This is a genomic window from Paracoccus sp. S1E-3 (assembly GCF_013868135.1).
Classification (GTDB): Bacteria; Pseudomonadota; Alphaproteobacteria; order Rhodobacterales; family Rhodobacteraceae; genus Paracoccus.
The window spans coordinates 223,715-278,661 of record NZ_JACEMU010000016.1 but is presented as its reverse complement, the minus strand read 5'-3'; the positions used below and the strand labels follow the sequence as shown (position 1 = coordinate 278,661).

Sequence of the window (54,947 nt, the reverse complement as noted above, 5' to 3'; positions counted from 1 at the left end):
GATGATCCGGGCCGGATCGGCCGGATCGGGATAGCGTGTCGCGTAATCGGCAGCGGCGCGGGCGAAGATCGCGCGCCGGGTGAAATGGCGCAACCGCTCGGTCAGCGCATTGGTTTCGCCCATGGCGCGCAGGTCGGCGGCCAGATGGAACAGGTCGCGATAGGACAGCCGCAGCGGCAGATGGTCGGCGACCGGGAGCGCGAGGCCCGCCCGTGCCAGCAGGCCGCCAAGGTCGCGGATCTCGCCCATGGGCAGGAAACGCGGCGACAGGCCACCGGTGGTCTCGATCTCGGCGCGGGTCAGGGTGTCGCGCAGCTCCACCAGCGTCTCGCCGCCGAGGCAGGCGGCCATGAACAGCCCGTCCGGCTTCAGCGCGCGAGCCGATTGCACCATCTGGCCGACCGGATCTTCAGCCCAGTGCAGCGCCAGAACATGGATGACCAGATCCAGCCCCTCGGGCAGGTCCAGTCGCTCGGCCGCGGTGGTGACATGCGCATCGGGGAAGGCCGCCTGCCAGAATCCGGGCCAGGCGGTGACAATTCCGATGCGTGTAAAGGGCCTGTTAATCTCTGCCAGCCTATCCTGCACCTCATCGAGCGCGATTCGATGCAGCGGGTCCGCGGGACCAAGCATGCCGGCACGGTCGCGATGCAGCCGCAGCGCATGCGCGTCGATCAGGCGACGGGGGGCGGCTGGACTGTCGGGAGGATTGGATACGGGATTCATGGGCTTCAGTCATAAAACCCTTCCGCGGGCGATGAAAGCGGCATTGCGGATGATCTATCCGCCGCAATGTCTGGGCTGTGGCGGGGCCGTGGACCAGGACGGCGCGCTTTGCCCAAGGTGTTGGCGCGACTGCGAATTCGTCTCGGGCTGCGCCTGCCGCCGCTGTGGGGTGCCGCTGCCCGGCGACGCGGGCGAGGATATGTCCGGGGCCGATGGCTCGCTGATTTGTGACGACTGCCTGACCATGGCGCGGCCATGGCGGCATGGTCGGGCGGCGCTTGTCTATCGCGGGATCGGCCGCGATCTGGTGCTGGCGCTGAAACATGGCGACCGGCCCGACCTTGCCGGTCCATTGGGCGGGTGGCTGGCCCTGGCCGTCGCGCCGATCCTGCGCGAGGGTATGATCGTGGTGCCCATCCCGCTGCACCCACGGCGGCTGATGCAGCGCAAGTTCAACCAGGCGGCGCTGCTTTCGGCCCAGACGGCCAAGGTCCACGGGCTGCCGCACTACCCCTCACTTCTGTATCGCACGCGGCAGACCCCCGCGCAGGATCACCGCCGCCTGGAGGAGCGTTACGCCAACCTGCAGGATGCGCTGGCGGTTGCACCGCGTCACCGGGCGGAACTGCAAGGCCGTTCGGTGCTGCTGATCGATGATGTCATGGCCTCGGGGGCGACCATGTCCGCCGCGGCCCAAGCCCTGCTGGCCGCCGGCGCGGCCACCGTTTGCGTCGCCGTTCTGGCGCGGGCGGTGAAGGAATAGGCATCAGGATTGAAGCGCATGGACACCTGTTCTTGCAGGCAGTTGTCTGGAAATCTTGCCGCCCCGCACCTAAATCGCTGGCAACCGGAACCGAGGATGAACCATGGCCCAAGTCGAGATCTACACCACGCCTACCTGCCCCTATTGCCAGGCCGCCAAGACCCTGCTGACCCGCAAGGGCGTGGCCTATGCCGAGATCGATGTCAGCCGTGACCCGGCGCTGCGCGACGCGATGACCCGGCGCGCCGGCGGACGGCGGACGGTGCCGCAGATCTTCATCGACGAGCGCCATGTCGGCGGCTCGGACGATCTGCATGCGCTGGATCGCGACGGCAGGCTTGATCCGCTGTTGGCCGCCTGATCCATGTCCGGCGCGCTGATCACCGGCCTGGTGCAGTTGTCCGTCGGGGATGACCCGGCGGCGAACCTGCCGCTGACCCGCGCGCTGATCGCGGAGGCGGCCGGGCGGGGCGCGGGTCTGATCGCGACGCCCGAATGCACGAATCTGATCTCGGCCGATCGGAGCTGGCGCGACCGCGTCATCCGCCACGAGGCCGAGGATCCGACGCTGAAGGCGCTGCGGGCGCAGGCGGCGGAGCTGGGGGTCTGGCTGCTGATCGGATCGCTGGCGCTGAAAGCCGATGACCCGGCCGAGCCGCGTCTTGTCAATCGCAGCTTCCTGATTGCGCCGGACGGGGCGATCGCGGCGCGCTATGACAAGATCCACATGTTCGACGTCACCATTTCCGAAACGGAGTCCTATGCCGAATCGAAAGCCTATCGTCCGGGTGCGCGGGCGGCTTTGGCGCAGGGACCGGCGCCTATCGGGTTGAGCGTCTGCTATGACCTGCGTTTCCCGCAGCTTTACCGCGCGTTGGCGCAGGCGGGCGCGCGAATCCTGACCGTGCCTGCCGCCTTCAACGACACCACCGGCGCCGCGCATTGGCACGTTCTGCTGCGCGCCCGCGCGATCGAGACCGGCTGTTTCGTGCTGGCGCCGGCGCAATGCGGACTGCACGCGGCGGACCATGCGGCGCATCCGCGGCCCCGGCGAAGCTTCGGGCACAGTCTGGCGGTGTCGCCCTGGGGTGAAGTCCTTGGTGACGCTGGGGAAGATCTGGGCGTACTGATCGTTTCACTTGACTTGAACGCGGTAGACAAGGCACGGTCCCGTATTCCCGCCATCCATGCCGATCAGCCTTTCGAGGGCCCGTGACCGAACTGCCGCCCCCACCGGACGACCCCAACCGCGCGTCGGTCGCGGCCAGCCTCTTTGCCGAGGTGCTGGTCGTCGAACAGCTTGCGCGGGCGATGATCGGCCGCACGCTGCCGGGCGGGATGCAGATTTCGCATTTCTCGGTGCTGAATCTGCTGGCCCATATCTCGGACGAACGCACGCCTGCCCAGCTGGCCGAAGCCTTCCACGTGACTCGTGGCGCGATGAGCAATACCCTCGCCCGGCTGGAATGGGCGGGGCATGTCCATATCCGGCCCGACTGGGACGACGCGCGGCGCAAGTTCGTGTCGATCAGCCCTGCCGGCCGCGCCGCCCGCGACGCGGCGCTGGCGGCCATCCTGCCGGCGATGAGCGATGTCGTCCGCGACATCGGGGCCGAGCGCGTGCGTGCCGCATTGCCGGTGTTGCGCGCCCTGCGCGACCGGCTGGAGACGGATTGATCCGCAATGCCCGGTCGTCTCGGGCAGGTGGCCTGCGCGTGGTCACGTCATCTGGCAATAGCTTTCTATAATCGGCGCTGCGCGCGGCCGGGTGCGAAGCGCGCCAGTTTCGCTGATCTCCGGGATCAGCTGGCTGCGCCGACGCGGGCGGCCAGGCGCAGCGCATGGCTCGGGTCGCGGGCAACGGCGGGCATCACCGGATCATAGGCGGCGCGGATAAGCTGTGCCAGCGGCGCGCTGGCGGTGACCTGCTGCGCGAAGGTCAGCATGGTGCGCATGGCCAGCGTTTCGGCCAATTGGGCGGGATGCGCATCGGCAAGCGCGCCGCCCATGCGCACGAAAGACAGGCAGGCGCGGATGCTGCCGTCGGGGTCGAAGCGGAAGATCTGGTAGGTGTCGGCGTGTTGCTGCTTCAGCCGGGCGATCAGATCGGGTTGGCCCGTCAACTGGTCGAGGTCGGGGATTTCGGCCAGCTCGTCCCATTCGCGACAGAAGAACATCATCAGATTCGCGCCGATTTCGGGATCGGTCTCGGCCAGCGGATGACCGGCATGGGCATAGGCCGCCTTCAGCGCGCCGCGAAAAATGTCCAGGCTTTCATCCGCCAGACCGAAGATCACCGGCGCCACCGGACGCCCCCAGCGGGCGGCAAGATAGTTGCCGTCGCGCGTGAACAGGGCGGCGATCTGGTCGGCGTCGAGGGCGGGCTGGCTGCTCATCTCCGGGCTCCTTTGCGGCAATGGGTTATTGGAGGGCGGTTCGCCCGGCGGCGTCAAGGGCGCAGACGGCCCTCGCCAGCGGGGGTGTCGGCGACGTGATCCTGCCTGCGGCTTGTTCCCTGCCGCGTCTGGGCTATAAGAGGCAGCGAGAACAAGGCGGAACCACATGAGCCACGATACCGACAGTTTCATCGACGAAGTGACCGACGAGGTCCGGCGCGACCGGCTTTACCTGCTGATGCGGCGCTATGGCTGGATCGGGGTGCTGGTGATCGTGGTGATCGTGGGCGGCGCGGCCTGGCGCGAATATGTCAATGCCCGCGATCAGGCCGAGGCCCAGTCCTGGGGCGATGCCGTCCTGGCGGCGCAGAAATCGGACGATCCGGTGGTGGCGCTGGCGGCGTTGGAGCCGGCGGGCAATCCCGATCGCGGCGCGCTGGGTCAGCTTTTGACGGCGGGTGCGGCCCTGGATGCCAAGGACAGCGCCGCCGCAGGCGCCTATCTGGAAGGTGCCGCCGCGGCGGCGCAGGACCCGACGTTGCGCGACCTGGCCCGGCTGAAGGCCGTGCTGGCGATGGGCGAGACGATGGACCCCGCTGTCCGCGACGCCGCCCTGGCCGAGCTGTCCAAGCCCGGCGCGCCCTTCCGGCTTCTGGCGCTGGAACAGAAGGCGGTGGCGCTGATCGCTGCCGGCCGCGACCAGGATGCGCTGAACCTGATCCGCGAGATCATGGCCGAGGATGGCGTCAGCCAGACGCTCAGCGCCCGCCTGACCGAGATGATGATTACGCTGGGTGCCGAACCGGGCGCGCCGCGCGCCGCAACCCCGGCGGCTGCCAATGCCGCAGCCGCCCCCGGCGCCGAACCCGCACCTGCCCCCGCTGAATGACATGAGGCTTGCCATGACGTCGAAACTTGCCCTGACGCCCGCGCGCTTTGCCCTGCTGGCGGCGCTTGCCGTGGCGGGTTGCGCCGAACGCGAGGTGATTCTGCCGGGGCCGCGCTTCGATCCGCGCGCCGTGACCTCGCCCGATGGACCGGCAGTGGAACAGCCGCCCACCGGCGGGGGGCAACTGTCGCTGCCCGGCGCGCGCGCCAACGCGGAATGGACGCATCGTGCTGCCAATCCCGCCCATAACAGCGGTCATGTCGCCTTCGGGGCGGGCACGCAGCGCATCTTCTCGGTGCCGATCGGGCAGGCGGCGGATCGCCGCTACCGCATCAGCGCCGATCCGGTCGTCGCCGGCGGCCGGATCTTCGCGATGGACAGCCGGGCGACGGTGACGGCCGTTTCGCTGGCCGGCAGCCGCGCCTGGTCGGTCGACCTGACCCCGCCGGGCGAGCGGAATGCGGGCACCTCGGGTGGCGGGATCGCTTACGAAGCGGGCCGCGTCTTCGTCACCACCGGCTATGGCGAGCTGATCGCGCTGGATGTTCAACGCGGCGGGGTGCTGTGGCGCCAGCGCGTCGGCGCCCCCATCGGTGGCGCGCCCACCGTGAGCAACGGCGTGGTCTATGTCACCGATCGCGGCGCCAATGGCTATGCGGTGCGGGCGGCGGACGGCAAGCTTCTGTGGCAGGTCTCGGGCATCCGGCAGCCGACCGGGGTGACCGGCGTGGCGGCCCCAGCGGTCGAGGGCAATCTGGTCGTCTTTCCCTTCTCCTCCGGTCAGATCCTGGCCGCCGACACCCAGACCGGGATCGAGAACTGGTCCGGTCAGGTCGCCGGTTCGCGCGTCGGGCGCGCCGTGGCCTATATCCGCGACATGACGGGGGAACCGGTGATCGCCGGCAACCTGATCTATGCCGGCACCTCGTCCGGACGGATTGCGGCGCTCGACCGGGCGACCGGCCAGCAGGTCTGGTCGGCCCGCGAAGGCGCGGTCTCGCCGGTACTGCCGGCGGGCAACGCGATCTTTGCGGTCAACGACCAGAACCAGCTGATCCGGCTGGACGCCGCCACCGGTGGCCTGGTCTGGGCCCGCGACCTGCCGTATTTCGTCGACCAGAAGGTGAAGAAACAGGCCCGCATCTATGCCCAATACGGGCCGGTTCTGGCGGGCGGGCGGCTGTTCGTGTCGTCCTCGGACGGGATATTGCGCAGCTTCGACCCGGTTTCCGGCAATCTGGTCGGTCAGGCCGAAATCCCTGGCGGCGCGGCCAGTGCGCCGGTCGTCGCGGGCGGCACCCTTTACGTCACCGGTCGTGACGGCAACCTGCACGCGTTCAGATGAGCTTCACCCTCGCCATTGTCGGCCGGCCCAATGTCGGCAAATCGACCCTGTTCAACCGCCTTGTCGGGCGCAAGCTGGCGCTGGTGGATGACCAGCCGGGCGTCACCCGCGACCTGCGCGAAGGGCAGGGCCGGCTGGGTGATCTGCGCTTCATCGTGGTCGATTCGGCCGGGCTGGAATTGGCCGAGGATGACAGCCTGCAGGGCCGGATGCGCCGCCTGACCGAGCGCGCCGTGGACGAGGCCGATGTGGTGCTGTTCGTCATCGACGCCCGTGCGGGGTTGACGGCGGCGGACGAATATTTCGCCGATATCCTGCGCAAGCGGGCCAAGCACGTGATCCTCGCCGCCAACAAGGCCGAGGGCCGCGCGGGCGAGGCCGGCGCGATGGAGGCTTATGGCCTTGGTCTGGGCGAACCGCTGCGCATCTCGGCCGAGCATGGCGAGGGGATGGAGGATCTTTACGCCGCCCTGAAGCCGCTGGCGGCCGAACTGACGGCGCAGAACGCGGTTTACGAACCCGCAGTCGATGTCGATCTGCCTGAGGATGCCGAGTTCGAGGATTACGTTCCCGACTGGATGCCGACCGAGGCCCAGCCCCTGCAACTGGCCGTCATCGGGCGTCCCAATGCCGGGAAGTCCACCCTCATCAACAAGATCCTGGGCGAGGACCGGCTGCTGACCGGCCCCGAAGCCGGGATCACCCGCGACGCGATTTCCGTGCGGACGGAGTTCATGGGCACGCCGATGCGGATCTTCGACACCGCGGGGATGCGCAAGCGCGGCCGGGTGACGGACAAGCTGGAAAAGCTGTCGGTCGCCGACGGTCTGCGCGCCGTGCGCTTTGCCGAGGTGGTCGTGGTGCTGCTGGACGTGGCTATCCCCTTCGAGCAGCAGGACCTTCGCATCGCCGATCTGGCCGAGACCGAGGGGCGGGCGGTGGTGCTGGCTGCGAACAAGTGGGACCTTGAAGAAGACAAGGCCGAGAAGCTGAAGGAGCTGCGCGAATCCTTCGAGCGGCTTCTGCCTCAGTTGAAGGGGGCGCCGCTGGTCACCGTCTCGGCCAAGACCGGCAAGGGGCTGGACCGGCTGCACAATGCGATCATGCAGGCCTACAAGGTGTGGAACGCGCGGGTCTCGACCTCGAAGCTGAATCGCTGGCTGGAGGCGATGACCGAGGCGCATCCGCCGCCCGCGCCGGGCGGACGCCGCATTCGGCTGCGTTACATGACGCAGGTGAAGACGCGGCCGCCGGCCTTTGTCGTGAAGGCCACCCATACCGACAAGATCCCCGAAAGCTATCACCGCTATCTGATCAACGGGCTGCGGCAGGATTTCGACATGCCGGGCACGCCGATCCGCATCTTCTTCCGCGATCAGGGTAACGCAAACCCTTACCGGCACAAGGCGACCAAGATCAGCCAGTCGGGGGCGCTGTCGAAGCACAAGAACCGGCAGAAGCCGAAGGGAACCTAGGTTGTCACCCGGACCAGCAGGAAGGTCAGCGCTGCCATCGACAGGACGGCGATGACCGCGATGGGCGGGTTCGTTTCGATCATGGTGGCGGCGGTGGCCAGCAGGGCGAACATCACCGTCACTGTATAGGTCGGATTGTTCGGCAGCCGCAGCTGAATGGCGATCGCGGCGCTGCAGGACAGGATGGCCCCGGCCAGCGTGGCAAGCTCCACCGGAATGGGCATCGCGTCCAGCAGGAAGGACGCGAAGGCCGCGAAGGTCAGCACGGTCGCCCAACCGGCAAACATCCCCAGCGTCGGATCGCGCGCCAGGCGCCCGTCGGAATCGGTGCGTCGACCGGCCGCGATCAGCGCCAGCAGCATCAGCACACACAGCAGGAAGCCGACCAGCGGCGCGCCCACAGCCACCCATGGCCAGACCGTTCCGGCCGCCAGCGCCGCGATCAGCAGCAACAGATCCGCCAGTTTCAGATCGGGGCGCGCCTTGTGGGGCCACGCCTCGCGCAGGGCGAAGCCGAGCAGCACCACCCACAGGATACACAGCATGATCCACATGGCGGGATGCTGCGGACGCAGATAGATCTCTGCCAGCCCGTCGGGGTCGGCCTGGCCCGATAGCGTGGCGAACTGTTCCGGCAGCAGGGCGTCCGGTCGCGACGCGAGGGCGAATTTCATGCCGCTGGCCACGAATGCCAGTGTCAGCAGAGTCATCACAAGGGTCGCGGCGCGTTGCATGTTCTGAAACGCATCAGTCCGCCGCAGGTTGCGCAGTTGAGCCAATAGTCAAAAATTAATTTCGATGCAGCTGCCCGCGGGCCGCGCCCCCGCGGGTGCCGGTCATCCCAGCGTGCCGTCGGCCTTCAGCACCGTGCGGCCCCCCAGATAGGGGTGCAGCACCGCCGGCAGGCTGACCGAACCATCGGCCTGCTGACCGTTTTCCAGCACCGCGATCAGCGTGCGCCCCACGGCCAGACCCGAACCGTTCAGCGTGTGCACGAATTCCGGCTTGCCGCCGCCTTCGGGTTTGAAGCGCGCATTCATCCGCCGGGCCTGAAAATCGCCGCAATAGCTGACCGAGGAGATCTCGCGATAGGTGTTCTGGCCGGGCAGCCAGACCTCCAGATCATGGGTGATCCGGGCGCTGAAGCCCATATCACCGGTCGACAGCGCCATGGTGCGATAAGGCAGGCCCAGCCCTTCCAGGATCGCCTCGGCCCGAGCGGTCATGCGGGCGTGTTCGGCCAGACCGTCCTCGGGCGTGGTGATCGAGACCATCTCGACCTTCTCGAACTGGTGCTGGCGCAGCATCCCCGCCGTATCGCGCCCGGCGCTGCCCGCCTCCGAGCGGAAGCACTGCGAATGCGCGACAAGGCGGCGCGGCAGGCTGGCGGCCTCGACCACATCGCCATTCACAGTGTTGGTCAGCGTGACCTCCGAGGTCGGGATCAGCCACCAGCCTTCGCGGGTCTGATAGCTGTCCTCGCCGAATTTCGGCAGCTGGCCGGTGCCTTCCATCATCTCGGACAGGACCAGAACCGGGGCCCATGTTTCGGTCAGGCCGTGCTGATCGACATGGGTGTCGATCATGTATTGCGCCAGCGCGCGGTGGACACGGGCGACGCCGCCCTGCAGCAGCACGAAGCGCGCGCCCGAAAGCTTGGCGGCGGTGGCGAAGTCCATGCCGGGCTTGACGCCGGCGATCTCGAAATGCTCGACCGGGGTGAAGTCGAAGTTGCGCGGGCTGCCCCAGCGCCGGATCTCGACATTGTCGGCTTCGTCGGCGCCATCGGGCACCGAGTCGAGCGGCAGGTTCGGGATGGTCATCAGCAGATCGCGCAACTGCCGGTCCAGATCGGCGGCCTCGGCCTGCTGCGCGGCGACCTGCGCCTTGGTTTCGGCCACCAGCGCGCGCAGGCGTTCGAATTCGGCCTCGTCGCCCTTGGCCTTGGCGGCGCCGACCAGCTTGCTGGCGCGGTTCTGTTCGGCCTGCGCGTCCTCGGCCGATTTGATGCGCGCGCGGCGGGTTTCGTCCAGCGACAGGATCTGGTCCGCGACCGGCGCATCGCCCCGGCGGGCAAGCGCCGCATCGAAAGCGGCCGGGTTTTCGCGGATGGCGCGGATGTCGTGCATGGCGGAACCTGTCTGAAAGTTACGCCAAGCGTGTTAGCCGAAGGCGGGGCGGATTGAAATACTAGCCCGCGGGCTGCGGAGCCTTCGCCGCCATGAGCCGGTCCAGAAAACGCCAGAAGTTCTTCGGGCCGGGATAGCCCTCGATCCGGCCCATTTCCTGGCCGTCGTGGATCAGGATGAAGGTGGGGGTGACATAGGGCTGCCGATCCAGCGCCAGCCCGTCCGGGTAGGGGCCGTCAATGTCGATGCGCTGCAGGGGCGCCGCCCGGCCCTGGGCGCTGGTGGGGTAGAGGGGGGCGATCTCGGCCTCCCATTGGCGGCAGTAGATACAGCCATCCTGCCGGATCATCAGCAATCGGGTCTGCGGGTCGGCCCGGCCCGCGCCGGGCAGCAGGGTCAGAAGCAGCAGAAGGGTCGTCAGGATGCGCATGGCCGGACAATAGGCGCGCGGGCGGCTGGGGCACAGCGCTTTTCTTTCGTGGCGGTCGGGCCTATCCAGAAAGTGAAGGGCGGGAACCGAAGTAAACGCCCGTTTTCGCGCCGCGCCATCTGGGCGTAACCTGTAGGAGTGAGGGCAGATGACAAAGGAGCCGACCATGTTCGACCTGCCCGATGACGCGATCCTCTATGACGCGCTGACCGCGCGCGACCCGGCTTTTGAAGGCCGCGCCTATGTGGGCGTGACCTCGACCGGGATTTTCTGCCGCCTGACCTGCCCGGCGCGCAAGCCGCGCCCGGAAAACTGCCGCTGGTTCGCCCGGCCGGAAGATGCGCAGGCCGCAGGCTTTCGCCCCTGCAAGCGCTGCCATCCGGTGGGGGCCACCGCGGAAGGCGATGCCGCCGTCACCGCCCTGCGCGCCGCGATCGAGGCCGATCCCGGTCGCCGCTGGACCGAGAGCGATGTTGCGGAGATGGGCTTTGATCCCTCCACCATCCGTCGCGCGTTCCGCCGCCATTTCGGCGTGACCTTTCTGCAGATGGCGCGTGAGATACGCCTTCGCGAAGGCGCGCGCCGGGTGGCCACCGGCGATGCGGTGATCGAGGCACAGCTGGATGCCGGCTTCGATTCGGCCAGCGGTTTCCGTCAGGCCTTCGCCAAGCTGTTCGGTCATCCGCCGGCGGCGATGCGCGGCGCCGATGGGCTGGTCGCCGATTGGATCGACACGCCGCTGGGTGGCATGATCGCGGTGGCCGACGAATCAGCGCTGCACCTGCTGGAATTCACCGACCGAAAGGCGCTGAAGCCGCAACTGGCGCGGGTCTCGAAGGATGCCGGCGGCAAGGTCGGACTTGGCCGGTCGGCGGTGACGCGCGCCACTGCCGATCAGCTGGGCGCCTATTTCGCGGGCGAGCGGGCACGATTCGATCTGCCGCTGGCCCCGCATGGCACGCCCTTCCAGCGCCGCGTCTGGGATGCGCTGTGCCAGATCCCGGCGGGTCGCACCCGCAGCTATGCGCAGGTGGCAGACGCCATCGGTCAGCCCACCGCCACCCGTGCCGTTGCGCGCGCCAATGCCACCAACGGAATCGCCATCGTGATTCCCTGCCACCGGGTGATCGGGGCGGACGGAACGCTGACCGGCTATGCCGGCGGCCTGTGGCGCAAGGAAAAGCTGATCGCGGTCGAACGCCAATATGCAGGTGCAGCATGAGCTTTGCGTCGCTTCATCAGCCCGGCAACCCGCTGGTCCTGTTCAATATATGGGATGCAGGTTCAGCCCGCGCTGTGGCCGGCGCGGGGGCGGCGGCGCTGGCGACGGGCAGCGCCTCGGTTGCCGGAGCGCTGGGATATGAGGATGGACAGACGCTGCCCTTCGATCTGCTGCTGACGGTGGTGGCGCGGATTCGCGCGGTCTCCGATCTGCCGCTGAGCGTCGATTTCGAAGCAGGCTATGCCGACACCCCGGCGGACATGGCGGAAAACGCCGCCGGGTTGGCCGATCTGGGCGTGGTCGGGATCAATCTCGAAGACGGTCTGCCACCCGCAGGCGGCATTCGGGCCGCCCCCGAACAGGCTGGGCTGATCGCCGCGATTCGCGCGCGGACGGACTTGTTCATCAATGCCCGGACCGATCTTTTCCTGCAGAATCCAGCCGGAACGCATTCGGAACTGATCGAGGAAGCCCTTGAGCGGGCAAGCACTTATGCCGAGGCGGGGGCGGATGGTTTCTTCGTGCCGGGGCTGGTCGATCCCGACCTGATCGCGGCGGTCTGCCGGCGGTCGCCCTTGCCGGTGAACATCATGAAATCGCCCGCGGCGCCCTCGATCGGGCATCTTGCCCGGCTGGGCGTGGCGCGCGTCAGCTTTGGCCCCTTCCCATGGCGCGAGGCGATGGATGGGCTTGGCCGCGCATTTCGCGACCACATATCGCGTTCCGGCCCAACAGGGGTTGACGTTCCCCGCGCGGGCCGGTAATTACCCGCGAACCGAATTTCCGGGCGCTGACACCGACAGGTGCTGCGGCGCCCTTTCACATTGGGACCTCGCCGTCCCGCGAACGTAAAACGAGGATAAGACCATGTCGCGCGTCTGCGAACTGACCGGCAAGGGCCCGATGAGCGGGAACAACGTCAGCCATGCCAACAACAAAACCCGTCGCCGCTTCCTGCCGAACCTGAACGATGTCACGCTGACCTCGGAAAAGACCGGCCGCGCCTATTCGCTGCGCATCTCGGCGGCCGCCCTGCGCTCGGTCGATCACCGTGGCGGTCTGGACGCCTTTCTGGCCAAAGCCAAGGATGCGGAACTGTCGGCCCGCGCGCTGAAGATCAAGAAAGAGATCGCCGGCGCCGGTGATTCGGCCGCCAACCTGGCCTGATCCTTCGCGACCTGAATGCTGATCGCCCTGCCGGCATCCCCGGCGGGGCGATTTCGTTTGCGATCACGGGACCGTCATCGGGCGCGCTGCGCGATCATGTCGCTTTCGCGGCGCGCCCGCCCGCGCTAGACATCACCGCATGAGCGCCGGTTTCCGCCTGTTCCTGATCCTCATCCTGGCTCTGACCTCGCAGGGCCTCGCCTCGGCGCGCGGTCAGCCCCGTGCGGTATCCGAACTGGTGATCTGTGCCGGCGCGGCTGTCATCACGCTGCGCGTCGACGAAGACGGAAAACCGGTCAAGCGCAGCGATTTCTGTCCCGACATGGCCCCGCAATTGCTGGCGGCGGTGGGGATGGACGCGCCCCAACCCCCGGCGCGCGTGTGGGCCGCGTGGAGCGTCCCGGTCGCGCCGGTGATCGGGGGGGCGGGGCGCGATGCGCCATCGTCCCAGGCCCGCGATCCGCCGTCGGCTTTCGGCTGAGCTATCCCTTTTCCAACCCTTCCGACCATTCAGGACAGACAGATGAAAATCACCCTTCTCGCGGCGCTGACCGCCATCATCCTTCCCGCCGCCACTTTCGCGCAGGACGCCGCCATCACCGTCGCCGACGGCTATGCCCGCAGCGCCAACCCGAAATCCGGCGCCGCCTTCATGACGCTTCGCAACTCCGGCGCCGCAGACTGCACGCTGACCGCCGTGACCACCGAAGCCGCGGAGATGGCCGAGTTGCACACCACCAAAGACATGGGCGACGGCGTGATGAAGATGAGCAAGATCGAGGGCGGCATTGCTGTCCCCGCCGGCGCCGAACAGAAGCTGGAGCGCGGCGGCGACCATGTGATGCTGATGGGCCTGACGGCGCCGCTGGAAAACGGTCAGGACCTCGCGCTGACGCTGGATTTCGGCGATTGCGGCACCGTCGCGGCGGTGGTGCCGGTCGATAATGACCGCAAACCCGAGGATGCCGCGCCGATGTCACACGGCGAGCATACCATGCCCGCGCCCGCAACGAACTGAGCGCACCGGGTCCGGTGGAAAGGGGCCGCGCGGCCTCTTTCCCGCCGGCGGGGCGCCACGCATTTGTGACCGCAGGTTGCCGCGACGCGCGAACCGCGCCGGCCTGCGGGCGTTAACAACGAAATGGATGCGCCATGACCTATGCAGAATTTTCGCTGATCCGCTTCGGCACCGGCCTCTCTCCGCGCCACGCGGGCGTTGGGGATGCCGATCTGCTGATGCAGGGGCTGCGCGAGGATGCGATGGTGGCGCGCTATCCGGCGCTGTCGACGCCCGAGGCCAGCCGGCTGGCCTATGATTTCGCCATGGCCGGGCGTGCCGCGCAGCAGAAGGGCGATGACAGCCCGGAATATATCCGCACCAAGGCGGCGCTGGATGCCGGCGCCGAAGCGGCCGTGCGGGCGCGGCTGGCGCGGGCGCTGGATGACGAGACAGGATTTGCCGACCGGCTGGCGCTGTTCTGGGCCAGCCATTTCACCACCCGCGCCGACTCGGCCAATCTGCGGGTGCTGCAGGCCGCCTTCCACGAAGACGTCCTGCGCGCCCATCAGCGCGGCCGCTTTTCCGAACTGCTGCGCGCGGCCACGCTGCACCCGGCGATGCTGCTCTATCTCGACCAAAGTTCGTCGGTCGGGCCGCGGTCGCCGATGGCGATCAACCAGCGCAAGAAGCGCCGGCTGGGCCTGAACGAGAACCATGCCCGCGAACTGCTGGAACTGCACAGCATGGGCGTGGGCGCCGATTACAGCCAGACCGATGTGCGCCAACTGGCGCGACTGATGACGGGGCTTTCCGTCAACGAGAAGCGGGAATTCGTCTTTGAACTGCGCCGGGTCGAACCGGGGGCGGAAACGGTCCTCGGCACTCGCTATGGTGGTGGCCGTCCGGCAAAGCTGTCCGAGATCGAGGAATTTCTGAACGATCTGGCAGTGCGGCCGGACACGGCCTCTTTCATCTGCACCAAGCTGGCGCGGCATTTCTGCGCCGACGATCCGCCGGCGGGGCTGGTGGCCGACATGCAGGCCCGCTTTCAGCAGACCGACGGCGATCTGATGGCGGTCTATGACGTGCTGGTGCGCCACCCCGAAGCCCGTGACAGTTTCGGCCAGAAGGTCCGCCAGCCTCAGGATCTGGTGGTGGCCGGTCTGCGGGCCCTGGGCGTGGACGGCGCGCAGGTGATGGGCTGGACCACGCCCCAGTTGCACCAGCATTACGTCCAGCCGATGAAGCGGATGGGCCAGAACATCAATGGCGCCTCGCAGCCCGAAGGCTGGCCCGAACCGGCCGCCGCGTGGCTCAGCCCGCAGCTGCTGGCGGCGCGGATCTATTGGGCGATGGTGCAGCCGAAGAAGCTGATGACCCGGCTGCCCGATCCGCGCAGCTTTGCCGCGACCGCTTTGGGGCCCGAGATGGCGCCCGAGGTCGCAACCCTGGTCGCACGGGCCGAATCACAGGCGGACGGGGTCGGGCTGGTGCTCGCCTCGCCGCAGTTCAACCGGAGGTAAACGATGCAGCTCGATCGCCGCCAGTTCCTGAATATCGCCCTCGGCGCGGCCTGTTCGGCTGCGGCCCTGCCAGCCATCACCCCGATGAGCTTCGCCTCGGCCCCCGGCGACCGCCGATTGGTGACGATCGTGCTGCGCGGCGCTATGGACGGGCTGGACGTGGTGCAGCCCTACGGGGATCCGCTGCTGCGCAAGCTGCGCCCGACGCTCTCATCGGGGCCGGAGGCGGGGGCGCTGGATCTGGACGGTTTCTATGCACTGCATCCGGCGCTGGCGCCGCTGATGCCGATGTGGCAGGCGGGCGAACTGGGCTTCGCACAGGCCGTCTCGACCCCCTATCGCGACAAGCGCAGCCATTTCGACGGCCAGGACATCCTCGAAGCCGGGGTGGGCGCCGATCCGAAGGCCGCGCATCCTGCCGGGGGCTGGCTGAACCGGCTGCTGCCGCTGATTCCGGGCGCCGTGTTCGAGACCGCCTTTGCTGTCGGCACCGATGAGCTGGCGATCCTGCAGGGTGAAAACCCCTTTGCAAGCTGGGCGCCCGAGGCACGCTTCTCGTTGTCGTCGCAGGCACAGATCCTGCTGCGCGCGCTTTATGAAGGCGATGCCCCCTTCCACAATGCCGCCGAGGCCGCGATCACCATCAGCGCCGAGGCGGAGGCCGCGGGCGCTGATCCGGTCATGGCGGACGGCAAGAAACCTGGCCCGGTCGAGGCGCTGGCGAGCTTTGCCGCCGCGCGGCTGAACGGGGCGACCCGGATTGCCGCCTTTTCGCTGACCGGCTGGGATACCCATCGCGGGCAGGTCCGCGCGCTCGCGCGGCCGCTGGATGATCTGGTAATGGCGCTGAAGGTGCTGAAGCGGGATCTGGGCGCGAATTGGGAAAATACCGTGGTGCTGGCGATGACCGAATTCGGCCGCACCGCGCGTGAGAACGGCACCGGGGGCACCGATCACGGCACCGGCGGCTTGATGGTGATGGCGGGCGGCGCTGTGCGTGGCGGCCGGATTTACGGCGATTGGCCCGGTCTGGCCGAGGAGAGCCTCTATGCCGGGCGCGACCTGATGCCGCTGATGGATGTGCGCAGCTATGCCGGCGCGGCCATCGCGGGCCAGTTCGGCGTGCCCGCCCGCGCGCTGGAGGAGGTGATTTTCCCCGGCCTCCGCATCGACAAGATGCCGGGGATCCTGCTGTAATCAGGCCAGATCGCGGCGCAGCCGTTCGACGATGCGGCCCGCCGCCTTGCCATCGCCATAGGGCGAGCCGATCCGCGCCATGGCGGCATAGGCATCGGCATCGGTCAGCAGCTCGTCGGCGGCGGCGACGATCTGCTCGGTCCGGGTGCCGACCAGACGGGTGGCACCGGCATCGACCGCCTCGGGGCGCTCGGTGGTTTCGCGCAGCACCAGCACCGGCTTGCCGAGGGCGGGGGCTTCCTCCTGAACACCGCCCGAATCCGACAGGATCAGCGTGGCGCGGTTCATGGCGGCGACGAAGGCGGTATATTCCAGCGGATCGCACAGGGTCACGCGGTCGCGGGTGCCGAAGCGGTCCTGAATGACCTGACGCACATTCGGATTGTGATGGACCGGCAGCAGCAACTGGGTGTCGGGGTGCCGTTCCAGCACCTGCTCCAGCCCGTCGATGATGCGGCGCAGCGGCTCGCCGAAGTTTTCACGCCGGTGAAGCGTGGCCAGCAGCAGGCGGCGGTCGGCGGGCAGGTCGATCCCCAGCTCGGGCTGCTGGGCCGAGACGTGGTGCAGCGCGTCGATCACCGTGTTGCCGGTGACGATGATGCTGTCCTCGGCATAGTTCTCGGCCCGCAGCTTGTCGGCGGCGAATTCGGTCGGCGCGAAATGCCAGCGCGTCAGTTGCGAGGTGACGACGCGGTTCATTTCCTCGGGGAAGGGATTGCGGATATTTCCGGTGCGCAGCCCCGCCTCGATATGGCCGACGGGAATGTCCATGTAGAAGGCCGCCAGCGCCGAGGCCAGCACGCTGGTGGTGTCGCCCTGCACCAGCAGCGCATCGGCCTTCAGGCCGCCGAGCGCGTCTTCCAGCCTCAGCAGCAGCCGACCGGTCAGGCCGGTCAGCGTCTGGTTCGGGTGCATGATGTCCAGATCGATATCGGGGGTGATCCCGAAGACCTGCAGCACCTGATCCAGCATCTGGCGGTGCTGGGCGGTCGCCAGCACGACGCATTCCATGTCGGGCGCCTCCTGAATGGCGCGGATCACCGGCGCCATCTTGATCGCCTCGGGGCGGGTGCCGACAACGCAGACGATTTTCCTGGTCATGCCGGGGCACCCCTTTCGATCAGCCAGTTGCCATAGTCATACAGCTCCAGATCCTGCGCATTGGCGGCCAGCAGCCGCTGGCGTTCGGCCGGAGACAGCGTTTTCAGCAGATCCTCGACGCGATCGGCGACCGGGCGGTCGATGTCCTGCGTGGTGTTGTGCCGGGTCTGCTGGGGGATCTTCAGTTCCAGCCCGAAGCGCGGCGCGATCTCGGCGAAGCGGCGGATATCGGCCTCGAAATGCTCGGTCCGGCCCAGCATTTCGACATTGGCGAGGTTCCGCCGCGCGGTGGACAGGTCATAGATCATCATCTGCGGCGCGCGCTTCATCGCCGGGGTGCGGCCATACACGCCGCCCAGATGCCGGGATTGACCGTTCGAGATCTGCGGCAATTCCTGTGGGATCTCGAAACATTTGGCGATCCAGCCGGCGAAGTCGTGCTGCTGCGCCAGCGCCGAGGTGGTGGTGCCGTCATCGGCCTGCCGCTTGAAGCGATAGATCGAGCCGATGCGCAGGATCGGATGGCGCAGGAACAGCGCCGCAATCACCCGGTAATCGACGGCGGTTGGCTGTGGCATCAGCGTCTGATGCGAGGAGAACGCCACCGCCTGTGTCCGCCGCCGGATGATTCGGTCGACCTGATCCTGATCGATGGTGAAGAACGGGTAGGGGCCGTCGAAACGCTCGTGCAGCGCGCCGAAGCTCTCGTCCAGCACCCGCTCGAACGACGTGCCGGAGTTCTTGTAGATGTGATAATGCAGAATGACAGTTTTCATGGCTTGTCCGGCAAGGTGGAATCCGGGCGGCTGTCGCGATAGCGATGCGGCACCCAGGGACCCCAGCGGTCTTCATAGGTCGCCTTGTTCTTCTCGAACAGTGCCTGTTTTTCGGCCGAGGGGATGGCGTTGAACGTGGCCGAAAGGTGGTGGTGCACGAAAGCGTCCTCGGCCAGGGCGATGTCCATTCCCGCCTCGCGGAACATGGCGCAATGGTCGTCATCCTCGAACATGCCGCGGCCATAGACGGTGGGCAGATGCCCGATCCGGTCCATGTCGGCCTTGCGGAACATGGCACAGAAATAGGCATTGACCGGAATCGGCGTCCAGATCCCGCGATAGCCGGTGACCAGATCGCGGGCGATGCTCTCCATCCCGGCCATATCGGCGTAATGGACCTCGATCCGGGCCTCGTTGCCGATATTGTTGGTCATCGGGCCTATGATACCGATTTCGGGGTTCAGCTGCAGGTGACGAACCATCGCCGACAGGGCCCCCGGCGGCACATAGGTGTCGTTGTTCAGCAACAGCAGATATTCGCCGCGCGCCGCCTCGATGCCGACATTGTTGCCCTTCGCGAAGCCCAGGTTCTCGCCGTTCTCGATCAGGCGGATGCGGCGGTCGCCTTCCGCGACCTCGCGCAGCTTTTCCAGTTCCTCGACCGGCGAGCCGTTGTCGACGACAAGCACCTCCAGCGCCGGATAGACCTCGCCCCGGCCCAACAGCGAATGCAGGCAGGCCAGCGTCAGATCGGCCGAGCCGTAAGCCAGCACCACCACCGACAGCAGCGGCGCGCTTTCCATTTCCGCCAGCATGTCGGCGGCGCGATAGGACCACGCATTTTCCAGCGCATAGGCACGCAGCGCCGCCCCGACCATCGGATCGGCCGACTTGGCGGCGGCATCGCGGATGCCCTGGGCGAAGCCGGCCGGGTCATTTGCGGTGGTCACCAGATCGCCCGCGCGCGCCAGTTCCGGCAGCGCGGTCGAGACGGTGGGCTTCTTCACGGCGGAGTATTCGTAGAATTTCACCGGGTCGCAGGCCTGGATGATCGGCACCAGCTGGAAGGGAATGATCAGCACATCCATCGCCTTCAGGAAGGCGGGCACATCCGCATAGAGGATTTCGCCATGCATGGTGACATTGGGCAGCTTGTTCAGCCGGGCGGGATGTTCGGCCGTCACGGCCCCGCACAGATGGATATCGAAATCCGGGTTCTGCCGGGCCACCTCCTCCAGCAGGTCGGTGTCGAACCACTCGGCGATGGCGCCGACATAGCCCACGCGGATCGCGCCGTCCCGCAGCTTGCCGGCGAGGAAATCAGGGATGCGGTCGGCCTCCTCGTCGCGGACGAAATGGCTGACATCGGTGCCGTTGCGGACCAGCCGGACCGGGCGCTTGGGCGCGTATTTGTCATGCAGATATTGCGAGGACACGATCATGTGGTCGGCTTTCGCGATCATGTCCTCCTCGGCATCGAGGATCGCCTGTTCGGTGTTCGAGAAGCCGGCGATCTCGTCCATGCAGTCGAAGGTCAGCTGAAATTGCGGCGCCAGATGGCGGGCGAAATTCCACCAATAGGGATGCTCGATCACCACATGGGCGCGCGGGGTGACGCCGATCCGGTCGGCGAAATTGTAGAAATGATCGACCCAGGCGCGCTGGCTGGCGACCGGCACGTCGCCCGAATAGGGTTTGACGAAGCCCATCCCGCGCTGCGACAGACGCAGCACGTAGACATTCGGTGCCACCTCGCGGGCCTCAGCCGGGCCGTCGCTGGTCTCCATCTCGATGAAGAAGACACGGTGGCCGGCACGGGCCATTTCGCTGGCCAGGTGCTGCGGGCGCTGGGTGCGGAAGTCCCAGTTGATGATCGACAGCACGAAGATGTCGGGCTTGGCCGGGTCGGCGGGGGCCACATCGTCGAAGGCATGCATTTCGCCATGCTGCGGCACACGAGGCGCATAGGCCAGATAGGTCGGCACGTTGCCCGGATGGGGGACGGCGCGCTTCAGCCAGTCGAAGGCCGACTGCGACAGCACCCCGCGCAGCAGATCGCCGCCCATGCGATGGACGCGGCGATAGAGGGGTTTCAGAATGGTCATGCGTTCGAGTTCCAGAAGCTGCGTCAAGTGGCCGATCTGCGCGGTCTGCTCTCGCTTCGCCTCGTCCAGATGCATGCGCGAGGTTTCGAGATCGGCTTCGGTCTGTGCCAGTTGGATATCGATCCGGCTGTTTTCGACAATTGCCGCGTCGCGCTGGCTTTCGGCCTGCTCCGCCCGCTGCTGAACCTCTGCCAGAGCGGCATGCGCCTGCTGGACCTGCTTGCCAAGGGTATCGGCAATCTCATTCCGCTGGGCTTCGGTCGCGGCGATGCGCTGTTGCAGAATCGCGGCCATGGTCTCGCGTTCCTGCCGCATGTCGTCCATCTGTCCGGTCAGTTGCGTATGTATTTCGTCGCGCTGCCGTTCGGTCGCTGAAATCTGGCTTTCCAGCGCGGCGACGATGGTACTGCGTTCCTGTTCGATCGCGGCGACTTGTTCCTGCAGTTGCCTGCCATCATCGGCAAAACGCGCCGCATCGTTCCTGAAACGCTCCAAACGGTCGTTCAGCTCGTTGATAATGTCCACTTGCTCCACGATCCGCTCGCCTGCGGCGGCCTCGACCTCGCGCGCGGCCTCGGACACGATGTCGAAACGGGCGCGGAAGGGCGCGATTTCGGCATCGTCCGGCATCGAGCCTTCGCGGGCATGGCGCGCCAGCACCGTGAACAGGTCGCCGGCCAGCAGGTCGATCTCGGCGGTGGGGGCAGCGCGCTGCTGGCCGCCATGCACGGCGTCGCGTTGAAATCGAGCGGTGACGTCCTCGACCGCGCCAGAGGGGACGGGCACATCGGTGATTTGTGCGATCCGTTCCAACGTGCTGTCGATATCGTCGATCCAGTCGGGAAACAGCACCAGCCCGCGCGGCAGTCCTTCGCTGCCCTCCAGCGCGGCCAGCGTATAGGCCATCCAGCTGAGATAGGCCATGTCGGTGCCCATGGCGTCACGCCGCGAGAGCGAGGTCGCGATTTCGCCCGGATGCCGCAGTGCGATCAGCGCGCTGAGCTGGCCGCGCTCTTCGAGGAAGGGGCGCCAGGCGGGCATCAGCAGGCTTATCCGCGGGTCCTTGATGACGACGCGGGGGGCGTCGCCGAAGCTGTCCGCCAGCGCAGCCGCCATCGCCTCGGGATCGGCATTGACGGTGATGGGGGCGATCCGGCCCCACCAACCACCGCGCCGGCGCATCAGGTCGTCGTTCAGCTGGACCACCGCCTGCGGTTCGAAATGGCCCTTGGGGTTGTCGGATGACGGTCCGCTGCGGTCAGCGGGCAGGGTAAAGCCCAGCACCTCGATGCAATCCGTCAGGAACGAGGTGCCGCTGCGGTGCATGCCCAAGACGGTCAGAATCTTTTGGCGCGCTGTCATCATGTCTCTCTGGCGGTGTCGGGGAGGGGAGGGACTTCCGCCGCGACCAACGGCGCGCCAGGGCCGTCGCAGGACGCACGGCAGGGCCGGACGGAAAACCTCGATACTGCCCCGAAACCCATGCGGGGGAATTCGTTAAAGATCGTTTCTTGCCGCCGGATCGCAGATTTCCACCGCGAAGTCCAGCCCGCGCGACGCCCCAGCGCGCTGCGAAAGGGCGGAAAGGCGCCCGGTTCACGGTGAATTTGCCGGCCAGCGGATGGCAGCCTCTCGACCTTCGGGACGCGAGGGACTAAGTTCCGGCAACTTTATCCGATCCGCGCCGCGCCCGTTTGCCGGCCGACCAAGAGGAACAGATGCGCCCGACACCCGATCGCAATAGGGCCGTCCCGCCACCGGGGCTGCGCGGCATTGGCGCGCCGGCCGATGGATCGGTCCCCGCATCCTTGCCGCGCGGCGACCAAGGCCGGGGAAAGGCAAGGGGACAGGTGCGCTGATGGACGGCTCCACCCCCGAATTGCGACCGGTGCAGGCGTCGGTCAGTGGCCGGATGTTGCCGCGCATGTCGACGCTGCGCACCATCGCGGCGCTGTCGATGCGCGAACTGACGACCTCGAACGGCGACACGGCGGGCGGCTATCTGTGGTCGGTCATCTCGCCGGTGGTGGGGATCATCGGCCTGGCGATGATCTTCTCGGCTGGTTTCCGGGTGCCCCCCTTGGGCGACAACTTCGCCATTTTCTACGCCACCGGGATGCTGCCTTTCTTCATGTTCCGCAGCGTCTGCGCGCGGGTGGAGTTCGCCATCCAGTCCTCGCGCAACCTGCTGAACTTTCCGCGGGTGACGCTGTTCGACGTGCTGATGTCGAAATTCATCATGGCGGTGCTGACCCAGGCGGTCGTATCGGTGCTGGTCTTCGGCTTCATCCTGTATTTCTACGACACCGACACCACTTTCCGCGTCGCCGAGATCCTCAAATCCTTCGCCACCGCAGCCGTGCTGGGCTTCGGCATCGGGCTGATGAACTGCGCGGTGAAGACCAAGTTTCCGCTTTGGGACATGGTCTGGAACTTCGTCTCGCGCCCGCTGGTGATCATTTCGGGCATCATCATCCTGGTCGAGACCCTGCCGCGCCCTTACAGCGAATGGCTGCTGTGGAACCCGCTGGTGCATATTACCGGCCGCGTCCGCGAGGCCTTCTATGTCGACTATGTCGGCAGCTATGCCGATCTGCGCTATCCGCTGGAAATCGCGCTGGTGACCACCTTCATCGGCCTGGCCGGGATCCGCCTGTTCAGCCGGGAGTTGCTGGACAAATGAACGTGGCCACCCCGATGCCGGAGACGCCGCAATACGACATCCGCGATGTCGGCCTGGCGCGCCTGCGCAAGCGTCATTACGTGCTGATCGGCGCTTTCGTGGTCATGGTGATCATACCGACGCTGATGGCAGCCTTTCTATCGTGGAATTTCGCCGGCTCGCTGCGCAAGGTGACGGCCTCGGTGACGGTGCAGGAACATTCGCTGGGCTCGTTCGGGGATGGCGAATCCGCCTCGTCGAAGCTGCAGACCGCCTTCAAGGGCTCGGGCGGCGAGGAAACCGCCATCGTCCGCCAACTCGTCCTCAGCGAGGATTTCTACCGGACCATCCGCGATCAGATCGACCTGTCGCGGATCTGGCCCGAGGATCGGCTGGTGCCCTATCTGCCGACGCATTACGACCCCAATGCCTCGTCCGAAGTGGGACATGACTTCTGGCGCAACATGGTCGCGGTTCACCTGGGATCGCGCGACCAGATCATCCGCGTATCGGTCACCGCCTTCGATCAGCAATCCGCCGAGGAGGTGCTGCGCGCCATCCGCGTCGAGGCCGAGCGGCGGCTGAACCTGGCGCGGACCGCCACCCTGCGGGCCGCCATCACCGAGGCCGAGCGCCGGGTGGAGGAACTGCGCGTCAAAAGCGACGAGGACCGCAAGCGGCTGACCGAATTCCGGCTGCAGAACCGCACCGTGGATCCGGTCATGCTGCTGGGTCTCGATACCGAGTTCAAGACCTTCCTGCGCTCGATGCAGGCCAGCGAGGAAATTCGTCTGGCCGAGATCGAGGGGGCGGTTGCCAGCGAACAGGAACTGACCCGCGCCGCGGCCGACCGGCTGGCGGCGATCAGGGCGTTTCTGAATGACCCCACCCGCCGGCAGGGCAAGTTGGCGACCCGCGACGAGATCACCGATCTGATCGCCACCTACCAGCCCCTGCTGACCGAGGCCGAATTGTCGGGCCTGTCGCTGCGCATGGCCGAACTGTCGATCCTGCGTTACAATCAGGAACTGGAATCGACCAAGGTTTTCCTGTCCAGCGTGACCGGCGGGTCGATGGCCTCGATCGAGCTGTTTCCCCAGTTCTGGCCGACGCTGCTGATTGTGGCGATGGGCAGCCTCGTGCTGTGGATCATCCTGCTGCTGACTTTCTATGGAATCCGCGACCGCAAATGATCGTTCTCGAAAATGTCAGCAAGATCTTCTATTCGCGCCACGTCAGGAACGTGGTGTTTCAGGACCTGAACGCGGTCTTTCCCAGCCGCACGTCGGTGGCACTTCTGGGACGGAACGGAGCCGGCAAATCGACGCTGCTTCAGGTCATCTCGGGCGCGCTGATCCCCAATTCGGGGCGGGTGCTCAGCGATGGCAACATCTCGTTCCCAATCGGTCTGGCCAACTCGATGCACCCGCATATGAGCGGGGCGCAGAACACCAAGTTCATTGCCCGCATCTACGGCGCCGATACCGATGCGCTGAAAAACTTCGTTGAGGATTTCGCCGAACTGGGCGAAAAATTCTACCTTCCGGTGAGGACCTATTCTTCGGGGATGCGGGCGCGTCTGCTGTTCGGCATCAACATGGGGCTGAAATTCGACACCTATCTGGTGGATGAGGTCTCGGCCGTGGGCGATGCCAGCTTCCGCGAGAAAAGCGAATACGTCTTCAAGGAACGGATGCGGGAATCGGGGGCGATCTTCATCAGCCATTCGATGCCGCTGCTGCGCCGGATGTGCACGGCGGGCGCGGTGCTGGAACGTGGCCGGATCGCCTATTACGAGGATCTGGACGAGGCGATCCGCGTCCACCACGCCAACGTTCACGCCGCAGATAACGACGACGACTGAAGGCGAGCGAAGGGAAGGCACCATCCGCCGGGCCGGCCCGCGCCATCCCCGAAAGGACCGCGCGGGCGCAGGACCGCCACTAGCGGCGGTCGCGCATGCTGTAATAGCACAGCAACAGAATGGACCAGCCCAGCAGCAGCACGCCGAAGATCTTGAACAGCAGGATCGGGCGGTCCGGCAGCAGCGAGGATTCCGCCAGCCGTGGCGCGATATGCGCGGCCAGATAGCGCGACTGACGCTGACCCTCGGCAAGCGCCGCCTCGTAAGAGGCCTGGGCCGCGCGATAGGTCGTTTCGGCGAACTCCATGTCGGTGGCCAGTTCCTCGTATTCGGCCACCAGCTGGGCATAGCTTTCGCCGTTCGGCCCCACGTCGGCGACGCCGAACTTGGCGCGCTCCGCCTCGATCTGGGCGTAGATGGCATCCACCTTGCGCTGACCCTGCAGCACGCGGGTGTCGTTGGGCCGGGCGGTTTCGCGCAGCGTATCCTGCGCCACCATCGCCTCGACCAGCTGCGATTGCAGCTTGGTCATGACCTCCATCTGGCCTTCCAGATCGGCGGCCGGATCGACGATCTGGGTGCGCATGCGGAAGGCGGTCAGCGACTGGCGGGTTTCGGTCAGGCGGTCCTGCGCCTTTTCCAGCTCGCCGCGCGAAAAGCGGGTGGCGTCGTCGCGGGCGATGTCGGACAGCCGGTTGATGGTCCGGCTGCTTTCCGTGAACGCTGCCTCGGCGATTTCCATGGCGTCTTCGGGGGTGAAGGCCAGCACTTCCAGGGTAATCAGCTTGCTGGCCGAATCGTAATGGACCTTGACCTGCTTGCGCCAGTAATCGGTCAGGTCCTCCAGCGTGCCCGAAGGGTCGTAGCCGAAGACCGGGTCGACATCGTGCACGGCCGAGAAGCGCTTGCGCAGATCCAGTTCGGAATCGATCGTCGCCACGATGTCCTGGCTGCGCAGGAAGTCATACAGAATATCGGGATCCGAAGCCGAAGTGCTGCCGGTCAGCTGGGTCAAGCCGCCCAGAATGTCGAGCGTCGGATCGGCTTCCTCCTTGCGGACCGAGAAGGCCACGGTCGAGACATACTGATCCTGCGCCCGCGCCCACAGATACCAGGCCCAGACCAGCGTGGGCAGGATCACCATCACCAGCAGCGAGCCGAGGATCAGCGTCCGCGTCATCTGCTCGCCCCGCGGGCGCTTCAGGCGCTTGACCCGGCCGGCCGGGGCCGCGCGATGGGGAGTCGTCAGTTGAATTTCGGCCATGCTGCCTTCCTGTCCATCAGTCCCGGCTTGCGGGTCTGGGGCCGATATATACGCACGAGCACGGCAACGCCAGCACACAGCCCGCCAAAGCCCGGCCCGTCCAGTCACGAAAGCCGGCGCGACGGCGTGGCCCCGGGCAAGTGGCGCGGCGAGGGAAATGACACGCACGGATCGCCGCATTGGTGACCCTCGGACGGTCCTGGCGGCCACAATGCCGGATTTCCCACGCCGATGACGCGGGATTGAGTTGAAATCGGCCCGATCGAACATATAGGGAGGGGGGTAACACGCAGACACAGGATGATCTTGTCATGAACCGTCGTCAGATGATCGGGCTGGCCCTGCCGCTGATCGCCGCGCCTTCGCTGGTGCTGGCGCAGGCCACCCCCGCCGCCGCCGCCACCGATCCCTATCAGCCGACCGAGGTGCCGATCCGCGAAGGGTTCGAGGTCGGCTCCATCGTGGTCCTGTCGGACAAGTTCTTCCTTTACCACGTCATCGCGCCGGGCCGGGCGGTCCGCTACGGCGTCGCGGTGGGCAAGGATGAGCTGGTCTGGAAGGGCAAGGCCCGCATCGGCCGCAAGGTCGAATGGCCCAGCTGGCGCCCGACCGAGGCGATGATCAAGCGCAAGCCCGAACAATACGGCAAATGGAAGGACGGCATGCCCGGCGGCCCGACCAACCCGCTGGGCGCGCGCGCGCTGTATCTCTATGACGCCAATGGCAATGACACCGCCATCCGCATCCACGGCACCACGGAACCGGGTTCCATCGGCCGCGCGGTCTCGAACGGCTGCATCCGCATGCGCAACGAGGCGGTGATGGCGCTGTTCGAACAGGTGCCGATCGGCACGCCGGTCTACGTCTACTGATCGCCCGGATGGGCTTTCCCCAGACCTATCGGCTCGATGCGGTGCGAATCGCCTCGGGCCGTTTCGATGATGTCATCGACGTGCGCTCGCCCTCGGAATTCGCCGAGGATCACCTGCCGGGCGCGATCAACCTGCCGGTGCTGGACGACGATCAGCGCGCCCAGATCGGCACCATCTACAAGCAGGTCTCGCCTTTCGATGCGCGCAAGCTGGGTGCGGCGCTGGTGGCGGCGAATGCGGCGCGTCATATCTCGGGGCCGCTGGCGGACCGGGACGGCAGCTGGCGCCCGCTGGTCTATTGCTGGCGTGGCGGTCAGCGTTCCGGCGCATTGGCGACGATTCTGGCGCAGGTCGGCTGGCGGGTGGCGCGGGTCGAAGGCGGCTATAAAAGCTGGCGTGCGCAGGTCGTTCGCCGGGTGCAGGACCTCGGCTTTCCCGCGCCGGTCATCGTTCTGGACGGCAATACCGGCAGCGCCAAGACCGCGATCCTGTCGCGGCTGGCGGCGCGCGGGCATCAGGTCGTCGATCTGGAAGGGCTGGCCAATCATCGCGGCAGCCTGTTCGGCCACCGTGGCGCGCAACCCGGCCAGAAACTGTTCGAGGGGCGGCTGGCCGCCGCGCTGGAGGGGCTGGACCCCGACCGCCCGGTGCTGGTCGAGGCTGAAAGCTCGCGCATCGGGGATGTGATTCTGCCCAAAGCGGTGTGGCAGGCAGTTGCCAATGCACCCCGGCTGGCGCTGCAGGTGCCGGTGGGCGCAAGGGCCGCCTTCAGCGCCCGCGACTATGGCGATGTGGCCGCCGATCCCGGCCGGGTGCAGGACATCATCCGGCGGCTGTCGTCGCTGCATCCTGCCGCCCGGATTGAGGAGTGGCTGCGGCTGGCCGATGCCGGTGCCTGGCGCGACCTGGCCGAGGGGTTGATGCGCGATCACTATGATCCGCGCTATGCCAAGCATCGGGCGCGTTATGCCGAACGCGAACGCGCCACGGTGGCGCTGGCGGATCTGCGCGATCTGGATGCCGCCACTGTGCAGGTCGAGGCCGCCCTGCAGGATTTCCGGCGGGCCTAGTTGCCCAGCATGATCCCCAGCAGCACCGCCATCAGCCCCAGCACCGAGGCCGCGAGCGCCGCCATATTGACCGCCACCACACGCTGCATGCGGGCGCGGAAGGCGTCCTCGTCCAAGCCCTGCCTGCGGGCGCGCCAGACGGCCCAGATGCACCACAGGATGCCCGTCAGCCCGGCCAGCGTCAGTGCGGCCCCGGCCCAGATCACGATGTCGAAAACGCTCATGCAGCCCCCTTGTTGGGTGGGGCTTAGCCGTCATTGCAGAAGCCGGCAAGACGGCCTATGAGTTTCGCCCTGACCAACGGGGAACATCATGCAGGACGATCACGCCTATAACGTCGCCGCCGATGAACTGCGCCAGTTCATCGAACAATACGAGCAGATGGAAGCGGAAAAGAAGGACGTGACCGAGCGTCAGAAGGAAATCATGGCCGAGGCAAAGGCGCGCGGCTATGACACCAAGGTGATGAAGAAGGTCATCGCCCTGCGCAAGCGCGACCGCGACGACATCGCCGAGGAAGAAGCGATCCTTGACATGTACAAGGCCGCGCTCGGCATGGTCTGAGGGCGGGAACGGCCGGTTCCGACCGCCGCCGATCCCCGCGCCGGGATGGCGGCGCGGCTGGCCGATCAGCTCGTCCGGCAGTCAACGATGCGCCGCGCATATGTCGGCAGATCGCCGACCGCAGCAGCGCCGCCGCCCCTGCAGCATCACACCGGGTCGACGGGTTCCGGTTCGGGGGCGTCCGCGATGGCCCGCGAGGCCCTGTTCGTCTGAAAACGCCTTGCAATCCCCGGCGCTTGCCGAACGGCCTTGGTTAGCATCGCGCTCGCCATCGGCATAACCGGCCACGCGCGGGTGGGAGGGTCCCGCTTCAGGCCGAGATGAATTCAACCCCGGAGATTGCCGCCAGTTCCGCAAGATCATCCGCATAGATCTCGGACAGTTCGTCGATCAGATCCTGGGTCCAGCCGGGCAGGGGCACTTCGCTTTCCATCGCCGCCGTCGCGCCGCCCGCAGCAAGCGCCTGCTCGACCAGATTGCGCCGCCCGCGAATGGTCAGATCGGGCGTGGCATCCATATTGGCCCGCAGATCACGCAGGGTTTCGGGGGGCAGCAGGTCGGCCAGGATCGCGTCCTCGCCGATCAGCGGCACTTCGGGGCCGACACCGGCCAGGCGGCGCAGCACCTCGGGCCAGGTGAAGGGCAGGTCTTCCTGCGCCCAGATGACGAATTCGCGGTCGGGCACTGCCTCCAGCATGGCGCGGACGGCGGGCGCCCAGCGAAGCTGCCGCGGATCGGCGCCGTTCATCGTGCCGGGGTAATCGCCCTTGTTGCGTGCCACCAACTGGAAGATCTGGGTGGCGGGATGAACGACGCCCAGGTGGAATTCGACCACGCTGTCGGGGAACAGGTTTGACAGGCCACGCAGGCGGCGGGGCGAATACGGATACAGCCTTTTCCGGGATATGGCCCGCCGCGGCGTGCCGAGAAACATGCTCTGGCTCAGCACCAGACGCTTCGCATCCTCGTTGTCGACCAGCATGTCCAGCAGGACTTCCTGCATTTCCGGCGGCGCCTCACCCCCGTTCAACGAGTTCATGGCCTCGCCGAACAGACCGAGATAGCGGTTCGGGGCGGGGACCTCGGTGCCGTGTCGCACCAGTTCCGCGCGATTGCGGAGCAAGGTTCGGATAAGCTTGGCCTGATCGCTTCCATGGGCGCCGACGTGGTAGACGATCTGCATAAGGCTTCCGCTTCAGTGAACTCGATCCGCAGGTTAGCGTTGCTTTACGGTCAGGAAAACCGGATTCACGTCAGGATTGCGGCGCGGGACCGCAGGATGTCTTGCGCGAAGATCGCCCAGGCGCTATCGGAACAGTCGAAAGCGCCGGTTTAGCTCAGCGGTAGAGCAGCGGTTTTGTAAACCGAAGGTCGGGGGTTCAATCCCCTCAACCGGCACCATCCACCCTCGATCAGTTCTGCCAGACCTCGATTTCCGGCAGGTCGGTCAGAGACAGCCCCAGCGCCTGCATCGCCGCCAGCGACAACTGGCTGCCCGCGCCGCCGCCCGAAAGCGGCTGCAGATCGACATTGGCGGATTTGCCATTGCCGGGGTTGACGACGCGGCCCTTGGCCGGCGCCTTGACCAGCGGGGTCTTGACCCAGAAGCCGCCCTCGGTCGCGTCGCCCAGCGATGCCACCGTGCGGCCCAGCTTGCCGCCGCCCGAGGCAGGTGCCGCGGCCGCAGCCTTTTCCGCCGGCGTGGTGGTGTCGAGCGCGGCAACGGCCTGCCCCGCACCCTGCATGACCGATTTCGCGGCCGTGCTGGCGGCGGCCGGCGGCGGGGCCTGCGGGCGCGGGGCCACAGCCTGACGGTCCGTATTGCAGGCGGAAAGGACAACGGTGCACAGGCACAGTGCCACCAGGGCGGTCGTTCGGGTCATGCGGCCTCCTTCATGTTGGGCGAAAGCTAGCGGGCGCGATGCAACGGCGCAATGGCGCGGCTTGCGGGACGGCGGCCTTCGGCCTATCTGAAGATTATGGAACAGGCCCCGCTGATCGACCCCTTTGCCCGCCCGATCACCTATCTGCGGGTGTCGGTCACTGATCGCTGCGATTTCCGCTGCACCTATTGCATGGCCGAGCATATGCAGTTCCTGCCCAAGCGCGATCTGCTGACGCTGGAGGAACTGGACCGCCTGTGTTCCAGCTTTGTCGGTCTTGGCGTGCGCAAGCTGCGTATCACCGGCGGCGAGCCGCTGGTCCGGCGTGACATCATGTCCTTCTTCCGCAACGTCTCGCGGCATCTGGGCGCGGGACTGGACGAACTGACGCTGACCACCAATGGCAGCCAGTTGGGCCGTTTCGCCTCGGAACTCACCGATATCGGGGTGCGCCGGGTCAATGTCTCGCTGGATACGCTCGACCCGCAGAAATTCGCCGCCATCACCCGCTGGGGCAGGCTGGATCAGGTGCTGGCGGGCATCAGGGCTGCGAAAGCGGCCGGGCTGCGGGTCAAGATCAATGCGGTCGCGCTGAAGGGCTTCAACGAGGATGAGCTTTTCCCGTTGCTCGACTGGTGCGCGGGCGAGGGCCATGACCTGACCTTCATCGAGGTGATGCCGATGGGCGATATGGGCGAGGAGGCGCGGCTGGACCAGTACTGGCCGCTGTCGAACCTGCGCGCCCGCCTTTCCGAGCGGCTGACGCTGATCGATCTGGCCGAGCGCACCGGCGGCCCGGCCCGCTATGTCCGCATTGGCGAGACCGGCCAGAAGGTCGGCTTCATCACGCCGCTCACCCATAATTTCTGCGAAAGCTGCAACCGCGTCCGCGTTACCTGCACGGGCGAGCTGTATATGTGCCTGGGTCAGGAAGACCGCGCCGATCTGCGCGCGCCGCTGCGGGCCTCAGAAGACGATGCCCCGCTGCAGGCGGCGATCCGCGCCGCCATAGCGCGCAAGCCGAAGGGGCATGATTTCGATTATTCCCGTCAGCACGTGACCGGCCAGGTCAGCCGCCACATGAGCCATACCGGCGGCTAAGCGCGCCCTGTGCCGGGGACTTCGGACCCCCGAGGTATTCGGGCGCGCAAGATAGAAGAACCTGCTGTCTGTCTTCGCTTCGGACATGCCTAGGGGTTGCCTGCGGGCATCACCGAATGAAGCCCGCTCGCACCCCAGAGAGCAAGCCTACCTGAACCGCCTCAGGCGGCGGGCATCCGGGCTTCGACCATGCCGGCCAGCCAACTGGCGCCGAAGGGGATGGCCTCGTCGGTGAAGGTATATTGGGGGTGGTGCAGGCCGGCGGTATCGCCATTTCCGATGAACATATAGGCGCCGGGCCGGGCGTTCAGCATGAAGCTGAAATCCTCGCCGCCCATCAGCGGCGCCACGTCGGTGTCGACATCGGCCGAGATGCTGCGGGCGACCTCGATCGCGTGGCGGGTGGGGGCGGGATGATTGACGGTCACCGGATAGCCGTAGTGATAATCCAGTTCGGCCTTGGCGCCGAAAGCTGCGGCGGTGTTTTCGGCGATGCGGCGCATGGCCTGAACCTGCAGCTCGCGCACATCGGGGTCGAGGCTGCGCGCGGTGCCGCTGATCTTCACCACCTGCGGGATGACGTTATGGGCGGTCGAATCCGTCTCGACCACGCAGCAGGAGACGACGCCGTTCTTCAGCGGATCGACATTGCGCGACACCACCGATTGCATCGCCACCACGATCTGCGCGGCGACCAGCAGGGTGTCGACGGCGTTATTGGGCATGGCCGCATGGCCGCCCTTGCCGGTCACGGTGATCTCGAACTCGTCGGCGGCGGCCATGATGCCGCCTTCGCGGATGGCGAAATGGCCGACCGGAATGCCGGGCATATTGTGCAGCCCGTAGAATTCCTGGATGTTCCAGCGTTCGGCCAGACCGTCCCCGATCATCGCCTGCGCGCCCGCGCCGCCTTCTTCGGCGGGCTGGAAGATCACGATGGCAGTGCCGTCGAAATTGCGGGTCTCGGCCAGATACTGCGCCGCGCCCAGCAGCATCGAGGTATGGCCGTCATGGCCGCAGGCATGCATCCGCCCCGGAGCCGTGGAGGCATAGTCCAGCCCGGTCGCCTCGATGATCGGCAGGGCGTCCATATCGGCGCGCAGGCCGATGACGCGCCCGCTGCTGTCGGTCCGGCCGCGGATCACGCCCACCACGCCGGTCTGGCCGATGCCTTCGACCACCTCGTCGACGCCGAAGCTGCGCAGCAGCTCGGACACCCGGCCGGCGGTACGGTGGACATCGTATTGCAGTTCGGGATGGGCGTGGAAATCGTGGCGCCAGGCAATGATGTCGGGCAGCAGCTCGGCGAAGCGGTTCTTGACGGGCATGATCGTCTCCTTCCCCGGCAAACTGGCGCGCGGAAGGCGGCGGCGCAACCGGGAAGATGCGCCGCTGCGGGGAAAACCTATTCCACCGTCACCGACTTCGCCAGATTGCGCGGCTGGTCCACATCGGTGCCTTTGGCGACGGCCGTGTAATAGGCCAGATACTGCATCGGCACCGCATAGGTGATCGGCTGGAAGATGCCGCCGCCGGCGGGCATGGTCAGCGCCGCGCGGATGCCGTCACCGCCTTCGGTGATGCCGTCCGCGTCCGAGACCAGCAGCACCTGACCGTGGCGGGCCATCACCTCCTGCATGTTGGAGATGGTCTTTTCGAACAGCGCATCGCGCGGGGCAACCACCACCACCGGCATGTTCTGGTCGATCAGCGCGATCGGCCCGTGCTTCAGCTCGCCCGAGGCATAACCCTCGGCGTGGATGTAGCTGAGCTCCTTCAGCTTCAGCGCGCCTTCCAGCGCCACCGGATAAAGCGCGCCGCGACCCAGGAACAGAACGTCGCTGCTTTCCGACAGCCAGCCCGCCAGCTTCTCGCATTCCTCGGCGATGTTCAGCGTCTGATTGACCAGTGCCGGGATGCCGCGCAGGTCGTCCAGATGGGCGGCGAGTTCGGCGTCCGACAGCACGCCGCGATCATGTCCGGCCTTCAGCGCCAGCACCGCCAGCACGGCCAGCTGGCAGGTGAAGGCCTTCGAGGACGCCACGCAGACCTCGACCCCGGCCAGCGTCGGCAGGGCGACATCGGTGTCACGCGCGATGGCCGAGGTGCCCACGTTCACCACGCCCACGGTCTTGGCGACCTTGTCGCGGGCATAATGCAGCGCCGCCAGCGTATCGGCGGTTTCGCCCGACTGGCTGATGAACAGGGCCCAGCTTTTATCCGACAGCGGCGGCTCGCGATAGCGGAACTCGGACGCCACATCCAGGTCGCAGGGCAGCCGGGCCAGTTTTTCAAACCAGTATTTCGCCACATAACCGGCCAGATAGGCGGTGCCGCAGCCGACCAGCGTCAGCCGGTCGACATCGCGGAAATCCATGCCTTCGGGCAGGACGATCCGGCCGTCCTTGATGTAGTGGTTCAGCACATCGCCCAGAACGGCGGGCTGCTGGGCGATTTCCTTGGCCATGAAGTGGCGGTAGCCGCCCTTGTCGATGGCGGTGGCGCCGACGTCGATCTGGGCGATCTCGCGATTGGCGGGGCGGCCCTCGGCGTCGAAGATCTGCGCGCCCTCGCGGGTCAGGATGACGTGATCGCCGTCTTCCAGATAAGTGATGCGGTCGGTGAAGGGGGCAAGCGCGATGGCGTCCGATCCGACGAACATCTCGCCCTCGCCATGGCCCACGGCCAGTGGGCTGCCCTTGCGGGCGGCAATCATCAGATCCTCCTCGCCGTCGAAGATGAAGGCGAGCGCGAAGGCGCCGTGCAGGCGGGTCAGCGTGGCGCGGGCGGCTTCCACCGGGGTCATGCCATCGGCCAGATGCTTGGCGGTCAGCATGGCGACGGTTTCGGTATCGGTTTCCGATTCCGGGGCCAGACCGGCGGCCAGCAGCTCCTCGCGCAACTCGCGGAAGTTTTCGATGATGCCGTTATGGACGACCGCGACCGGTCCGCGCTTGTGGGGATGGGCATTGCCTTCGGTGGCCGCGCCATGGGTGGCCCAGCGGGTGTGGCCGATGCCAGCGCGCCCGGCCAGCGGTTCGCCCACCAGCCGGTCCGACAGATTGATCAGCTTGCCCACCGCGCGGCGCCGGTCCAGCGTGCCGCTTGCGTCGATGGTGGCCACACCGGCGCTGTCATAACCGCGATATTCCAGCCGCTTCAGGGCCTCGACCAGCTGAGGCGCGACCTGATGATTCCCGAGGATGCCGATAATGCCGCACATCTGCCTTAACCCTTCTTTGCTTTCGCTTCGCGCAGCGCCTGCATCAGCCGCGCCGCAAGCCCCGGCTTGACCACCTGCTTTGCCCGGCCAAGCGCCAGCGCGTCGGCGGGCACGTCCATGGTGATGACCGACCCCGATCCGGTCATCGCGCGGTCGCCGATGCTGACGGGCGCCACCAGCATGGTGTCCGACCCGATGAAGGCGTCGCGGCCTATTTCGCTCCGGTGCTTCATCACCCCGTCGTAATTGCAGGTGATGGTGCCGGCGCCGATATTGGTGCGCTCGCCCACATGGGTATCCCCCAGATAGGTGAGGTGGCCGACTTTTACACCCTCGTCCAGCACGCTGTTCTTGATCTCGACAAAATTGCCGACATGGACATCGCCGCCCAGTTCCGCGCCGGGGCGCAGACGGGCGAAGGGGCCGACCGTCGCGCCGGACGAAATGTGGCAACCTTCGAGGTGGCAGAATGCCAGGATCTCGGCTTCGGATTCGATGGTCACGCCGGGGCCGAAGACCACGTTCGGCCCAATGATGGCGTCACGGCCGATCTGGGTATCCAGCGCGAAGAAGACGGTTTCGGGCGCGGTCAGGGTCACCCCGTCCGCCAGCGCCTGCGCGCGACGGCGGGACTGGAAGATCGCCTCGGCGCGGGCGAGTTCGGCGCGGGTATTGACGCCGAGCGTCTCGGCCTCGTCGCAGGTGACCACGGCGGCGCGATGGCCCGCCGCGCGTGCCAGAGCCGGCACATCGGTCAGGTAATACTCGCCCGAAGCGTTGTCATTGCCCAACTGGCCGACAAACTGACGCAGCAGGCCGGCATCGGCGGCCATGACGCCGGAATTGCACAGGTGGATGGCGCGGGTGGCCTCGTCCGCGTCCTTGAACTCGACGATGCGCAGCAGGTTGCCCTGGGCATCGGTGACAAGACGGCCGTAGCGGCCCGGATCGGCAGCCTCGAAGCCCAGCACGATCACGTCGGCATCATGGGCGACCATCGCGGCCAGGGTGTCTTCGCTGATGAAGGGGGTGTCGCCATAAAGCACGATCACCCGGCCCTCGAACCCGTCCAGAAGCGGCAAGGCCTGCGCGACTGCATGCCCGGTGCCCAGCTGTTCGGTCTGCAGCGCGATCCGGGCCTCCTCATCCAGCTTGCCCACGGCCTTGGTCACCGTCTCGGCCCCATGGCCGGCGACAACGATCACACGGGCCGGGTTCAGGCTGCGGGCGGCGGCAAGCGCGTGACCCACCATCGGTACCGCGCCCACCTTGTGCAGCACCTTGGGCAGGTCCGACAGCATCCGGCTGCCCTGTCCGGCGGCGAGGATGACCACCGCGATGTCCCGATTTTCCTGTTCTGCCACGCTGCTGCCCGTTTCATCGTTTGCCGTTTTTGTCTGGGCCGTTTAACCCTTGCAGCCGCCAGGCCGCAAGCACCCCGCGGTTCACAGGATTTGACGAAAGGTTACAACGATGGCGGGAACGGTGGTTTTCGATCTGGACGGCACCCTGGCCGATACGGCGGGCGATCTGATCGGCGCGGCCAATGCGGTGCTGGCGCGGCGCGGGTTGGCGGGGCTGGACCCGGTGACCGACGCGTCCATCGCCTTCGAGGGCGGCCGTGCCATGCTGCGCGCGGGCTATGCGCGCGCCAGCGCCGGGATGCTGATTCCGCCAGCGGCGGAGGACGAGGATTTCCCGCGCCTGCTGGACGCCTACGGGGCCGCCATCGCCGTTCATACCCGGCTTTATCCGGGGGTGGAGGAGGCGTTGACCCAACTGGCCGCCGAGGGGCACCGGCTGGCCGTCTGCACCAACAAGCCCGAGGGGCTGGCCGACAGCCTGCTGCGGGCGCTGAACATCCGCGACGCCTTCGCCAGCCTTGTCGGGGCCGACACCATGCCGGTGCGCAAGCCAGACCCGTTGCCTTACCGCGAGGCCGTGACCCGCGCCGGCGGCGAGGTCGCGCAGTCCTTCCTGCTGGGCGATACGGTGACGGATGTGAAGACGGCGGCCTCGGCGCAGGTGCGGGTGGCGCTGGTGGCCTTCGGCCCCGAGGGACCGGGCATCAGCCGGCTGCGCCCCGATGCGATGCTGGATCACTTCGATGCGCTGCCGGCGTTGGCGCGGGGGTGGCTGGGCTAGCGGACGCCGCCCACCACCACCGGGGTGGCATGGTCGCGTCAGTCGACGCCGCCCAGCTCCATCAGGACGGCCCATTCGGCGTCGGAGATCGGCTGCACCGACAGGCGCGAGTTATTGACCAGCACCATATCCTTCAGGCGCGGCTCGACCTTGGCCTGATCCAGCGTGACGGTGCGGGCCAGCGGCTGAATGGCCTTGATGTCGACGCATTCCCATTTCGGATCGGCGGCCTTGCTGTCGGGATGGGCCTCGGCCACCACCTCGACAATGCCCACGCATTCCTTGCCGACATTGGAGTGATAGAAGATCCCGCGCTCGCCCTTCTTCATGGCACGCATGTTGTTGCGCGCCTGATAGTTGCGCACGCCGTCCCATTCCTCGCCCGCATCGCCTTTGGCGATCAGATCGTCGAAGCTGAACACGTCGGGTTCGGATTTGAACAGCCAATATGCCATCAGCCGAACACCTTCTTCCATTCGTTGATGGTGACGCTGCCGAACAGCCCGGCCTTGCCGTAGGGATCGCCCGCGACCCAGTCCTGCGCCGCCGCCATGTCGGCCACGTCCAGCACCAGCATCGACCCCGCCATCTGCCCGTCTTCCAGCAGCGGGCCGCCGATGAAGACGACGCCGGTCTCGGCGACATAATCCAGATGGGCGGCGCGGTTTTCCATGCGCACGGGCAGGGCGCCGGGCTTGTCGCGGCAGATCACGGCAAAATAGGGCATCATTCCTCCTTCAGGGGGCGCTGTAGCAATTCCGCCACCGTGTCTGCCACGCTGGCGCGGCCCTGGGCAAGGGCGGCCACGGCATCGGTGATCGGCATGGCGATGCCGCGATCGTGCGCGATGACGCGCGCCGCCTGCGCGGTCGAGGCACCTTCCACGGTGATGGCGGCATCGAAGTCCTCGCCTGCGCCGAGCGCGCGGCCGTAGCGGAAGTTCCGCGACAGATCCGATGTCGCCGTCAGCACCAGATCGCCCAGCCCCGACAGCCCCGACAGGGTTTCGGCCCGCGCACCCATGGCGACGGCAAGGCGGGTCATTTCGGCAAATCCGCGGGTGATGAGCGCCGCGCGGGCGCTGTCGCCCAGACCCGCGCCGACGGCGACGCCCGCCGCGATGGCAATCACGTTCTTCAGCGCCCCGCCCAGTTCGGCGCCGCGCAGATCATCGGTGCGATACAGCCGCAGCACCGGCGTCGACAGCGCGTGCTGCAGCGCCTGCGCACCCTCATCGGCGCAGGCGAGCGTCAGCGCCGTGGGCAGGCCGCGCGCGATATCGGCGGCAAAGCTGGGGCCGGTCAGCGTGGCGATCATGGCTCCCGGACAGGCCTGTGCGATCAGCCCCGAGGGCGATTCACCGGTCGCGAGGTCGATCCCCTTGGCACTATTGACCAGATTGCGGCCGTTCAGCGCCGGGCCATGTTCGGCCAGAAAGCCGCGCAGCGCCTGCGCCGGCAACGCGAGGATCATGGTCTGGGCGATCGCCTCGTCCAGATGGTCGGTCAGGCGGACCCGTTCGGGGATGATGACGCCGGGCAGCCGCGGGGTGCTGCGCCCCTCGGGCAGGCTGCGCCCCCAAAGCGTCACCGGCCCCTTGGCCGACAGCGCCACCGCCAGCGCGGTGCCGAACGCCCCGGCCCCAAGAACTGAAATCATCGCGCGCCTCCGGTCATGTCGATATCGTGCTTCCTGCAGAACCACAGAAACAGCGGCAGTTCCATCGCCGCCGAGGTCAACAGCGTGAAGGCGAACCAGTTGGTGTCGGTGACGATCAGGCCGAAGCGCGTGCCCGACCCGGCGAACAACGCCCCCGCGGTGACGATCAGCAGCAAGGTCAGCGCCAGATCGTTGCGCAGCATCGCCTTCAATGTCTTTTCCCGCATCGTGGGGTAGATACCCAGATAGGCCACGCCCAGAACGACGGCGTTCAGGATCAGCACCTTGGCCTCGGCCGAAATCATGCTTTCGCGCCTTTGCGGCCCGCGCCCAGCATGGGCGCGGCGGCTTCGTCCAGCGGCCAGCGGGGGCGTCCGGCAAGGGTCATGTCGTCGCGTTGGCCGAGGCGGAAGGCCTCGATCCCGGCCCAGGCGATCATCGCGGCATTGTCGGTGCAGAGCCGCAGCGGCGGGGCCAGGAAGGCTGCGCCCGCCGCCTCGGCGACGCGCTCCAGAGCGGCGCGGATGGTGGCATTGGCCGCGACCCCCCCCGCCACCGCCAGCACCGGCACCGGATGATCCGCCAGCGCGCGACGGGTCTTTTCGGCCAGCACCTCGGCGACGGCGGCCTGAAAGCCGGCGCAGAGATCGGCGCGGTCCTGCACCGTCATGCCACCCTGTGCGGCGACCAGTTCGTCGCGGGCACGCAGCACGGCGGTTTTCAGGCCGGAAAAGCTCAGGTCATAGCCGGGCCGGTCCAGCAGCGGGCGCGGCAGCGCGAAGCGTTTGGGATTACCGGCCCGCGCCTCGGTTTCAACCGAGGGGCCGCCGGGCTGGGCCAGCCCGAGCAACTTGGCGGTCTTGTCGAAGGCCTCGCCCGGCGCGTCGTCGATGGTGCCGCCCAGACGGCGGAAATCCTGCGGACCATCGACGCGCAGGAACTGGCAATGCCCGCCCGAGACAAGCAGCATCAGATAGGGATAGCCCACCGCATCGGTCAGGCGCGGGGTCAGCGCGTGCCCGGCCAGATGGTTGACGCCGATCAGTGGCAGCCCTGCGCCCGCGGCGATACCCTTGGCCATCATCACCCCCGCCATGACACCGCCGATCAGCCCCGGACCGGCGGTGACCGCCACCCCGTCCAGATCGGCCAGCGTCAGGCCGGCTTCCGCCAGTGCTTCCTCGATGCAGCCGTCCAGTTTCTCGGCATGGGCGCGGGCGGCGATCTCGGGGACGACGCCGCCGAAATCGGCGTGCAGCGCCGTCTGCCCGGCCACGACCGAGGACAGGATCGTGCCGTCCGCGCGCACGACGGCGGCGGCGGTATCGTCGCAGCTGCTTTCGATGCCCAGGAATGTCAGCGTCATGGCCCGGTCCAGTGGTTGCACCGCAGGCTGCGGCGGGGGTAGCAATCAGATAGCCACCCCAGACGCGAGCCGCAATGACCGCCCCGCTTTGCCTGCTGACCCGGCCTCTGGCCCAATCGCGCGCCTTCGCCGCCGAAATCCCCGAGGTCGAATGCCTGATCGCACCGGTCCTGCGGATCGAGGGGCTGCCCTTCGACGACGCCCGGCTGGCGACCGCACCGGGGCTGGTCTTTACCTCGGCCAATGCGGTGCCCTTTGCCGGGCCGGGGCAGGGGCGGCGCGCCCTGGCGGTGGGTCCGCAGACCGCCGCCGCCGCCCGCGCGGCCGGTTTCGCGGTTGAGGAGGGGCCCGGCGACGCGCTGGGGCTGCTGCCTTTGCTGGACGGGCGGCGGGATTGGCTGCATCTGCATGGCCGCCATCGGGCGCGGGTTCTGCCGGTCGAGGGGATCGCCGTCTACGATCAGGTGCCGCAGCCGCTTTCGGACGCCGCGCGGGCAGCACTGGCGGCGGCGCGACCGCTGATCCTGCCGCTGTTTTCGCCGCGCAGCGCGGCGCTGCTGTCCGGGTCGGTCGAGGGCGCGGCGGCCGCCATCGCCGCCGTGGCGATCAGCGCCCGCGCCGATGCGGCCTATCGCGGGCCCGCCAGCTTGCGGATCGTCGCCGATCGCCCCGAGGGGGCGGCAATGCGGCGCGCGATCTTGTTGCTCGCGCTTGGGGAACGAAGCCGGACACCGTGGGTTGAGACGGAGTGGGGGCATCGCTAGACTGTCCCCGAACGCGATCCGGCCTTAGGTCGATCGCCGATTTTTCAGGGGGATAAGACGTGGCGACGTCCGACAAGGCAGACAAGGCTGTGAAAGCGAAATCGACCGCGAAAACCGGCGCGGCGCCCAAGAAGCAGGCCGCCGCCGGGCCGGTCGTGGCTTCGGCGCCGGTGCAGGCCGGGAATGCGGTGACGGTCTCGCGCATTCCGCCCTCGCAGCCCATCGAATCGACCCTGCTGGGGCGGCCCGAAGGCGGCGTGCCCGCAGCCGAGCGCAAGCCGGCGCCCGAAGGCAAGCCGGCGCCCCAGAAACTGACCCAGCCTGCGACGCTGGCCGAGCCGGTCAAGCCCGCGCCCAAGCCCGAAACCATCCGCCCGGCCACCCGGCCCGAGCCCGATCTGGTCGGCCAGACCGTGGTGCAGAAGGTGGGCTTCTGGCCCTTGGTTCTTGGCGGTGCGGTCGCGGCGGGGCTTGGCGCTGCCGCCACCATCTATGCGCTGCCTTATCTGCCGCCCTCCTGGCGCGCCGGTGCGCCGGTTGATGTCGCGGCATTGACCGATGCAGCTTCGGCCGCGGGGGCCGAGGCTGCGAAGACCGAGGTTGCGGCGGCGCTGGCTGCGATGCCCGTGACCGCCGCCGCGCCAGAACCAGACCAGATCGACCGCTCTATTCGCGAGCAGGTGGCGGAGGCACTGGCGGCGGCCGCACCGGCGCAGGCGGCCTCTCCCGCAGCGCCGTCGGGCGAGGTGACCGCGCGCATCGCGGCGCTGCAGACCCAGCTGGAAACGCAGGCGCGTCAGATCGCCGATCTGAATGCGCGCCCGCAGCTGGACCCGGCCGCCATGCAGCAGGTGCAGGCGATGGCGCAGGGCGCGGCCCAGGTGCGCGCCGATATTGACGCTGCCGCCGCACAGGCCCGCGACAGCCTTGCCGCCGTGCAGGCCGAAGCCGCGGCCGCGGCGCAGCGGGCACAGGCGGTCGCTTCGGTCGCCGTGCTGGGGGCGGCGCTGGAAGGCGGCAGCGCCACACCCACCGAAGCCGTTCAACAGTTGGAACAGTCCGGGGTCGCGGTGCCCGAGCCGCTGGCGCAGGAGGATCTGCCGACGCTGGACCAGTTGCAGATCAGCTTTGACGCGCCGGCGCGCGCAGCGCTGACGGCCTCGTTGAAGGCCGAATCGAAGACACAGGGGCCGCTGGGCGCGGTGTCCAATTTCCTGCGCGTGCAGACCGGCGCGCGTTCGGTCGAGCCGCGCGAGGGCGGCGATCCCGATGCCGTGTTGTCACGCGCCAGCGCGCTGGTGGCACAGGGCGATCTGGCGACGGCGCTGACCGAATTGCAGGGCCTGCCCGAGGCGGGGCAGGCTGCGATGGCCGGATGGGTGGCGCAGGCCAATGCCTACATGGCTGCCCAGTCCGCACTGACCGAAGTCGCCAAGTCTTTGAACTGAGGGAATAATCATGCTGCTTTCGCTGTTGAAGATCCTTCTGTTCTTCGCCGTCATCCTGTCCATCGCGGTCGGCCTGAATACGCTCTCGGCCACCAGCGACGGGGTGCGGCTGGTGTTGAACGGCACCGAATATACGCTCGGGCCCATTCAGGCCGTGGTGGCACTGGCGGCGCTGATGGTGGCGGCGTGGGTTTTCTTCAAGCTGCTGGGCATGGTCTGGGCTTTCCTGCGCTTCATCATGGGCGATGAAACCGCGATCAACCGTTACTTCGCCCGCTCGCGCCGCGAAAAGGGGATCGAGGCGCTGTCGCAGGGCCTGCTGGCCGTGGCTGCGGGCGAGGGCAAGCAGGCGCAGGATCTGGCCAGCCGGGCGGCGAAATATCTGGACGATCCGCGCGCCACCCGCCTGCTCGCCGCGCAGGCGGCCGAGGTCGCGGGCGATGATGCCAAGGCGGAAGCGGTTTACCGCGAGATGCTGGAAGACGACCGCACCCGCTTTGTCGGCGTGCGCGGGCTGATGAAGCAGAAATTGGCCAAGGGCGATACCCATACCGCGCTGCAACTGGCGCAGAAGGCCTATGCGCTGAAACCGCGCCATGCGGAAATCCAGAACACGCTGCTGGAACTGTCGACCAGGGAAGGCGACTGGAAGGGCGCGCGCGGGGTCCTGAAGGACAAGCGCAAGCAGGGCGAGTTGCCGCAGGATGTCCATATCCGCCGCGACGCCGTTCTGGCCCTGCAGGAGGCGCGCGACGTGCTGACGCAGGGAAGCTCGATCTCGGCGCGCGAGGCGGCGATTTCGGCGGCCAAGGCCTCCCCCGATCTGATCCCGGCGGTGGTGCTGGCGGCGCGGACCTACGTGCTGCAGAAAGACCCGCGCAATGCCGAACGGCTGCTGGAAAAGGCCTGGTCGGTGCGCCCCCATCCCGATCTGGCCGAGGCTTATGCCGCGATCGTCCCCGACGAGACCCCGGCGCAGCGCCTGCGCCGCTTTGAAGCGCTGATGAAGAAGAACCCGGATGACGAGGAAACGCGCCTGCTGCGCGCCGAATTGCTGCTGGCGAACGAGGATTTCCCCGGCGCCCGCCGCGCCCTCGGCGATCTGGCCGAGACCCATCCGACCACACGCAGCCTGGCGATCATGGCAGCGGTCGAACGCGGCGAGGGCAGCGACGATGCCGCCGTGCGGGCATGGCTGGTCAAGGCCATGGGCGCCTCGCGCGGGCCGCAATGGGTTTGCGACAAATGCGAAAACGTCATGGAGGATTGGGCGCCGGTCTGCTCCAATTGCGGCGGGTTCGACACGCTCAGCTGGCGCGAGCCGGCGCAGACGCGCGCTGCCCACAGTCCTGCCGGAACCGAATTGCTGCCGCTGCTGATCGGCAGCCCGCGCCCCGCGGAAAAACCGGCCGAAAGCCCTGCGCCGGCCGGGCCCTCGCAGGCGTCCTCGGGGCAGATCCCAACCCAGCACCAGGCGCCTGAGGTCTCGGTGGTCGCCGATGTGAAGCCGGGAATGGTCCCGCGCGAATCCGATTTTCTGGGCGAGCCCTCGCGCACCATCACCGACCCCGAACCGGCCGAGACGCGCGCCGCACCGGCCCAGCCGGCGCCCGAGCCTGCGGGGCCGGCCGCGCCGCAACCGCAACCGGTGCCAAAGACCAGCCGCCCGCGCGCGCTGTCCGAGGTGCTGGCCGATGACGTGCTGGCCGACGACGTGGTGTCGACCCCGATTCCCCCCGATGTCGAGCCAGCCGGCGACGCCCGCTATCCGCCCGGCCAACCGGCCATCTGGCACAAGCCGCCGGTGATCGATGGCGACACCCCGGTGCGTCCCGATGTGGAGCCGATCGACACCACGCCCGAAACCCGCTGACCGCACCGGCCCGCATCCCGCGAAAGGACCGCGGGCGCGCCCGAAAAGGGCTTTTCCCCCGCGCCGGAACCTGCTATCCGGCGCGGCACGCAGACGGCGCCGCTGTAGCTCAGCTGGTAGAGCACGTCATTCGTAATGATGGGGTCGGGGGTTCGAGTCCCTTCAGCGGCACCACCTCTGCGTCAGGATCGGCTGATCCGCCCATTTCTCTCACATCCCGACGCATGTGCCGCCCGGCCGGGCGCGACTTGACGCAGATCAAATCCTTCAGCCCGGAAGCATGATAGCTGCGGCGAAAATGAGGGGGGCGACCTTGCGCCTGACAATGCGAACCAATCTGGCCATGCGCGTGTTGATGTATTGCGCGGTGCATCCGGATGAACTGGCCCGTTCGGGCCAGGTGGCAAGCGCTTGCAATGCCTCGGCGCATCATGTCGCGCAGGTGGTGAACCAGCTGGCGACGATGGGTTACCTGCACACGCTGCGGGGCCGGGCGGGCGGCATGAAGCTGGCGCGCAAGCCCAGCGGCATCACCGTGGGCGAGATCTTCCTTCGTTTCGAAGCCGCGCTGCCGTTGACGGAATGCTTCGATGCCGACGGCAATACCTGCCCGCTGACCGAAGGCTGCCGGCTGCGCGATGCGCTGCTGGAGGCGCAGCGGGCCTTTTATCGCGCGCTCGACAAGGTGACGCTCGAACAGCTGGTTTGCGACAATCCGAGTCTGCATCACGCCTTTACCACGCCGAGTTGCGCGCCCCGCAGCAACGCGCCGCCGCAACCGCACTGACGACGATTCGCGGCGCGGAAGGCATGCGCGAATCGGACCGGCGCCCGCCGCGGGCAGCAGGATGCGCCCGGCTCGAAAGTATTTTCACGCCGATCCGGCAGGTTGCGGCGCCCCAATGCCGCGCGGCGTCGTGTGGGCGTGGCATTGCGCCGGTTTGACTGATCTATCAGCGGCTTGTCCGTCGCGCCCCGTTGCGAGCCGATGCTGCAACCGCAGCAAAACCGCTGCTTCGCGCCTCTACAAGGTCAGGCGTCGGGGTGCCGCGCGACCCGCGGATAATGCAGATGCAGCAGCCGCCATCGCCCCGCGACCATTTGACAATTCCGGCTTTTCAAGCTGAAGCTTGACCTCATCCCGCCCCATCTGCGGAAACTGACGGAGGAGACGTCGTGAAACAGAAATTCCTGGCTTCGGTTGCCATGATAGCGCTGACATCCGGCGTTGCGCATGCGCAGATGAAATTCCCCGTGGGAGAGGACCCGACGTTCAACTGGGACAGCCTCGAAGCGTTCAAGGCGTCCCATGGCGATCTGGCCGGGCAGGAGTTGACCGTGCTGGGTCCGTGGCTGGGGGGTGACAAGGACCTGTTCGAATCGATCATTCCCTATTTCGAGGAAGCTACCGGCGTCGATGTGAAATACAGCGGCTCGGACAGTTTCGAGCAGCAGATCGTGATCGATGCCGAGGCCGGATCGCCCCCCGATGTGGCGGTCTTCCCGCAGCCGGGTCTGGCCGCCGGTCTGGCCGCGAAGGGCCAGCTGAAGCCGCTGCCCGACGCGGTCGGCCAATGGATCCGCGACAATTACGCGGCGGGCGAAAGCTGGGCGAAGCTGGTCACCTACAAAGGACCGGATGGGGCCGAGCACGTCTATGCATTCCCCTACAAGGCCGACGTGAAATCGCTTGTCTGGTACGTCCCGGAGAATTTCGAGGATGCCGGATACGAAGTTCCCGAAACGCTGGAGGATCTGAAGGCGCTGACCGAACAGATCGCGGCGGATGGTGAAAAGCCCTGGTGCATCGGGCTCGGCTCGGGCGGCGCGACGGGCTGGCCCGCGACCGACTGGGTCGAGGATCTGATGCTGCGCAACAATTCGCCCGAGGATTACGATGCCTGGACGACGAACGCGCTGAAATTCAACGATCCGAAAGTGGTCAAGGCGATCGACGATTTCGGCTGGTTCGCCAAGAATGACGATTTCGTGGCCGGCGGCACCGGCTCGGTCGCCGCGACCGATTTCCGCGACAGCCCGAAGGGTCTGTTTGAAAGCCCGCCCGGCTGTTACATGCACCGTCAGGCGAGCTTCATCACCACCTTCTTCCCCGAGGGCACCGTGGTCGGCGAAGACGCCGATTTCTTCTATTTCCCGGCCCCCGCGGACGGCTCGCTGGGGCAGCCGGTGCTGGGCGGCGGCACGCTGTTCTCGGTCCTGACCGACAACCCGGCGGGTCCGGCCTTCATCGACTTCCTGCAGACGCCGATCGCCCACGAGATCTGGATGGCCCAGCAGGGCTTCCTGACCCCGCACAAGGGTGTGAACCCGGAAGCCTATCAGGACGAGACCGTCAAGCGCATGGGTGATGTGCTGCAGAACGCCACCACCTTCCGTTTCGACGGGTCGGACATGATGCCCGGCGCGATCGGGGCGGGTGCCTTCTGGACCGGCATGGTCGATTTTGTCGGCGGCAAGACCGCGCAGGAAGCGGCCGATTCGATCCAGTCGACCTGGGATGCGCTGAAATAAGGCCTCGGACCGGCCCGCGGGAGCGGGCCGGCTGCGTTATCGGAGGAGGGGACGGGGATGGAGCTTTTACTGCTTGCGGTCGGCACGATCGCCGTCGGCGTCCTGGGCTGCATGGCATGGTTCTGGGGATCTAATTTCGTGCTGGACCAGCTGTTGCCGCCGCGCGGGCCGAAAGCGGGCGACAATATCCGCCGTGCCGGGCTGATCCGGCCGTGGCTGTTCCTTGGCCCCGCGATCCTGTTTCTGGGCGTCTATCTGGTCTATCCGGTGCTGAACTCCATCTGGCTGTCGATGTTCAACGGGTCGAGCACGGAATATGTCGGCGGGTCAAACTATGCCTGGCTGGCGCAGGACGCGAAGTTCCGCGAATCCATGATCAACAACTTCTTCTGGTTGCTGATCGTGCCGGCGCTGGCGACGCTGTTCGGGCTGATCGCGGCGCAACTGACCGACCGCATCCGCTGGGGCAATTTCGGCAAATCGCTGATCTTCATGCCGATGGCGATTTCCTTCGTGGGCGCGGGGGTGATCTGGAAATTCATCTATGAATATCGCGAGCCGGGGACCGAACAGATCGGCCTGCTGAACGCCATCTGGCAAAGCCTTGGCGGCACCGCGCAGACCTGGCTGACGCTGCAGCCGGTGAACAATTTCTTCCTGATGATCGTGCTGGTCTGGATCCAGACCGGTTTCGCCATGGTGATCCTGTCGGCGGCCCTGCGCGGCATCCCGGAAGAAACCATCGAAGCCGCCGTGCTGGACGGCGCCAGCCCGTGGCAGATCTTCTTCAAGATCAAGGTGCCGCAGATCCTGGGCACCATTGCCGTGGTCTGGACCACCATCACCATCACCGTGCTGAAGGTCTTCGACATCGTTTTCGTGATGACCAACGGGCAATGGGGCACGCAGGTGCTGGCGAACCTGATGTATGACTGGATGTTCCGCGGCACGCCCGATTACGGGCGCGGCTCGGCCATCGCCATTGTGCTGATGATCCTCGTGCTGCCGATCATGATCTGGAATATTCGCAACGTGCGGCGGGAGATGCGCTGATGGAAGGCATGGCCGGACAGAAATCCACGCTGACCTGGGCGGTCAATCTTGCGGCACTGTTCCTTGTGGTGCTGTGGACGATCCCGACGGCCGGGCTGTTCGTCTCCTCGTTCCGCGACCGCGACCAGATCGCGGCGACCGGCTGGTGGAAGTCGCTGACCTCCTCGGAGCAGACCGATTTCGTCCGCACCGGCAATGCCGAGGACCAGAAGCAGGACGGCGCCGTATATGTGCTGGAAGGCAATGTCCTGACCGAGGGCCAGAAGCTGGTCGGCTGGGGCACTTCGGCGCGCAACCCCGCCGCTTACAAGGGCGGCGAGAGCGCGGACGTGGACGGCGCCAAGCTGACCGTGGACGAGGATGGCGCATACCGGATGGAATCGGCCACCCCTTTCACCATGAAACGGGGCGAGCGGATTTTCGTCACCACCGCCAGCCCGCCGAAATTCACGCTGGCGAATTATGGCCGCGTGCTGGGCGCCGAAGGCATCGGGCGCGCCTTCATGAACACCATGACGGTGACCATCCCGGCCACCATCATCCCGATCCTGATCGCGGCCTTCGCGGCCTATGCGCTGGCATGGATGGAATTTCCGGGCCGCGCGCTGCTGACCGCCGTCGTGGTGGGCCTGCTGGTGGTGCCGTTGCAGGTGGCGCTGATCCCGCTGCTCAGGCTGCACAACGATCTGGGCATCGGCAAGGGCTATCTGGGGATATGGCTGGCGCATACCGGCTTCGGCCTGCCCTTGGCGATCTATCTGTTGCGCAACTACATGGCGGGCCTGCCGCGCGAGGTGATCGAAAGCGCCCGCGTCGATGGCGCGACCGAGTTTCAGATTTTCCGCAAGATCATTCTGCCCTTGTCCTTCCCGGCGCTTGCCAGCTTTGCGATCTTCCAGTTCCTCTGGGTGTGGAACGACCTGCTGGTCGCCACGGTCTTTCTGGGCAATACGCGCGAACAACTGGTGATGACCGGCGTGCTGCGCGAGCTGATGGGCTCGAAAGGCGGCGAGTGGGAAATCCTCGCCACCTCGGCCTTCATCTCGATCTCGGTCCCGCTGATCGTCTTCTTCGCAATGCAAAAATATCTGGTCCGCGGTCTGCTGGCCGGTTCGGTTAAAGGTGGCTGATGACGAATTTGGAACAGGCGAAAGACTGGTGGAAGGGCGGGGTGATCTATCAGGTCTATCCGCGCAGCTATCAGGACACGACCGGCGACGGGACGGGCGATCTGGCGGGCATCACCCGGCGGCTGGATCATATCGCCGCGCTGGGCGCCGACGCGGTGTGGATTTCGCCCTTCTTTCGCTCGCCCATGAAGGATTTCGGCTATGATGTCAGCGATTACCGCGACATCGACCCGACCTTCGGGACCATGGCGGATTTCGACGCGCTGATCGCTCGGGCGCATGAACTGGGCCTGAAGATCATGATCGATCTGGTGCTCTCGCATAGCTCGGACCAGCATCCGTGGTTTGCGGAAAGCCGCGCCAGCCGCGACAATCCCAAGGCCGACTGGTATGTCTGGGCCGATCCGAAGCCCGATGGGACGCCGCCCAACAACTGGCTGTCGATCTTCGGCGGCAGCGCCTGGCAGTGGGACGCGCGGCGCGAGCAGTATTATCTGCACAATTTCCTGAAGGAGCAGCCGGATCTGAACTTCCACAACCCGGAGGTCCAGCAGGCGCTGCTGGATGTGGCCGCCTTCTGGCAGGCTCGCGGCGTGGACGGCTTCCGGCTGGACACGATCAACTTCTATACCCATGACGCGCAGCTGCGCGACAACCCGCCCCTGCCGCCCGATCAGCGCAAATCCGACACCGCGCCCGCGGTGAACCCCTATAACCACCAAAGCCACAGATACGACAAGTCGCAGCCTGAAAACCTGATTTTCCTGGAAAAGCTGCGCGCGGTGATGGACCGGAAGGGCACCGCCGCGGTGGGCGAGATCGGCGACAGCGAAAAGGCGTGGGAACTGCTGGAGGAATATACCTCGGGCGACAAACGGATGCAGATGTCCTATGTCTTCGACTTCCTGTCGGGCGAGGATCTGACGGCGCAGCGGATTGTCGATGTCTTTGCCGAAAAGGCGGCCCGCGCCCCCGATGGCTGGCCCTGCTGGGCGTTCTCCAACCATGACGTGGTCCGCCATGCCTCGCGCTGGGGGCTGACCGATGACGCGGTCAAGGCCTATGCGACGGTGCTGATGTGCCTGCGCGGCTCGGTCTGCATCTATCAGGGCGAGGAATTGGGCCTGCCCGAGGCCGATGTCGCCTTCGAGGATCTGCAGGACCCTTACGGCATTGAGTTCTGGCCGGAATTCAAGGGCCGCGACGGCTGCCGTACGCCGATGGTCTGGGACGACGACAGCAATACGCATGGCGGTTTTTCCACCGCGAAGCCGTGGCTGCCGGTCCCTGCGGAACATCTGGCCCGTGCCGTCAGCGTCCAGCAGCCCGACCCGGATTCGGTACTGAACCACTATCGCGCGGCCATCGCCCTGCGCCATCGCCACCCCGCGCTTCGGTTGGGCGACCAGCAGATCCGGGCCGAGGGCGATATCCTGATCATCGAACGCCAGCAGGGCGACGACCGTGTCATGCTGCGCGCCAATCTGTCGGACAGCGCGGCGGCCGGGCTTCAGCCCTGGCAGGTCGTTATTCACGAGGGGTAACCGGACGCGTCCGGGAAGGGGGCATCATGGCCGATCTGAAACTGAACAACGTCGCGAAGTCTTACGGCGATGTGCAGGTGCTGCGCGACATCAACCTCGACATCAAATCGGGGGAGTTCATCGTCTTCGTCGGGCCCTCGGGCTGCGGCAAGTCGACACTTCTGCGCATGATCGCGGGGCTGGAACGGATCACCGGCGGCGATTTTCACATCGACGGGGCGCGGATGAACGACATCCCGCCCAGCCAGCGCGGTATTGCCATGGTGTTCCAGTCCTACGCGCTCTATCCGCATATGACCGTGCGCGACAATATGGCCTTCGCGCTGAAAATCGCCGGCAAATCCGCCGCCGAGATCACGGCCGCGACCGATCGCGCCGGCAAGATGCTGCAACTGACGCCCTATTTGGACCGCCTCCCCAAGGCGCTGTCGGGCGGCCAGCGGCAGCGCGTGGCCATCGGGCGGGCCATCGTGCGCGACCCGAAAGTCTATCTGTTCGATGAGCCGCTGTCGAACCTCGACGCGGCGCTGCGGGTCGCGACCCGGATCGAGATCGCGCAGCTGAAGGAATCGATGCCCGACCGGACGATGATCTACGTGACCCACGACCAGACCGAGGCGATGACGCTCGCCGACCGCATCGTCGTGCTGGCCGGCGGCGGCATCGCCCAGGTGGGTGCGCCGCTGGAGCTGTATGAACGCCCGATGACCGAATTCGTCGCCCAGTTCATCGGCAGCCCGGCGATGAACCTGCTGCCCGGCAAGGTGGTGACCACCGGTGACATGACCCGCGTCCAGCTGGATGCGGGCGGCGTGGCCGATGTGGCCATCCCGACGCGTCCCGGCGACGAGGGCATGGCGGTCAATCTGGGTGTCCGCCCCGAAGACCTGCGCATCGCTGACGGCCCGGCGCTGTTCGAAGGCGTGGTCGACCTGACGGAGGCCCTCGGCGAGGTGACGCTGCTGTATTTCGGCACCACCGGCGACGGCGATCCAGTCACCGCCAAGCTGCCCGGCATCCATACCGGCCTGAACCACCAGACCGTGCGACTGACCGCCGATCCCGAGGCGATGCATCTGTTTCACGACGGCCGCTCGCTTCTGTATCGCGACGGGCCGCCGACGACGCCGATGCGATGGACGCAGGCGACGCCCGATCCCGTCGTTCTGACGGAGATCATCGCCTCTCCGCCTGTCGGCTGAGGCTTCATTGACCGCCTGTGCCATCGCGCCTAATGCTGGCGCAAAGGCGAAGGGAACGGCATGAAGATCATCATCGGCGGCGTCGGGCAGGTCGGTTGGCAGATCGCACGACATCTGGCGGGCGAACAGAATGACGTGACCGTCATCGACAGCAATCCCGAACTGGTCCGCCGCGCGACCGAGGCGCTTGACGTGCAAGGGGTGTCGGGCTTCGCCTCGCATCCCGATGTGCTGGACAGGGCGGGCGCGCGGGATGCCGATCTGATCATCGCCGTCACCCATTCGGACGAGGTGAACATGGTCACCTGTCAGGTGGCCCATTCGCTGTTCCGGGTGCCGCGCAAGATCGCGCGGTTGCGCTCTCCCGCCTATCTGGACGCGATCTATTCCGATCTTTACCGCACCGATCACCTGCCCATCGACGTGGTCATCAGCCCCGAACGCGAAGTGGCCGAGGCCGCCCTTGCCCGCCTGCGCGCGCCTCAGACCTTCGAGGCAGAGGATTTCCTGGAAGGAAAGGTCCGCCTGCTGGGACTGGTGATGGACGAAGACAGCCCGGTCCTGAACACCCCCCTGCGCCAGCTGAACGAGCTGTTTTCCAGTCTGCGCGCCATCGTTGTGGGCGTCCGTCGCGAGGGCCGGCTGTTCGCGCCCGAACCGGGCGATCAGCTGTTCGAAGGCGATCAGATCTATGTCTTCACCGATACCCGCGACGTGGACCGCACGATGGAGATCTTCGGCAAGAAGACCACCCGCGCCGACCGCGTCATCATCATCGGCGGCGGCAATGTCGGCCTCGCGGTGGCGAAGGCGCTGGAACAGGGCCGCGACAAGGTCCATGTGAAGATCATCGAACGCAACCGCGACCGCGCTGAACAGGCCGCCGATGCGCTGGAACGTACCATCGTGCTGAACGGCGACGGGCTGTCATCCGAACTGCTGGAAGAAGCCTCGATCAGCCGGGCCGATGCGGTGCTGACCCTGACCGACGACGACAAGGTCAATATCCTCGCCGCGGTGCGGGCAAAGCAGGCCGGGGCCGATCTGGTCATCAGCCTTGTCAACGACCCGACGCTTCTGGGCCTGATGGGTCCGCTGGACATCGACGCCTATATCAACCCCCGCTCGATCACCGTGTCGACGATTCTGCGCCATGTCCGCCACGGCAGGGTGCGCGACATCTATTCCATCGGCGACGCCGAGGCCGAAGTGATCGAGGCGCAGGTCCTTCCCACCTCGTCCATGGCCGGGCGCAGCATCCGCGATATCGACCTGCCCGAAGGCGCGCTGATCGGCATGGTCCTGAAGGGCGAACGAGTGGTCAAACCGATGCCCGACACCCGGATCGAGGAAGGCGACATCGTCTGCATCTTCGCCCTGACCGAGGACGTCCCCGAGGTCGAGCGGCTGCTGCAGGTCGCCATCGACTTCTTCTGATGGACCGCCTCGGCCGCCTGCCGCTGTTCGTGCTGATGATCGGCATCTCCGGGGCGATGATGCTGATTCCGGGCGCCTATGCGGCGGCCACCCATTACCACGACATTTCGCGCATCTTCCTGCTCAGCGGCGTGCTGATGCTGGTGCTGGCGGCGCTGCTGGGGGTGGCGACCGGCGGACGCGAGATCACCTCGGGCCCGCATGGCCGGTCGGTTCTGGCGACGATGCTGGGCGCCTTTGTGGTGCTGCCGCTGGCGCTGGGAATGCCGCTGGCGCTGGCGCTGCCCGATACGGGCTTCTACAACGCCTGGTGGGAAATGGTCAGTTGCCTGACCACGACCGGGGCCACGCTTTACGCGGCAGACATGCTGATGCCACCGCTGCATCTGTGGCGCGCGCTGGTGGGCTGGATGGGCGGGCTGTTCATTCTGGTCACTGCCGTGGCGATTCTCGCGCCGCTGAAGGTCGGCGGCTTCGAAATCCTCGCCTCGCCCTATGGCCGCACCGAGAAATTCGCCCCATTGCCCGATACTGGCGGCGGTCGGGCGCGGACGCCGGCACAACTGCTGAACCTCGCCGGGCGGCGGGTGACGCCGACCACGCAGGCGCTGCGGATGCTGCGCCTCGTCGGCCCCTATTATGCCGGATTGACGCTGCTGCTCTGGGTGCTGCTGCTCCTCGCCGGAGATCCGGGGCTGGTCGCGCTCAGCCGGGCAATGGGCACGCTGTCGACATCGGGAATTTCGCCGGTCGCGGGCGCGATCGGGGTCGACTCGGGGCTGGCCGGCGAATTTCTGGTCTTCGCCTTCCTGATCCTCGCCCTGTCGCGGCGCTTCTGGCCCGGCGGCGGAGAGCTGAAGGCATCGGAATCGCTGTGGGACGACCCCGAAATCCAGCTTGGCCTCGGCGTGGTCGTGCTGGTGGCGCTGGTGCTGTTCGCCCGCCATTTCTTCGCCACATTCGAAATCACCACCGCCGAAAACACCGTGGCCGTGGGCATGTATCTGTCGCTGAAAAACGCGGCCGTGGCGACGTGGGGCGGCCTGTTCAACGCCATGTCCTTCCTGACCACGACGGGCTGGAACTCGATCGACTGGCAGGGCGCGCGCAGCTGGTCGGGCCTCGAATCGCCGGGGCTTCTCTTGGCGGGGCTGGCCATCATGGGCGGCGGCGTGGCCACCACGGCGGGCGGCGTCAAGCTGCTGCGCGTCTATGCGCTGGCCCGGCAAAGCCAGCGCGAGCTGGAGCGGATCGTGTATCCGGCCTCGGTTCCGGGGGGCGGGGTGATGGCGCGCCGGCTGCGCGGCGAGGGCGCCTATCTCGCCTTCATCTTTTTCATGCTGTTTGCCCTGTCGATAGCGGTCACGGTGTTGCTGGTCTCGATTCATCAGATCGAATTCGATACTGCGGTGATGCTGTCGGTCTCGGCGCTGACCAATACCGGGCCGCTGGCCGGCACCATCAACCTGACCCCCAGTTTCGAGGCAAGCGCCGGCATTGCCTCGAACCCGTGGGAGGGGTGGTCGGGCCTTGCCCTCCTGCCCAAAACGGTGCTGGCGGGGGCCATGATCGTCGGCCGGTTGGAGACGCTGGCGATCCTTGCGCTGCTGACGCCGGACTTCTGGCGTCGCTGATTCGCCACAGGCGGGCGCCGCCCCTTCAGGGCCGCTTGTCACTGTCTGATTCGCATCCTAGATTTGGTCAACAATCAGAACAGGGACAAACCTATGGCCAGCGACAAACAAAATCTTCAGGACGCCTTCCTGAACCATGTCCGCAAGGCCAAGGTTCCGGTGACAATTTTCCTGATCAATGGCGTCAAGCTGCAGGGCGTGATCACCTGGTTCGACAATTTCTGCGTGCTTCTCCGCCGCGACGGCCAGTCGCAGCTGGTCTATAAACACGCGATCTCGACCATCATGCCGGGCGCGCCGATCAGCCTGTATGAAGGCGAAGAGTGATTGGCTGAACCCCACGTCACCGAACGCGCACCTACCCGCGCCTATGTGATCCACCCCGATATCGACGGCAGCGGCGCCAATCGCCG

55 protein-coding genes and 2 tRNA genes (2 of these 57 running past the window's edge) are annotated in these 54,947 nt (G+C 66.8%); 37 read left to right on the top strand and 20 right to left on the bottom strand.

Annotated elements, in window-relative coordinates; genetic code table 11:
* On the bottom strand, window positions 1-726 hold the 5' portion of the coding sequence (locus H1S04_RS15875; protein WP_181746490.1) for a methyltransferase domain-containing protein. Its footprint begins 120 nt before the window's first position; 726 of the gene's 846 nt are visible here — the first part of the coding sequence; it begins with the start codon at window positions 724-726; its stop codon lies off the left edge, out of view.
* Window positions 727-757: 31 nt separating this feature from the next.
* Here H1S04_RS15875 and H1S04_RS15870 point away from each other — a divergent pair, with 31 nt between their 5' ends.
* From H1S04_RS15870 to H1S04_RS15855, 4 genes are all read left to right on the top strand, one after another.
* On the top strand, window positions 758-1,489 hold the full coding sequence (locus H1S04_RS15870; RefSeq protein ID WP_181746489.1) for a double zinc ribbon domain-containing protein: 732 nt from the start codon (window positions 758-760) through the stop codon (window positions 1,487-1,489).
* Window positions 1,490-1,592: 103 nt separating this feature from the next.
* Entirely contained in the window at window positions 1,593-1,850 is a 258-nt protein-coding gene (grxC, locus tag H1S04_RS15865; protein ID WP_181746488.1) for a glutaredoxin 3, read from the top strand.
* A gap of 3 nt (window positions 1,851-1,853) precedes the next feature.
* Complete coding sequence (locus tag H1S04_RS15860; protein ID WP_255435653.1) at window positions 1,854-2,705, top strand: carbon-nitrogen hydrolase family protein; 852 nt, start codon at window positions 1,854-1,856, stop codon at window positions 2,703-2,705.
* Window positions 2,702-3,166 carry a MarR family winged helix-turn-helix transcriptional regulator gene (locus H1S04_RS15855; RefSeq protein ID WP_298947872.1) on the top strand — a complete coding sequence of 155 codons (465 nt, stop codon included), beginning with the start codon at window positions 2,702-2,704 and terminating at the stop codon, window positions 3,164-3,166. The genes H1S04_RS15860 and H1S04_RS15855 overlap by 4 nt, the downstream gene beginning before the upstream one ends.
* Window positions 3,167-3,291: 125 nt before the next feature.
* On the opposite strand, the gene H1S04_RS15850 is transcribed toward H1S04_RS15855, so the two are convergent.
* Window positions 3,292-3,885, bottom strand: a complete 594-nt coding sequence (locus H1S04_RS15850; RefSeq protein WP_181746487.1) for a hypothetical protein — start codon at window positions 3,883-3,885, stop codon at window positions 3,292-3,294.
* Between the two features lie 166 nt (window positions 3,886-4,051).
* Between H1S04_RS15850 and H1S04_RS15845 the strand changes: the two genes are divergently transcribed.
* Genes H1S04_RS15845 through der form a run of 3 tightly spaced genes read left to right on the top strand, consistent with a single transcriptional unit; the run spans window position 4,052 to window position 7,594 of the window.
* Window positions 4,052-4,774, top strand: a complete 723-nt coding sequence (locus H1S04_RS15845; protein ID WP_181746486.1) for a tetratricopeptide repeat protein — start codon at window positions 4,052-4,054, stop codon at window positions 4,772-4,774.
* 13 nt (window positions 4,775-4,787) lie between these two features.
* On the top strand, window positions 4,788-6,119 hold the full coding sequence (locus H1S04_RS15840) for a PQQ-binding-like beta-propeller repeat protein (protein WP_181746485.1): 1,332 nt from the start codon (window positions 4,788-4,790) through the stop codon (window positions 6,117-6,119).
* Window positions 6,116-7,594 carry a ribosome biogenesis GTPase Der gene (gene der / locus H1S04_RS15835; RefSeq protein ID WP_181746484.1) on the top strand — a complete coding sequence of 493 codons (1,479 nt, stop codon included), beginning with the start codon at window positions 6,116-6,118 and terminating at the stop codon, window positions 7,592-7,594. Before H1S04_RS15840 ends, der begins: the two co-directional genes overlap by 4 nt.
* Here the strand turns inward: der and H1S04_RS15830 are convergent.
* The 3 genes from H1S04_RS15830 to H1S04_RS15820 all read right to left on the bottom strand — a co-directional run bounded on the left by H1S04_RS15830 (window position 7,591) and on the right by H1S04_RS15820 (window position 10,153).
* Window positions 7,591-8,328 carry a hypothetical protein gene (locus H1S04_RS15830; RefSeq protein WP_181746483.1) on the bottom strand — a complete coding sequence of 246 codons (738 nt, stop codon included), beginning with the start codon at window positions 8,326-8,328 and terminating at the stop codon, window positions 7,591-7,593. The genes der and H1S04_RS15830 overlap by 4 nt on opposite strands.
* A 102-nt stretch (window positions 8,329-8,430) precedes the next feature.
* Entirely contained in the window at window positions 8,431-9,723 is a 1,293-nt protein-coding gene (serS, locus tag H1S04_RS15825) for a serine--tRNA ligase (protein ID WP_181746482.1), read from the bottom strand.
* A 61-nt stretch (window positions 9,724-9,784) separates the two neighbouring features.
* The gene (locus tag H1S04_RS15820) at window positions 9,785-10,153 is read right to left on the bottom strand and encodes a SoxS protein (RefSeq protein WP_181746481.1); all 369 of its coding nucleotides are present in this window, start codon (window positions 10,151-10,153) and stop codon (window positions 9,785-9,787) included.
* A gap of 148 nt (window positions 10,154-10,301) precedes the next feature.
* On the opposite strand from H1S04_RS15820, the gene H1S04_RS15815 reads away from it, so the two are divergent.
* The 7 genes from H1S04_RS15815 (at window position 10,302) to H1S04_RS15785 (ending at window position 16,262) form a co-directional block, all read left to right on the top strand.
* On the top strand, window positions 10,302-11,375 hold the full coding sequence (locus H1S04_RS15815; protein ID WP_255435652.1) for a bifunctional transcriptional activator/DNA repair enzyme AdaA: 1,074 nt from the start codon (window positions 10,302-10,304) through the stop codon (window positions 11,373-11,375).
* A complete protein-coding gene (locus H1S04_RS15810; RefSeq protein WP_181746479.1) occupies window positions 11,372-12,139 on the top strand; it encodes an isocitrate lyase/phosphoenolpyruvate mutase family protein in 768 nt (255 codons plus the stop codon). Before H1S04_RS15815 ends, H1S04_RS15810 begins: the two co-directional genes overlap by 4 nt.
* Before the next feature lie 103 nt (window positions 12,140-12,242).
* Window positions 12,243-12,542: a 50S ribosomal protein L28 gene (gene rpmB / locus H1S04_RS15805; protein WP_166328926.1), complete on the top strand. Its 300-nt coding sequence runs from the start codon at window positions 12,243-12,245 to the stop codon at window positions 12,540-12,542.
* Window positions 12,543-12,681: 139 nt separating this feature from the next.
* Complete coding sequence (locus tag H1S04_RS15800; protein ID WP_181746478.1) at window positions 12,682-13,023, top strand: hypothetical protein; 342 nt, start codon at window positions 12,682-12,684, stop codon at window positions 13,021-13,023.
* A 42-nt stretch (window positions 13,024-13,065) separates the two neighbouring features.
* Entirely contained in the window at window positions 13,066-13,560 is a 495-nt protein-coding gene (locus H1S04_RS15795) for a copper chaperone PCu(A)C (RefSeq protein WP_181746477.1), read from the top strand.
* Between the two features lie 134 nt (window positions 13,561-13,694).
* Window positions 13,695-15,065: a DUF1800 family protein gene (locus H1S04_RS15790; protein ID WP_181746476.1), complete on the top strand. Its 1,371-nt coding sequence runs from the start codon at window positions 13,695-13,697 to the stop codon at window positions 15,063-15,065.
* A gap of 3 nt (window positions 15,066-15,068) precedes the next feature.
* Complete coding sequence (locus H1S04_RS15785; RefSeq protein ID WP_181746475.1) at window positions 15,069-16,262, top strand: DUF1501 domain-containing protein; 1,194 nt, start codon at window positions 15,069-15,071, stop codon at window positions 16,260-16,262.
* Here the strand turns inward: H1S04_RS15785 and wecB are convergent, their stop codons facing one another.
* The 3 genes from wecB to H1S04_RS15770 are packed head-to-tail and all read right to left on the bottom strand — an operon-like array spanning window position 16,263 to window position 21,606.
* Window positions 16,263-17,363 carry a non-hydrolyzing UDP-N-acetylglucosamine 2-epimerase gene (gene wecB / locus H1S04_RS15780; RefSeq protein WP_181746474.1) on the bottom strand — a complete coding sequence of 367 codons (1,101 nt, stop codon included), beginning with the start codon at window positions 17,361-17,363 and terminating at the stop codon, window positions 16,263-16,265.
* Window positions 17,360-18,139 carry a sulfotransferase family 2 domain-containing protein gene (locus tag H1S04_RS15775; RefSeq protein ID WP_181746473.1) on the bottom strand — a complete coding sequence of 260 codons (780 nt, stop codon included), beginning with the start codon at window positions 18,137-18,139 and terminating at the stop codon, window positions 17,360-17,362. Before H1S04_RS15775 ends, wecB begins: the two co-directional genes overlap by 4 nt.
* Window positions 18,136-21,606 (bottom strand): glycosyltransferase, encoded by a 3,471-nt coding sequence (locus H1S04_RS15770; RefSeq protein WP_181746472.1) that lies wholly within the window; start codon window positions 21,604-21,606, stop codon window positions 18,136-18,138. Before H1S04_RS15770 ends, H1S04_RS15775 begins: the two co-directional genes overlap by 4 nt.
* Window positions 21,607-22,102: 496 nt before the next feature.
* Between H1S04_RS15770 and H1S04_RS15765 the strand changes: the two genes are divergently transcribed.
* The 3 genes from H1S04_RS15765 to H1S04_RS15755 are packed head-to-tail and all read left to right on the top strand — an operon-like array spanning window position 22,103 to window position 24,770.
* Complete coding sequence (locus tag H1S04_RS15765; RefSeq protein WP_181746471.1) at window positions 22,103-22,927, top strand: ABC transporter permease; 825 nt, start codon at window positions 22,103-22,105, stop codon at window positions 22,925-22,927.
* Entirely contained in the window at window positions 22,924-24,099 is a 1,176-nt protein-coding gene (locus H1S04_RS15760; RefSeq protein ID WP_181746470.1) for a hypothetical protein, read from the top strand. Before H1S04_RS15765 ends, H1S04_RS15760 begins: the two co-directional genes overlap by 4 nt.
* Window positions 24,096-24,770 carry an ABC transporter ATP-binding protein gene (locus tag H1S04_RS15755; protein ID WP_181746469.1) on the top strand — a complete coding sequence of 225 codons (675 nt, stop codon included), beginning with the start codon at window positions 24,096-24,098 and terminating at the stop codon, window positions 24,768-24,770. The genes H1S04_RS15760 and H1S04_RS15755 overlap by 4 nt, the downstream gene beginning before the upstream one ends.
* Window positions 24,771-24,849: 79 nt before the next feature.
* Here H1S04_RS15755 and H1S04_RS15750 read toward each other — a convergent pair whose 3' ends face one another.
* Window positions 24,850-26,034 carry a capsule biosynthesis protein gene (locus tag H1S04_RS15750; RefSeq protein WP_181746468.1) on the bottom strand — a complete coding sequence of 395 codons (1,185 nt, stop codon included), beginning with the start codon at window positions 26,032-26,034 and terminating at the stop codon, window positions 24,850-24,852.
* A gap of 311 nt (window positions 26,035-26,345) precedes the next feature.
* Here H1S04_RS15750 and H1S04_RS15745 point away from each other — a divergent pair, with 311 nt between their 5' ends.
* Window positions 26,346-26,906 (top strand): L,D-transpeptidase, encoded by a 561-nt coding sequence (locus tag H1S04_RS15745; protein WP_181746467.1) that lies wholly within the window; start codon window positions 26,346-26,348, stop codon window positions 26,904-26,906.
* 8 nt (window positions 26,907-26,914) lie between these two features.
* Complete coding sequence (gene mnmH, locus H1S04_RS15740; protein ID WP_181746466.1) at window positions 26,915-27,976, top strand: tRNA 2-selenouridine(34) synthase MnmH; 1,062 nt, start codon at window positions 26,915-26,917, stop codon at window positions 27,974-27,976.
* Here mnmH and H1S04_RS15735 read toward each other — a convergent pair.
* Window positions 27,973-28,200, bottom strand: coding sequence for a hypothetical protein (locus tag H1S04_RS15735; RefSeq protein ID WP_181746465.1), 228 nt, complete (start codon window positions 28,198-28,200; stop codon window positions 27,973-27,975). The genes mnmH and H1S04_RS15735 overlap by 4 nt on opposite strands.
* Window positions 28,201-28,288: 88 nt before the next feature.
* On the opposite strand from H1S04_RS15735, the gene H1S04_RS15730 reads away from it, so the two are divergent.
* Complete coding sequence (locus H1S04_RS15730; protein ID WP_181746464.1) at window positions 28,289-28,540, top strand: DUF2312 domain-containing protein; 252 nt, start codon at window positions 28,289-28,291, stop codon at window positions 28,538-28,540.
* A 310-nt stretch (window positions 28,541-28,850) separates the two neighbouring features.
* On the opposite strand, the gene H1S04_RS15725 is transcribed toward H1S04_RS15730, so the two are convergent.
* A complete protein-coding gene (locus tag H1S04_RS15725; RefSeq protein WP_181746463.1) occupies window positions 28,851-29,723 on the bottom strand; it encodes a hypothetical protein in 873 nt (290 codons plus the stop codon).
* Window positions 29,724-29,866: 143 nt separating this feature from the next.
* Between H1S04_RS15725 and H1S04_RS15720 the strand changes: the two genes are divergently transcribed.
* Window positions 29,867-29,941, top strand: a tRNA-Thr gene (locus H1S04_RS15720).
* Between the two features lie 11 nt (window positions 29,942-29,952).
* On the opposite strand, the gene H1S04_RS15715 is transcribed toward H1S04_RS15720, so the two are convergent.
* Window positions 29,953-30,423 (bottom strand): hypothetical protein, encoded by a 471-nt coding sequence (locus H1S04_RS15715; protein WP_255435650.1) that lies wholly within the window; start codon window positions 30,421-30,423, stop codon window positions 29,953-29,955.
* A gap of 96 nt (window positions 30,424-30,519) precedes the next feature.
* Between H1S04_RS15715 and moaA the strand changes: the two genes are divergently transcribed.
* Window positions 30,520-31,524, top strand: coding sequence for a GTP 3',8-cyclase MoaA (gene moaA, locus H1S04_RS15710; RefSeq protein ID WP_181746462.1), 1,005 nt, complete (start codon window positions 30,520-30,522; stop codon window positions 31,522-31,524).
* A 161-nt stretch (window positions 31,525-31,685) separates the two neighbouring features.
* On the opposite strand, the gene H1S04_RS15705 is transcribed toward moaA, so the two are convergent.
* The 3 genes from H1S04_RS15705 to glmU form a co-directional block, all read right to left on the bottom strand.
* Window positions 31,686-32,852: a M20 aminoacylase family protein gene (locus H1S04_RS15705; protein WP_181746461.1), complete on the bottom strand. Its 1,167-nt coding sequence runs from the start codon at window positions 32,850-32,852 to the stop codon at window positions 31,686-31,688.
* Window positions 32,853-32,929: 77 nt separating this feature from the next.
* Complete coding sequence (gene glmS / locus H1S04_RS15700; RefSeq protein ID WP_181746460.1) at window positions 32,930-34,747, bottom strand: glutamine--fructose-6-phosphate transaminase (isomerizing); 1,818 nt, start codon at window positions 34,745-34,747, stop codon at window positions 32,930-32,932.
* A gap of 5 nt (window positions 34,748-34,752) precedes the next feature.
* Window positions 34,753-36,111 (bottom strand): bifunctional UDP-N-acetylglucosamine diphosphorylase/glucosamine-1-phosphate N-acetyltransferase GlmU, encoded by a 1,359-nt coding sequence (gene glmU, locus H1S04_RS15695; protein WP_181746459.1) that lies wholly within the window; start codon window positions 36,109-36,111, stop codon window positions 34,753-34,755.
* Between the two features lie 109 nt (window positions 36,112-36,220).
* Between glmU and H1S04_RS15690 the strand changes: the two genes are divergently transcribed.
* Window positions 36,221-36,892 carry an HAD-IA family hydrolase gene (locus H1S04_RS15690; RefSeq protein WP_181746458.1) on the top strand — a complete coding sequence of 224 codons (672 nt, stop codon included), beginning with the start codon at window positions 36,221-36,223 and terminating at the stop codon, window positions 36,890-36,892.
* Between the two features lie 38 nt (window positions 36,893-36,930).
* On the opposite strand, the gene H1S04_RS15685 is transcribed toward H1S04_RS15690, so the two are convergent.
* From H1S04_RS15685 to tsaD, 5 genes are read right to left on the bottom strand one after another with little or no spacing between them, the layout of a single operon-like run.
* On the bottom strand, window positions 36,931-37,347 hold the full coding sequence (locus H1S04_RS15685; RefSeq protein ID WP_181746457.1) for an EVE domain-containing protein: 417 nt from the start codon (window positions 37,345-37,347) through the stop codon (window positions 36,931-36,933).
* On the bottom strand, window positions 37,347-37,619 hold the full coding sequence (locus H1S04_RS15680; RefSeq protein WP_181746456.1) for a YciI family protein: 273 nt from the start codon (window positions 37,617-37,619) through the stop codon (window positions 37,347-37,349). Before H1S04_RS15680 ends, H1S04_RS15685 begins: the two co-directional genes overlap by 1 nt.
* Window positions 37,619-38,551, bottom strand: a complete 933-nt coding sequence (locus tag H1S04_RS15675) for an NAD(P)H-dependent glycerol-3-phosphate dehydrogenase (protein WP_181746455.1) — start codon at window positions 38,549-38,551, stop codon at window positions 37,619-37,621. The genes H1S04_RS15680 and H1S04_RS15675 overlap by 1 nt, the downstream gene beginning before the upstream one ends.
* The gene (locus H1S04_RS15670) at window positions 38,548-38,856 is read right to left on the bottom strand and encodes a hypothetical protein (RefSeq protein ID WP_181746454.1); all 309 of its coding nucleotides are present in this window, start codon (window positions 38,854-38,856) and stop codon (window positions 38,548-38,550) included. Before H1S04_RS15670 ends, H1S04_RS15675 begins: the two co-directional genes overlap by 4 nt.
* The gene (gene tsaD, locus H1S04_RS15665; protein WP_181746453.1) at window positions 38,853-39,917 is read right to left on the bottom strand and encodes a tRNA (adenosine(37)-N6)-threonylcarbamoyltransferase complex transferase subunit TsaD; all 1,065 of its coding nucleotides are present in this window, start codon (window positions 39,915-39,917) and stop codon (window positions 38,853-38,855) included. The genes H1S04_RS15670 and tsaD overlap by 4 nt, the downstream gene beginning before the upstream one ends.
* Window positions 39,918-39,991: 74 nt before the next feature.
* Between tsaD and H1S04_RS15660 the strand changes: the two genes are divergently transcribed.
* The 14 genes from H1S04_RS15660 to hflX form a co-directional block, all read left to right on the top strand.
* A complete protein-coding gene (locus H1S04_RS15660) occupies window positions 39,992-40,681 on the top strand; it encodes a uroporphyrinogen-III synthase (protein WP_181746452.1) in 690 nt (229 codons plus the stop codon).
* 59 nt (window positions 40,682-40,740) lie between these two features.
* Window positions 40,741-42,129, top strand: a complete 1,389-nt coding sequence (locus H1S04_RS15655; protein ID WP_181746451.1) for a COG4223 family protein — start codon at window positions 40,741-40,743, stop codon at window positions 42,127-42,129.
* A gap of 10 nt (window positions 42,130-42,139) precedes the next feature.
* On the top strand, window positions 42,140-44,002 hold the full coding sequence (locus H1S04_RS15650) for a heme biosynthesis protein HemY (RefSeq protein ID WP_181746450.1): 1,863 nt from the start codon (window positions 42,140-42,142) through the stop codon (window positions 44,000-44,002).
* Window positions 44,003-44,100: 98 nt separating this feature from the next.
* Window positions 44,101-44,176: transfer RNA gene (locus H1S04_RS15645), tRNA-Thr, on the top strand.
* A 151-nt stretch (window positions 44,177-44,327) separates the two neighbouring features.
* Complete coding sequence (locus H1S04_RS15640; protein WP_255435649.1) at window positions 44,328-44,789, top strand: Rrf2 family transcriptional regulator; 462 nt, start codon at window positions 44,328-44,330, stop codon at window positions 44,787-44,789.
* A 389-nt stretch (window positions 44,790-45,178) separates the two neighbouring features.
* Window positions 45,179-46,534, top strand: a complete 1,356-nt coding sequence (locus H1S04_RS15635) for an ABC transporter substrate-binding protein (protein ID WP_370470479.1) — start codon at window positions 45,179-45,181, stop codon at window positions 46,532-46,534.
* A 57-nt stretch (window positions 46,535-46,591) separates the two neighbouring features.
* Entirely contained in the window at window positions 46,592-47,587 is a 996-nt protein-coding gene (locus H1S04_RS15630) for a carbohydrate ABC transporter permease (RefSeq protein ID WP_181746448.1), read from the top strand.
* Window positions 47,587-48,717 carry a carbohydrate ABC transporter permease gene (locus tag H1S04_RS15625; RefSeq protein WP_181746447.1) on the top strand — a complete coding sequence of 377 codons (1,131 nt, stop codon included), beginning with the start codon at window positions 47,587-47,589 and terminating at the stop codon, window positions 48,715-48,717. Before H1S04_RS15630 ends, H1S04_RS15625 begins: the two co-directional genes overlap by 1 nt.
* Window positions 48,717-50,261, top strand: a complete 1,545-nt coding sequence (locus H1S04_RS15620; protein WP_181746446.1) for an alpha-amylase family glycosyl hydrolase — start codon at window positions 48,717-48,719, stop codon at window positions 50,259-50,261. Before H1S04_RS15625 ends, H1S04_RS15620 begins: the two co-directional genes overlap by 1 nt.
* A 26-nt stretch (window positions 50,262-50,287) precedes the next feature.
* Window positions 50,288-51,463, top strand: coding sequence for an ABC transporter ATP-binding protein (locus H1S04_RS15615; RefSeq protein WP_181746445.1), 1,176 nt, complete (start codon window positions 50,288-50,290; stop codon window positions 51,461-51,463).
* Window positions 51,464-51,523: 60 nt separating this feature from the next.
* Window positions 51,524-52,900, top strand: coding sequence for a Trk system potassium transporter TrkA (trkA, locus tag H1S04_RS15610; protein ID WP_181746444.1), 1,377 nt, complete (start codon window positions 51,524-51,526; stop codon window positions 52,898-52,900).
* Window positions 52,900-54,534: a TrkH family potassium uptake protein gene (locus tag H1S04_RS15605; protein WP_181746443.1), complete on the top strand. Its 1,635-nt coding sequence runs from the start codon at window positions 52,900-52,902 to the stop codon at window positions 54,532-54,534. Before trkA ends, H1S04_RS15605 begins: the two co-directional genes overlap by 1 nt.
* Before the next feature lie 93 nt (window positions 54,535-54,627).
* Entirely contained in the window at window positions 54,628-54,861 is a 234-nt protein-coding gene (gene hfq, locus H1S04_RS15600; RefSeq protein WP_022704857.1) for an RNA chaperone Hfq, read from the top strand.
* Window positions 54,862-54,947 carry the beginning of a GTPase HflX gene (gene hflX / locus H1S04_RS15595; RefSeq protein WP_181746442.1) on the top strand. 1,213 nt of this gene lie beyond the right edge of the window, so 86 of the gene's 1,299 nt are visible here — the first part of the coding sequence; it begins with the start codon at window positions 54,862-54,864; its stop codon lies beyond the right edge, outside the window.

Excerpts from the sequence above, each read along its gene's own strand:
- H1S04_RS15870 (WP_181746489.1), top strand. The coding sequence starts at position 758 with ATGAAAGCGGCATTGCGGATGATCTATCCGCCGCAATGTCTGGGCTGT.
- grxC (WP_181746488.1), top strand. The coding sequence starts at position 1,593 with ATGGCCCAAGTCGAGATCTACACCACGCCTACCTGCCCCTATTGCCAG.
- H1S04_RS15860 (WP_255435653.1), top strand. The coding sequence starts at position 1,854 with ATGTCCGGCGCGCTGATCACCGGCCTGGTGCAGTTGTCCGTCGGGGAT.
- H1S04_RS15850 (WP_181746487.1), bottom strand. The coding sequence starts at position 3,885 with ATGAGCAGCCAGCCCGCCCTCGACGCCGACCAGATCGCCGCCCTGTTC.
- H1S04_RS15845 (WP_181746486.1), top strand. The coding sequence starts at position 4,052 with ATGAGCCACGATACCGACAGTTTCATCGACGAAGTGACCGACGAGGTC.
- H1S04_RS15840 (WP_181746485.1), top strand. The coding sequence starts at position 4,788 with ATGACGTCGAAACTTGCCCTGACGCCCGCGCGCTTTGCCCTGCTGGCG.
- der (WP_181746484.1), top strand. The coding sequence starts at position 6,116 with ATGAGCTTCACCCTCGCCATTGTCGGCCGGCCCAATGTCGGCAAATCG.
- H1S04_RS15830 (WP_181746483.1), bottom strand. The coding sequence starts at position 8,328 with ATGCAACGCGCCGCGACCCTTGTGATGACTCTGCTGACACTGGCATTC.
- serS (WP_181746482.1), bottom strand. The coding sequence starts at position 9,723 with ATGCACGACATCCGCGCCATCCGCGAAAACCCGGCCGCTTTCGATGCG.
- H1S04_RS15820 (WP_181746481.1), bottom strand. The coding sequence starts at position 10,153 with ATGCGCATCCTGACGACCCTTCTGCTGCTTCTGACCCTGCTGCCCGGC.
- H1S04_RS15815 (WP_255435652.1), top strand. The coding sequence starts at position 10,302 with ATGACAAAGGAGCCGACCATGTTCGACCTGCCCGATGACGCGATCCTC.
- H1S04_RS15810 (WP_181746479.1), top strand. The coding sequence starts at position 11,372 with ATGAGCTTTGCGTCGCTTCATCAGCCCGGCAACCCGCTGGTCCTGTTC.
- rpmB (WP_166328926.1), top strand. The coding sequence starts at position 12,243 with ATGTCGCGCGTCTGCGAACTGACCGGCAAGGGCCCGATGAGCGGGAAC.
- H1S04_RS15800 (WP_181746478.1), top strand. The coding sequence starts at position 12,682 with ATGAGCGCCGGTTTCCGCCTGTTCCTGATCCTCATCCTGGCTCTGACC.
- H1S04_RS15795 (WP_181746477.1), top strand. The coding sequence starts at position 13,066 with ATGAAAATCACCCTTCTCGCGGCGCTGACCGCCATCATCCTTCCCGCC.
- H1S04_RS15790 (WP_181746476.1), top strand. The coding sequence starts at position 13,695 with ATGACCTATGCAGAATTTTCGCTGATCCGCTTCGGCACCGGCCTCTCT.
- H1S04_RS15785 (WP_181746475.1), top strand. The coding sequence starts at position 15,069 with ATGCAGCTCGATCGCCGCCAGTTCCTGAATATCGCCCTCGGCGCGGCC.
- wecB (WP_181746474.1), bottom strand. The coding sequence starts at position 17,363 with ATGACCAGGAAAATCGTCTGCGTTGTCGGCACCCGCCCCGAGGCGATC.
- H1S04_RS15775 (WP_181746473.1), bottom strand. The coding sequence starts at position 18,139 with ATGAAAACTGTCATTCTGCATTATCACATCTACAAGAACTCCGGCACG.
- H1S04_RS15770 (WP_181746472.1), bottom strand. The coding sequence starts at position 21,606 with ATGACAGCGCGCCAAAAGATTCTGACCGTCTTGGGCATGCACCGCAGC.
- H1S04_RS15765 (WP_181746471.1), top strand. The coding sequence starts at position 22,103 with ATGGACGGCTCCACCCCCGAATTGCGACCGGTGCAGGCGTCGGTCAGT.
- H1S04_RS15760 (WP_181746470.1), top strand. The coding sequence starts at position 22,924 with ATGAACGTGGCCACCCCGATGCCGGAGACGCCGCAATACGACATCCGC.
- H1S04_RS15755 (WP_181746469.1), top strand. The coding sequence starts at position 24,096 with ATGATCGTTCTCGAAAATGTCAGCAAGATCTTCTATTCGCGCCACGTC.
- H1S04_RS15750 (WP_181746468.1), bottom strand. The coding sequence starts at position 26,034 with ATGGCCGAAATTCAACTGACGACTCCCCATCGCGCGGCCCCGGCCGGC.
- H1S04_RS15745 (WP_181746467.1), top strand. The coding sequence starts at position 26,346 with ATGAACCGTCGTCAGATGATCGGGCTGGCCCTGCCGCTGATCGCCGCG.
- mnmH (WP_181746466.1), top strand. The coding sequence starts at position 26,915 with ATGGGCTTTCCCCAGACCTATCGGCTCGATGCGGTGCGAATCGCCTCG.
- H1S04_RS15735 (WP_181746465.1), bottom strand. The coding sequence starts at position 28,200 with ATGAGCGTTTTCGACATCGTGATCTGGGCCGGGGCCGCACTGACGCTG.
- H1S04_RS15730 (WP_181746464.1), top strand. The coding sequence starts at position 28,289 with ATGCAGGACGATCACGCCTATAACGTCGCCGCCGATGAACTGCGCCAG.
- H1S04_RS15725 (WP_181746463.1), bottom strand. The coding sequence starts at position 29,723 with ATGCAGATCGTCTACCACGTCGGCGCCCATGGAAGCGATCAGGCCAAG.
- H1S04_RS15715 (WP_255435650.1), bottom strand. The coding sequence starts at position 30,423 with ATGACCCGAACGACCGCCCTGGTGGCACTGTGCCTGTGCACCGTTGTC.
- moaA (WP_181746462.1), top strand. The coding sequence starts at position 30,520 with ATGGAACAGGCCCCGCTGATCGACCCCTTTGCCCGCCCGATCACCTAT.
- H1S04_RS15705 (WP_181746461.1), bottom strand. The coding sequence starts at position 32,852 with ATGCCCGTCAAGAACCGCTTCGCCGAGCTGCTGCCCGACATCATTGCC.
- glmS (WP_181746460.1), bottom strand. The coding sequence starts at position 34,747 with ATGTGCGGCATTATCGGCATCCTCGGGAATCATCAGGTCGCGCCTCAG.
- H1S04_RS15690 (WP_181746458.1), top strand. The coding sequence starts at position 36,221 with ATGGCGGGAACGGTGGTTTTCGATCTGGACGGCACCCTGGCCGATACG.
- H1S04_RS15685 (WP_181746457.1), bottom strand. The coding sequence starts at position 37,347 with ATGGCATATTGGCTGTTCAAATCCGAACCCGACGTGTTCAGCTTCGAC.
- H1S04_RS15680 (WP_181746456.1), bottom strand. The coding sequence starts at position 37,619 with ATGCCCTATTTTGCCGTGATCTGCCGCGACAAGCCCGGCGCCCTGCCC.
- H1S04_RS15675 (WP_181746455.1), bottom strand. The coding sequence starts at position 38,551 with ATGATTTCAGTTCTTGGGGCCGGGGCGTTCGGCACCGCGCTGGCGGTG.
- H1S04_RS15670 (WP_181746454.1), bottom strand. The coding sequence starts at position 38,856 with ATGATTTCGGCCGAGGCCAAGGTGCTGATCCTGAACGCCGTCGTTCTG.
- tsaD (WP_181746453.1), bottom strand. The coding sequence starts at position 39,917 with ATGACGCTGACATTCCTGGGCATCGAAAGCAGCTGCGACGATACCGCC.
- H1S04_RS15660 (WP_181746452.1), top strand. The coding sequence starts at position 39,992 with ATGACCGCCCCGCTTTGCCTGCTGACCCGGCCTCTGGCCCAATCGCGC.
- H1S04_RS15650 (WP_181746450.1), top strand. The coding sequence starts at position 42,140 with ATGCTGCTTTCGCTGTTGAAGATCCTTCTGTTCTTCGCCGTCATCCTG.
- H1S04_RS15640 (WP_255435649.1), top strand. The coding sequence starts at position 44,328 with ATGCGAACCAATCTGGCCATGCGCGTGTTGATGTATTGCGCGGTGCAT.
- H1S04_RS15630 (WP_181746448.1), top strand. The coding sequence starts at position 46,592 with ATGGAGCTTTTACTGCTTGCGGTCGGCACGATCGCCGTCGGCGTCCTG.
- H1S04_RS15625 (WP_181746447.1), top strand. The coding sequence starts at position 47,587 with ATGGAAGGCATGGCCGGACAGAAATCCACGCTGACCTGGGCGGTCAAT.
- H1S04_RS15620 (WP_181746446.1), top strand. The coding sequence starts at position 48,717 with ATGACGAATTTGGAACAGGCGAAAGACTGGTGGAAGGGCGGGGTGATC.
- H1S04_RS15615 (WP_181746445.1), top strand. The coding sequence starts at position 50,288 with ATGGCCGATCTGAAACTGAACAACGTCGCGAAGTCTTACGGCGATGTG.
- trkA (WP_181746444.1), top strand. The coding sequence starts at position 51,524 with ATGAAGATCATCATCGGCGGCGTCGGGCAGGTCGGTTGGCAGATCGCA.
- H1S04_RS15605 (WP_181746443.1), top strand. The coding sequence starts at position 52,900 with ATGGACCGCCTCGGCCGCCTGCCGCTGTTCGTGCTGATGATCGGCATC.
- hfq (WP_022704857.1), top strand. The coding sequence starts at position 54,628 with ATGGCCAGCGACAAACAAAATCTTCAGGACGCCTTCCTGAACCATGTC.